The organism is Paenibacillus sp. FSL F4-0236 (genome assembly GCF_038000135.1).
GTDB lineage: Bacteria > Bacillota > Bacilli > Paenibacillales > Paenibacillaceae > Paenibacillus_AQ.
Genome location: NZ_JBBOBK010000001.1, coordinates 6,746,778 through 6,804,448, shown reverse-complemented (window position 1 = coordinate 6,804,448; position 57,671 = coordinate 6,746,778). Strand labels below are relative to the sequence as shown.

Below are 57,671 nucleotides of genomic sequence, written 5' to 3'. Positions count from 1 at the left end.
CAGTACGCGGATACACATCAGTTCCTTCGCACCAGAGTTGTCAGCCACATGCAAGCGTGTAAATGGTTGAATCATTATAATTTCCTCCTTCCGGAAAAACTCTTTTGATTATCTTAGATGATAACCGCTTTTTCAACCACTTCAACTAGTCTCCAACGTTTGTCCTTGGACAACGGACGAGTTTCCATGACTTTTACGGTATCGCCAATTTTCGCAACGTTTTCCTCATCATGTGCTTTGAATTTCTTCGTAGACTTGATGCGTTTGTGGTACAAGTTATGCTTCTTATAGGTTTCAACAGCGACTACGATGGTTTTATCCATTTTATCACTGACCACTTTACCGATTAGCACTTTACGTGCATTACGTTCTTCGCTCATTAGTTAGCCTCCTTCCTGAATACGGATCTGAGATCCGTCTCACTTAACTAATCCCAAGCACTCTTTGATGGATTACGGTTTTAGCACGAGCTATTTCCTTACGCACGTCACGAATCCGAGTCGGGTTGTCCAGTTGGCCAGTTGCCAATTGGAAACGGAGATTAAAAAGTTCCTCTTTGAATCCAGCGATCTTTTGTTCAATCTCAGCAGTGGTTAAGTTGCGAAGTTCATTAGCTTTCATTTGCTTCACCACCCAATTCTTCACGTTTCACAAACTTAGTCTTAACAGGCAGCTTGTGAGCGGCAAGACGCATCGCTTCACGAGCGATTTCTTCCGACACGCCTCCGAGTTCGAACATAATCTTGCCCGGTTTAACTACGGCTACCCATTTCTCAACGTTACCTTTACCACTACCCATACGAACCTCGAGAGGCTTTTGAGTAATAGGCTTATCTGGGAAAATCTTGATCCAAACTTGACCGCCACGTTTGATATAACGTGTCATTGCGATACGAGCAGCTTCGATCTGACGGTTAGTGATCCAAGATGGTTCCATTGCAACCAGGCCGAATTCGCCGAAGTTCAATTCAGTACCACCCTTTGCCATACCCTTCATGTGTCCGCGTTGTTGCTTGCGGTGTTTTACGCGTTTTGGTACCAACATGATTAGTTGCCTCCTTCCTGAGCAGCTTGTTTCTTAGCTGGGGGAAGAACTTCTCCACGGTAGATCCATACTTTTACGCCGATAAGACCGTAAGTTGTATGTGCTTCAGCCGTTCCGTAATCGATATCGGCACGAAGCGTATGAAGTGGAACTGTTCCTTCGCTATAACCTTCTGAACGAGCAATCTCAGCTCCGCCAAGACGTCCGCCTACTTGAGTTTTAATCCCTTTTGCGCCAGAACGCATTGTTCTTTGAATCGCTTGTTTGAGTGCACGACGGAACGATACACGACGTTCCAATTGTTGAGCAATGCTCTCAGCTACAAGAATTGCATCCAATTCAGGGTGCTTGATTTCATTGATGTTGATGTGTACTTTTTTGCCACCAGCGATTGCTGTAACTGCGCTGCGAAGTACTTCTACTTCTGCTCCGCCCTTACCAATAACCATACCTGGTTTAGCAGTGTGAATTGTAACGTTCACGCGGTTAGCCGCTCTTTCGATCTCGATATGGGAAACAGCGGAATCCTTCAACTTACCTTTAAGGTATTCCCGGATTTTGACGTCTTCCATCAGAAGAGTACCGAAATCTTTTCCTGCATACCATTTAGATTCCCAATCGCGAATGATCCCGATCCGGAGTCCGATTGGATTTACCTTTTGACCCACGTGTTATCCCTCCTTATTTCTCAGATACCACCAGTGTAATGTGGCTCGTGCGTTTATTGATCCGACTTGCGCGGCCCATGGCGCGCGGACGGAAACGTTTCATAGTAGGTCCTTGGTTAACGAAAACCTCGCTAACGAACAAACTGTTCACGTCCAAAGAATAGTTATGCTCAGCATTCGCAATTGCCGAATTAAGCAACTTCTCAACGACCGGAGAAGCGGATTTCGGAGTGTGGCGAAGAATAGCAATTGCTTCCCCCACTTGCTTACCACGAATCAAGTCAACAACCAGTTTCGCTTTACGAGCGGAAATCCGCACCGATCTTGCATGTGCTTTTGCTTCCATTGTTTAACCTCCTTTCAAACAGAGACCTTATTATTATCTTCTTGTTTTCTTATCGTCACCCGCGTGGCCTTTGTAAGTACGTGTTGGCGCGAACTCGCCCAACTTGTGACCTACCATATCTTCTGTTACGTATACAGGCACGTGTTTACGGCCGTCATATACACCAAACGTATGTCCGATAAACTGAGGGAAAATGGTTGAGCGACGGGACCAAGTTTTAACTACAACCTTTTTTTCAGCCTCGTTCAGTTCCTCAACTTTTTTAAGCAGGTAGCCATCGATAAACGGCCCCTTCTTTAAACTGCGACCCATGTGTGAATCCTCCCTTCATCCGGTTCTTCAAACCGCGAATCGACGCTTCGCGCTTTATTAACTTGCCAGAAGCGTCTTATTTTGTGCGGCGGCGAACGATATATTTATCAGATGCCTTGTTTTTCTTACGCGTTTTGTAACCAAGGGTTGGTTTACCCCATGGAGACATAGGCGATTTACGTCCGATTGGAGCGCGGCCTTCACCACCACCGTGTGGGTGATCGTTCGGGTTCATTACTACACCGCGTACTTCAGGGCGACGGCCCAGCCAGCGACTACGTCCAGCTTTACCGATTTTGATCAATTCATGATCTTCGTTACCTACGGAACCGATAGTTGCACGGCATACGCTAAGGATCTTACGAACCTCACCGGATGACAAACGAACGGAACAGTACTTTTCTTCTTTACCAAGCAATTGAGCTTCTGTACCAGCAGCACGAACCAATTGTCCGCCTTTACCTGGTTTCAACTCAATGTTGTGGATAACTGTACCCACTGGGATGTTCTCCAGTGCAAGACTGTTACCAATTTTGATGTCGGCTGTTGGGCCGGACTCTACTTTATCTCCAACTTTTAGGCCTTTAGGAGCGATGATATAACGTTTCTCTCCATCAGCATAGTGGATCAAAGCAATATTAGATGTACGGTTCGGGTCATACTCGATTGTAGCAACGCTACCTGGTATGCCGTCTTTAGTCCGTTTGAAGTCGATAATACGGTATTTACGTTTGTGTCCGCCGCCATGGTGACGAACCGTAATTTTACCTTGGTTGTTGCGTCCCGCATGTTTGAACAGCGGAGAAAGCAACGATTTCTCTGGCTGGTTTGTTGTGATTTCTTCAAACGTAGACACAGACATATGGCGTCTTGCCGGAGAGGTCGGTTTGTACTTTTTGATTGGCACTATAGTTTCCTCCTTACTTTAAGAGTATTATTCTACCGCTTCAAAAAATTCAAGCGGTTTGCTGTCCGGGCTAAGCTTAACGATGGCTTTTTTCCACTCTGGAGTGTAACCAGAATATTTACCATAACGTTTCAGTTTGCCAGGCACGCGCATTGTGTTCACATTAGTTACTTTTACTTTGAAAATAGCCTCGACAGCTTTTTTGATTTCGGTTTTGTTAGCACGGATATCCACTTCAAAAGCGTATTTCATTTCGCTCATGTAGTCGGAAGTACGTTCCGTAATCACCGGACGTTTGATAATATCACGAGGATCTTTCATTACGCGAACACCTCCTCTACCTTCAGAACTGCTTCTTTAGTGATGATCAGTTTGTCGTACGTCAGTACGTCAAGAACATTAATGCCGTCAGCCGCTACGAATTTCACCCCAGGGATGTTACGAGCGGAAAGTGCTACGTTATCATCATAGCTAGTAGCTACGATCAAAGCTTTGCGTTCCACTTTCAGGTTGTTCAAGATTGCTGCGAATTCTTTCGTCTTCGGAGCATTCATTGTCAAGCTATCCAATACGATAATGTCATTCTCGAGTACTTTCGAGGACAAAGCGGATTTGATCGCCAAACGACGAACCTTCTTAGGCAATTTCCAGGAATAGCTACGTGGTGTTGGTCCGAAGACAACGCCGCCGCCTTTCCATTGTGGAGAACGAATGGATCCTTGACGAGCGCGACCTGTACCTTTTTGTTTCCAAGGCTTACGTCCACCGCCACGAACTTCAGAACGTCCTTTTACTTTGTGTGTACCACGACGAAGGGAAGCTCTTTGCATAAGCGCAGCTTCGTGTAGAACGTGCTCATTCGGTTCAATACCGAATACTGTATCGCTCAGTTCTACTTCACCAACTTCGTTGCCACTAATATTAAAAAGTGTTACTTTTGGCATTTCATGTTCCTCCTTTCTTAGGTAATTATTTCTTAACGGTTTGTTTAACTTTCACGAAGCTGTTTTTAGGACCTGGGATAGCGCCTTTAACCAGCAACACGTTACGTTCAACGTCAACCTTGATGATTTCAAGCTTTTGAACCGTGATAGTCGTGTGACCCATATGTCCTGGGAGGCGTTTGCCCTTCGGAACACGGTTAGCTTGGATAGAACCCATGGAACCCGGTCTTCTGTGGTAACGCGATCCGTGTGCCATTGGTCCGCGGCTTTGTCCCCAACGTTTGATATTACCTTGGAAACCTTTACCTTTAGATGTGCCAGTTACGTCAACAAATTCGCCCTCAGCAAAAATATCAGCCTTCAGTTCTTGTCCAACCTCGAGAGACCCGAGGTCAACACCGCGAATTTCACGAACGTAGCGCTTAGGTGTTGCATTTGCCTTTTTGGCGTGACCTTGTTCAGGCTTATTGGAGCGACTTTCTTTTTTATCAGAAAAGCCCAATTGCACTGCTTCATATCCGTCGATATTCAGGTCTTTCTTTTGCAGTACTACACAAGGGCCTGCTTCGATAACAGTAACAGGAATTACGTTACCTTCTGGAGTAAACACTTGAGTCATACCGAGTTTTTTTCCTAAGATACCTTTCAATGTTGACACCTCTTTTCTTTTCCTAAGTTGCTAAAAATAGAATTACAATTTGATTTCGATATCTACACCGGACGGTAGATCCAAGCGCATCAAGGCATCCACAGTTTGTGGTGTTGGGTTCACAATATCGATCAAACGTTTGTGAGTCCGTTGTTCAAACTGTTCACGGGAATCCTTGTACTTGTGTACCGCACGGAGAATAGTAATGATTTGCTTCTCAGTTGGCAACGGAATCGGTCCAGATACACCAGCACCCGAACGTTTTGCAGTTTCAACGATTTTCTCTGCGGATTGATCAAGAATTCTGTGGTCGTATGCTTTCAAGCGAATACGAATTTTTTGCTTTGCCATTTTAGTCCCTCCTTCTATCGCCCAATTTATTATCGGACATACTCCGTGAAAATTTTCTGACGTCGACCTCATGGCAAAGGGGCCGGGTGTGTCAGTAACCTCTCACATCATCGCAACGTCTCAGAACAACATTTATTATTATATATAATAGGCAGCAGTATTGCAAGCTAAAATAACAAAACAACGCATATTTTTTTCATGCGTTGCTTTATTACTATTATATAGGTTAAAGATTCGCAGTGGCAGACTTAAAAATCTCAGCTGACTCCGCAGTCTGTGCTGTTGCTGACCCAATTCCCTCTATTGTCTGAATCAATGTTTTTATTTCTTCTTCTACTATAACAATCTCTTGTGTGCTACTCCTCATCGCCTCTACAATTTCGGAAAACAAAAGACTAGTCTCAACGGATTGATATCTCCCACTTTTGGTTAGCTCTTGTACCTTACGTATCTCCTCAACGACCTGTTGTGTGAGACTTCCCGATTTATAAGTCAGCTCTACGATCTGAATTACAGTATTCTTCGTATCCTCTGCCAACCGACTAACTTCTTGAGCAACTACACTAAACCCTCTACCATGCACTCCGGCTCTAGCGGCTTCTATCGTTGCATTAAGTGAAAGAATTTTAGTTTGATCTGCAATATCTTTAACTGAGTTTACGATTTTTTGAATTTGTTTAGAGGAATTGCTTAATTCGTAGACTGAATGTTCCATTTCACTAGTACTTTGATAAATAAGATTAATCTGTCCTGTTAAGCTATCCAAATGCTCATGTCCATCTGTAGCCAACCCCTGCGACTCTACAGCGGATGTAGCTGTACGTTGGAATGTTCTACTCACTTCATTGCTACTGGCTACTAGCTGCTTCACAGCGGCATTTGTATCGATACTAAAATCTATTAATTCGCTGCTGAATTCAGCAATTTTCTGCTTTAATTCATTTTTAACCAAAAGGTATTGCTGTTCCTTCTCTTTGACGTTCTCCTTCTCGTATTCCTCTAGGACAAGTTGTTGTTCAAGGTTAAGCAGCTTAGTTACGGTCTTAACTACATGTAGACGCGTATTGTCATCATGTGTCTCATTATAGATAACTTGTATAAAAACGTTCTGAAGATTTTGAAAAGCAGATAAGTACCATTTAGGCTCAAGTCCTACTCTTTTATGAATATTAGCAATCTTCATTCGCTTTGCTATGTATTCTTCATCAACTTTGCCATCAAAAATTTCAATGATATGCTCGCGGAGTGTTGTTTTCAACCTCTCGATACTACTATGCTCCAATATAATGGCTTCGAGTTTATCCACACCTAATACCGAATTATAAAATTGATCAATGATATAGTCTATATTTTTTTCAACGCTAGGCTTCACCCTACGTAATAAGTTCAAATCTGATTCAGATAGATCAATCATTCTCATTTGCTCATTGAGTTCGTCATAACCCTCAAGAGTATGAAAAAAATCTTCAGTACGCTTAGTCTGGTGTTTATGTTCTATCAAATTAGGGGTGTGAGAATCCTCGTTATTATTACGTGATGTTATAGCATGCATGAATGAAAAAGGACATTTTCCCATGTTATCACTCTCCCCTCAATTACTATTTTTTTACAATATTACCTTCCTTTCATTTTACTCTATGATTATTAAAATTGTAAATAATTTATCGTTGAATTTTGTTGAATTTTGTAGAATTATTCGAAATTTCATACTTATTTTATCGTATATTGTCGAATTTAGAATGGTTTATCCTATAAAATAACAAAAAGCCCCGGATTCTCCGCAAGAAGAATCCGGGGCACTATGATTCAGAGTCTACCCGCAGATAGAAACGAATTTATTTTTGGATGGAAGCTACGCTACCTGCTCCAACTGTACGTCCACCTTCGCGAATGGAGAATTTAGTACCTTCTTCAATAGCGATAGGGGAGATCAAAGCAACAGTTACAGTGATGTTGTCACCAGGCATAACCATTTCAGTACCTTCTGGCAAGTTGATAATGCCAGTTACGTCAGTTGTACGGAAGTAGAACTGTGGACGGTAACCAGTGAAGAATGGTTTGTGACGTCCTCCTTCTTCTTTAGTCAAAACGTAGATTTGAGCAGTGAACTCAGTGTGTGGTTTAACAGAGTTCGGTTTAGCCAATACTTGGCCACGCTCGATCATAGTACGGTCTACACCACGAAGCAAAGCTCCGATGTTGTCGCCCGCTTGAGCGGAATCCAGCAATTTACGGAACATTTCTACGCCCGTAACTACGGATTTCTTAGTTTCTTCGTGAATACCAACGATTTCGATTTCTTCTCCGACTTTAACTGTTCCGCGTTCTACGCGACCAGTTGCCACAGTACCGCGGCCAGTGATGGAGAATACATCTTCGACAGGCATCAAGAATGGTTTGTCAGTTTGACGCTCTGGAAGTGGAATGTACTCGTCGATTGTTTCGAACATTTCAACAATCTTCTTAGCATATTCGCCTTCTGGGTTTTGAAGAGCTTCACGAGCAGAACCACGAATGATTGGAGTGTCGTCGCCTGGGAAGTCATACTCGCTCAGCAAGTCACGAACTTCCATTTCAACCAATTCCAACAACTCTTCGTCTTCAACCATGTCGCATTTGTTCAAGAAAACAACGATGTATGGAACACCTACTTGACGGGACAACAGGATGTGCTCGCGAGTTTGTGGCATAGGACCATCAGCTGCGGATACAACCAGGATAGCTCCGTCCATTTGCGCTGCGCCAGTGATCATGTTTTTAACATAGTCGGCGTGACCAGGGCAGTCTACGTGAGCGTAGTGACGGTTAGGAGTTTCATATTCAACGTGGGAAGTGGAGATTGTGATACCACGTTCGCGCTCTTCAGGAGCTTTGTCGATTTGATCGAATGCGATAGCTGCGCCACCGTAAGTTTTGGACAATACAGTAGTGATTGCAGCAGTCAGAGTCGTTTTACCATGGTCGACGTGACCAATAGTACCGATGTTAACGTGCGGTTTGTTACGTTCAAACTTTGCCTTTGCCATTTGAACAGTTCCTCCTTAATGTGGGGTTCCTTATATTTGAGCCGCCCGCATATATGTTTATCTTAGATGACTGAGTAATTATACTCGGACGGCAAGTTAAAACTAGTAATTATTCTCCGCCTTTGTTCTTAGCAGCGATCTCTTCCGCAATGGATTTAGGAACTTCTTCATAGTGAGAAAGCTCCATTGAGAATACGCCACGTCCTTGAGTACCAGAACGAAGAGTTGTAGAGTATCCGAACATTTCGGAAAGAGGCACCTTAGCACGGATAATTTGCGCTCCACCACGGGAATCCATACCTTCGATACGGCCACGGCGGGAGTTCAGCATACCCATAACATCACCCATATATTCCTCAGGAACAGTTACTTCTACTTTCATGATTGGCTCAAGCAGGACAGGTTTACACTTGTCTTTAGCTGCTTTAAGCGCCATCGAGCCGGCAATTTTAAATGCCATTTCGTTGGAATCGACATCATGGTAAGAACCATCAACGATGGTAGCTTTAACGTCTACAAGCGGGAAGCCTGCAAGTACGCCGTTTTTCATTTGTTCTTCGATACCCGCAAGTGCAGGAGCGATGTACTCTCTAGGAACCGAGCCACCGACAACTTTACTTTCGAATTTGCTACCAGTACCTGGCTCGAGGGGTTCAAATTCAACCCACACGTGACCGTATTGACCACGACCACCAGATTGGCGTACAAATTTACCTTCGACGCGAGCAGGTGCCTTGAACGTTTCGCGGTAAGCAACCTGTGGTTTACCCACATTGGTTTCTACTTTGAACTCACGACGCATACGGTCGATGATGATGTCCAAGTGAAGTTCACCCATACCAGCCAGGATAGTTTGGCCTGTTTCTTCATCAGTATGAGCACGAAGAGTTGGATCCTCTTCAGTCAACTTACCGAGAGCAACGCCCAATTTATCTTGGTCAGCTTTTGTTTTTGGTTCAACAGCGATTTCGATAACTGGATCAGGGAAGTTCATTGATTCCAGAATTACTGGATGCTTCTCATCACACAGTGTATCACCTGTACTGGTGTCTTTCAAACCAACTGCTGCAGCGATGTCGCCAGAATACACGATGGAAATCTCTTGACGGCTGTTAGCATGCATTTGAAGGATACGACCAATACGTTCACGCTTGTTCTTAGTAGCATTAACTACGTAAGATCCGGACTCTAGAATACCAGAGTATACACGGAAGAACGTAAGTTTACCTACATAAGGGTCAGTCATGATTTTAAATGCCAAAGCTGCAAACGGTTCTTCATCCGAAGAATGACGAACTGCTTCAGTTCCATCATCAAGATGTCCAGTGATAGCTGGAACGTCAAGAGGAGATGGCAAGTAATCAACAACAGCATCCAGCATAAGCTGAATCCCTTTGTTACGGTAGGAGGATCCAACAATTACAGGGAACAATTTAACTTCAACTACGCCTTTGCGCAGTGCAGCTTTAATTTCCGGAACTGTAATTTCTTCGCCTTCCAGGTACTTCATAGTCAGATCTTCATCAAGTTCAGCAACTTTCTCGATCAACTCGAGACGCAGCTCCTCAACTTTGGCCAAATATTCTTCCGGAATATCCGTTACTTCGATGTTTTGGCCTAGATCATCTCTGAACATGTGTGCTTTTTGCTCAACAAGGTCGATAATACCAGTGAAATCACTTTCTGCACCAATTGGCAATTGAATAGCAACTGCATTGGCTTGAAGGCGATCACGCATAGTTTCGATTACGTTAAGGAAATCCGCACCGATAATGTCCATTTTGTTCACATATGCAATACGTGGAACGTTATAACGGTCAGCCTGTCTCCATACGGTTTCAGACTGAGGCTCAACGCCCTCTTTTGCACTAAATACACCTACTGCCCCATCCAATACACGCAGGGAACGTTCAACTTCAACAGTGAAGTCAACGTGTCCTGGGGTATCAATGATATTGATGCGGTGACCTTTCCACGCAGCAGTCGTAGCAGCGGACGTAATCGTGATTCCGCGCTCTTGTTCTTGCTCCATCCAGTCCATTGTAGCAGCACCCTCGTGAACTTCACCGATTTTGTGCGTACGGCCTGTATAGAAAAGAATCCGCTCTGTGGTAGTTGTTTTACCAGCATCAATATGCGCCATGATCCCGATATTACGTGTATTTTTTAAGGAGAACTCTCTAGCCATGAAATGGATCTCCCTTCAAAATATAAGTTATTTGAATGACCTTAATCCTACCAACGGTAGTGAGCGAACGCTTTGTTTGCTTCAGCCATTTTGTGTGTATCTTCGCGTTTCTTAACAGAAGCGCCTGTGTTGTTGGAAGCGTCGATGATCTCAGCCGCCAAACGCTCTTCCATCGTCTTCTCACCGCGGTTGCGAGAGTAGTTTACGAGCCAACGTAATCCCAGAGCAGTACGTCTCTCTGGTTTAACCTCGATAGGTACTTGATAGTTAGCACCACCGACACGACGAGCTTTGACTTCCAAAACCGGCATGATATTCTTGATGGCAGCTTCGAAAACTTCCATCGGATCTTTACCCGTACGTTCTTCAATCAATTTGAATGAATTGTACAGAATGCTTTGAGCGACACCTCTTTTACCACCCAGCATAATGCGGTTAATCAAACGAGTAACCAACTTGCTATTATACAACGGATCTGGCAATACGTCTCTCTTAGTAACTGGACCTTTGCGTGGCATGGATATCCCCCTTTCTTAAATGTTTATTATTCTAGAATTTTTTCTTATTTCTTAGCTTTAGGACGTTTAGCACCGTATTTAGAACGAGCTTGCATCCGGTTAGCTACACCTGCTGTATCCAATGCACCACGAACGATATGGTAACGAACCCCTGCAAGGTCCTTTACTTTACCTCCGCGAAGTAATACAACACTGTGCTCTTGTAAGTTATGTCCGATACCCGGGATATAAGCTGTTACCTCGAGACGGTTCGTCAAACGAACACGGGCATATTTACGAAGCGCTGAGTTTGGTTTACGTGGAGTCATAGTACCAACACGAGTGCACACACCGCGTTTTTGCGGAGCGCTCAAATTTGTAGCCTCACGCTTGAGGGCGTTATACCCTTTTTGAAGAGCGGGAGATTTAGATTTTTCGATTTTGGCTTGACGGCCTTTACGAACCAATTGGTTAATTGTTGGCATGTTGTTGCCACCCCCTTCCTGAAATGATAGCCGATTTAAGAACTCTAAGCCCACAGACCCAGGCGGTTCATAAAAAGACAAATGAAAAGTTCTTGCCGCTGGAGTTCACCCCAGTACAAAAACATTTCCGTAGCTATTGTTTTAAGACGGCTGCCATCGCAGCGCCAACTTCTATTCCGCAGGCCTTGCCCAAATTCAGCATCGTATCCACGTATGTGATCTTAACACCTTGTTTGTTACAAAGCATAACTATCCTGGAAGTAAGCCTTTGATCTCCGTCCTCTGCCACATAGACTTCTGCAGCTTGGCCCAACTCTACCGCCTTGACGGTTTGTTTGGTACCGATCTTGACCTGAGCATCCTGTAGTCCTCTATCATCAGTCACAATCATTACCTCCAATGAACAAGGATAACATGGCTACTCACGCACCTTAGACATTTTAGCATTATCAATAGATGGTGTCAAGAAATTCAGCAATAATTTTTATGAATATTATACACAGCAGATATTCGTGTCACACCTATGATTAGGTATGACACGAGTTCACTACCATGTTTGCTAATTTATTCAGCAGGAACCGGCTCTAAAGATTCAAGCGCGCTTTCTGCATTTGGATCACTTAGCTTAACATTACGGTAACGATTCATACCAGTACCTGCAGGAATCAACTTACCGATAATAACATTTTCTTTGAGTCCAAGCAACTTATCTACTTTGCCTTTGATAGCAGCGTCTGTTAAGACACGAGTAGTTTCTTGGAAAGATGCAGCGGATAAGAAGGAATCTGTCTCAAGAGATGCCTTGGTAATACCGAGTAAGACCGGTTTAGCAACTGCAGGCTCTTTACCTGACAAGATGGCTTCCTTATTAGCAGCTTCATATTCATGAATATCCGCAAACGCGCCTGGTAACAGACTTGTGTCACCTGCATCAATGATACGGATCTTCCGAAGCATTTGTTTGATCATAACTTCAATGTGCTTATCATTGATCTCAACGCCCTGGTTACGATATACACGCTGAACTTCTTGCAGAATGTAGTTTTGTACCCCACGGATCCCTTTGATTCGCAGCATTTCTTTAGGGTCAATCGAACCGTCTGTCAACTCATCGCCGGCTTCAATTTCTTGGCCTTCGCTGACACGTAGACGTGATCCATAAGTAATGGAATAAGTCTTGGATTCTGCTTCACCTTGAACCTCGATTTCACGACGATCCTTAGTTTCACGGATTTCCTTGATTACACCATCGATCTCACTGATTGTAGCCTGACCTTTAGGGTTACGGGCTTCAAACAACTCTTGAATACGCGGCAAACCTTGCGTGATGTCATCACCGGCAACACCGCCGGTATGGAACGTACGCATTGTAAGCTGGGTTCCTGGTTCACCGATAGATTGTGCAGCGATAATACCAACCGCTTCACCGATCTCAACGTGTTTACCAGTTGCCAAGTTACGACCGTAACATTTCTTACAAACACCATGACGAGCACGGCAGCTTAGTACAGAGCGGATTTGTAGCTTAGTTACACCAGCGTCTACGATTGCTTCCGCTTTATCGGAGTCAATCAAATCGTTGCGGTGAACAATGATTTCGCCTGTTTCCGGATGACGAACAGTCTCGAAGCAGTAACGACCTTCAATACGGTCATACAGATCCTCAATAACCTCTTTACCATCCTGAATACGACTAACTGTAAATCCTTTATCCGTTCCACAATCTTCCTCACGGACGATAACGTCCTGAGCTACGTCAACGAGACGACGAGTCAAGTAACCGGAGTCAGCAGTACGAAGTGCGGTATCGGCAAGACCTTTACGCGCTCCGTGAGTGGAGATAAAGTACTCCAAGACCGTAAGACCTTCACGGAAGTTCGCTTTAATTGGCAATTCGAAAATCCGACCCGAAGGTGTTGCCATCAGACCACGCATACCACCCAGCTGAGTGATCTGCGATTTGTTACCCCGCGCTTTGGAGTCAACCATGAGCATGATTGAGTTGAAACGGTCCATCGATTTAAGCAGGATGTTCGTAAGATCATCCTTCGTCTTCGACCAGATCTCAATAACGCGGTCGTACCGTTCGTCATTAGTGATCAGACCACGGCGATATTGGTTAGCAACCACATCTACCTTAGCTTCGGACTCTTTCAGGATCGTAACTTTCTCCTCAGGCACGATAACATCCGACACAGCAACGGTAACACCGGAACGTGTGGAGTAAGTAAAGCCGAGTTGTTTAATTTTATCCAAAATCATAGAGGTTTTGGTTGTATGATAAGTTTCAAAACAACGTGCGATAATCAGACCCAGGTATTCTTTACCTACAGCGCTGGCTTCAGGAGCGGATTCAATCAGCTCGCGAATATCTGCGCCCTTTTCATAGATAAAGTATTTCTCTGGCGTGCCATGCAGCAAGTTAGTCTTAGTCGCTTCATTGATATAAGGGAAACTACTTGGGTAAATTTCATTAAAGATAATCTTACCGATCGTAGTAATCAACATTGCACCTTGTTGTTTTTCCGTAAAGCAAGTCTTACCTAGTGCTTTAACTGGAATAGCTACACGAGCATGAAGACCTGCAGTTCCGCGTTGGTAAGCTGATACAGCTTCATTTACGGTACGCAGAATCATACCTGATCCTTTTTCTTCCTTGTTGTCCATGGTCAGGTAGAAAGTACCAAGGACCATATCCTGGGAAGGTGTTACAACCGGTTTTCCGTCTTTAGGGTTCAAGATATTACCGGATGCAAGCATGAGAATACGTGCTTCCGCTTGAGCTTCTGCTGACAGAGGAACGTGCACCGCCATTTGGTCACCGTCAAAGTCGGCGTTATAAGCCGTACATACGAGTGGGTGAAGACGAATAGCATGACCTTCCACCAAAATCGGTTCAAAAGCTTGGATACCGAGACGGTGAAGTGTTGGTGCGCGGTTTAGAAGTACTGGGTGCTCTCTGATTACTTCTTCAAGTACATCCCACACTTCAGGACTTACACGCTCAACTTTACGTTTTGCGCTCTTTATGTTGTGGGCTAGGCCCTTATTAACCAATTCCTTCATGACAAAAGGCTTGAACAATTCTAGCGCCATTTTCTTAGGGAGTCCGCACTGATACATCTTGAGGTACGGTCCTACAACGATAACGGAACGACCAGAGTAGTCAACCCGTTTACCGAGCAAGTTCTGACGGAAACGTCCTTGTTTACCTTTCAGCATGTGGCTGAGAGATTTCAATGGACGGTTACCAGGACCCGTTACCGGACGTCCTCTACGGCCGTTATCGATGAGAGCATCGACAGCTTCCTGTAGCATCCGTTTCTCGTTCTGCACGATAATGTCAGGCGCACCAAGATCCAACAGTCTTTTCAGACGGTTGTTCCGGTTAATAACACGACGATAAAGATCGTTCAAATCAGACGTAGCAAAACGGCCACCATCCAATTGAACCATCGGACGAAGCTCCGGAGGAATAACCGGAAGAACATCCATGATCATCCAATCAGGTTTGTTGCCTGAGTTACGGAATGCTTCAATGACTTCCAGACGTTTGATCGCCCGGTTACGACGTTGGCCTTGGGCCGTACGCAGTTCTTCTTTGAGGAATTCCAGCTCTTTTTCGATGTCGATGTCTTGAAGAAGCTTCTTAACAGCTTCAGCACCCATGCCCGCTTGGAATCCGTAACCGTATTTTTCACGGTAGCTACGATATTCTTTCTCGGATAGAAGTTGTTTCTTTTCCAGTGGTGTTTCACCTGGGTCAGTTACAACATACGAAGCGAAGTAGATAATCTCTTCAAGTGATCTTGGAGACATATCTAGTGCCAAACCCATACGGCTTGGGATACCTTTGAAGTACCAGATATGAGATACCGGAGCAGCCAATTCAATGTGACCCATACGTTCACGACGAACTTTAGCACGAGTAACTTCAACGCCACAACGGTCGCAGACTACGCCCTTATAACGGACACGTTTGTATTTACCGCAATGACATTCCCAGTCTTTTTGCGGTCCAAAGATACGCTCACAGAAAAGACCCTCTTTTTCCGGTTTCAATGTACGATAGTTAATGGTTTCCGGTTTCTTAACTTCTCCGCGGGACCATGAACGAATCTTCTCCGGAGAAGCGAGTCCGATTTTCATAAATTCAAAATTGTTAACGTCCAACAAGGAGCAACCCTCCTTAACCTAATCCTGATTTAGTACCGCTTTGCCCTCCTCTGACTGTTACATCAAAAGAGGGCGCGGTCCTTTATAAAATGGAACTCAAAAGCTCCAACGTGATTATTCTACTCCGACTTCTGCGCCTTCTAAATTGAGGCTCAGCTTGTCGCCTGACGTCTCGTCCTCATCGTCCAATTCTCTCATTTCAATTTCCTGCTCGTCACCGCTAAGAATCTTAACATCCATACCCAGGGACTGCAGTTCTTTGATCAATACCTTGAACGACTCAGGAACACCTGGTTCCGGTACATTTTCACCTTTGACAATGGATTCGTACGTCTTCACGCGACCAACCACGTCATCGGATTTTACAGTCAAAATTTCTTGCAATGTATATGCAGCACCGTAAGCTTCAAGCGCCCACACTTCCATCTCCCCGAAACGCTGTCCACCAAACTGAGCTTTACCACCCAGTGGCTGTTGCGTAACTAGTGAGTAAGGTCCTGTTGAACGGGCGTGAATCTTATCATCAACCATGTGCGCCAGTTTGATCATATGCATGACGCCGACAGTAACTTCACGTTCGAAGCGTTCACCTGTACGACCATCGTACAATACAGTCTTACCATTACGCTGCATACCAGCTTCTTCCATCGTATCAAATACGTCGTACTCACGTGCTCCGTCGAATACCGGCGTTGCAATGTGAATTCCCAGACGCAATGCGGCCATACCAATATGGACCTCAAGCACCTGTCCGATGTTCATACGAGAAGGAACGCCTAGAGGGTTAAGAACGACCTGTACTGGCGTACCGTCCGGAAGGAACGGCATATCTTCTTCTGGCAGGATACGAGCAACGACACCCTTGTTACCGTGACGTCCGGCCATTTTGTCACCTTCAGAAATCTTACGTTTCTGAGCGATGTACACACGAACCAATTGATTTACGCCAGGAGGCAGCTCATCGCCGTTCTCGCGTGTAAATACTTTAACGTCAACGATAATACCATCACTACCGTGAGGAACGCGTAAAGAGGTATCCCTTACTTCACGAGCCTTCTCACCAAAGATAGCGTGTAGGAGACGCTCTTCTGCAGTCAATTCAGTTACACCCTTAGGAGTAACCTTACCAACTAGAATGTCACCAGCACTGATTTCCGCACCGATGCGGATAATTCCACGCTCATCAAGATTGCGCAGAGCTTCTTCGCCCACGTTTGGAATATCACGTGTGATTTCTTCAGGTCCCAGTTTAGTGTCACGAGCTTCGGATTCGTATTCCTCGATATGAATCGAAGTGTATACATCTTCCTTAACTAGCTTTTCACTTAACAGGATCGCATCCTCGTAGTTGTAACCTTCCCAAGTCATGAACGCAACGACTACGTTACGACCAAGAGCAAGTTCGCCCATTTCTGTAGAAGGACCGTCCGCCAGGATGTCACCCTTCTTAACAATATCCCCTCTTTTAGCTAGAGGACGTTGGTTAATACAGGTACCTTGGTTAGAACGCATAAATTTGTGTAATTTATATTTAACGATATCGCCTTTAACTTCTTTGCCTTCGACAGTTTCAACCCGGCGCAGCCAAATTTCATTAGCTGAAGAGCGTTCGATAATACCGTCATATTTAGAAACAACACATACGCCAGAATCCTTAGCGGATTTATGTTCCATCCCTGTTCCGACGAGCGGAGCTTTAGGAATTAGAAGTGGAACGGCTTGACGCTGCATGTTAGATCCCATCAGAGCGCGGTTGGAGTCATCGTTCTCAAGGAACGGAATGAGCGCCGTAGCGACGGATACGACCTGTTTAGGCGAAACGTCCATGTAATCTACACGATTACTTGGCATTGTTGTAATGTTGTCAGAGTCTTTATTGTAACGAACGATTACCATGTCTTCCTTAAAGGAGCCATCTTCATCGATCAATACGTTAGCCTGAGCAACTACATAATTATCTTCCTCATCAGCAGTCAGATAATCGATTTGTTCAGTTACCTTACCTGTCTTTGGATCTACCCAACGATACGGAGCTTCGATAAAGCCGTATTCGTTGATACGAGCAAAGGTGGACAAGGAGTTGATCAATCCAATGTTCGGACCTTCCGGTGTTTCAATTGGACACATCCGGCCGTAGTGACTGTGATGGACGTCACGAACTTCAAAGCCCGCGCGTTCACGTGTCAAACCACCAGGTCCGAGTGCAGACAGACGACGTTTATGCGTAAGTTCCGCAAGTGGGTTCGTCTGGTCCATAAACTGAGACAGCTGGGAGCTACCGAAGAACTCTTTAATGGACGCGATAACCGGACGAATATTGATCAGAGCTTGAGGCGTAATTGCATTAGCATCCTGAATCGACATTCTTTCACGCACAACGCGCTCCATACGGGACAAACCGATACGGAACTGATTTTGCAGAAGTTCACCCACAGAACGCAGACGACGGTTACCCAGATGGTCGATATCATCGGTATTACCAATTCCGTGAAGCAAATTAATAAAGTAGCTGATCGAGGATATAATATCAGCTTGAGTAATGTGCTTAACAGACTTGTCGATGTTGCCGTTAGCGATCAGCTTAATAACCCGACCTTCTTCAATTGGCGAGAATACGTCAATCGTTTGAAGAGGAATATCTTCGCTGTCCATAACTCCACCAGTAACACGGTAGTTCTTAAAGGCAACATTCTTTTCGAAGTAAGGAATCAATTCATCAAGCAGTCTGCGATCGACCATTTGACCAGACTCAGCCAGGATTTCCCCTGTAGCTTCGTCAACCAAAGGCTGAGCAAGACGTTGATTGAAAAGACGGTTCTTAATGTGTAGCTTTTTATTGATTTTGTAACGGCCTACATTAGCTAGGTCGTAGCGTTTTGGATCAAAGAAACGCGCGACCAGCAAACTTTTGGCATTGTCTAGTGTCGGCGGTTCGCCCGGACGCAAACGCTCATAAATTTCAATAAGCGCCTTCTCCGTGGAGTCCGTGTTGTCTTTATCCAGCGTATTGCGAATATATTCATCATTGCCAAGCAATTCCAGAATTTCGGCATCACTACCGAAACCGAGAGCACGCAAAAGCACGGTAACAGGAATTTTACGAGTCCGATCGATACGAACATACATAATATCCTTAGCGTCGGTCTCAAGTTCCAACCAGGCTCCGCGGTTCGGGATTACTGTGGCGGTGTAGGTTTTTTTGCCGTTCTTATCCACTTTTGTGCTGAAATAGACGCTTGGAGAGCGAACCAACTGGCTGACAATAACCCGTTCCGCACCGTTAATAATAAAAGTGCCGGTCTCCGTCATCAGCGGGAAATCTCCCATGAACACTTCCTGCTCTTTGACCTCACCGGTCTCCTTATTAATGAGCCGCACCTTTACACGCAGAGGAGCCGCATACGTCACGTCCCGCTCTTTAGCGTCGTCAACCGTATATTTTGGTTCACCCAGGCTGTAATCAATGAACTCTAGTACCAAATTACCTGTGAAATCCTGGATCGGCGAGATGTCCTGAAACATTTCCCGCAATCCTTCCTCCAAAAACCAATCATAAGATTTTTGTTGGATCTCGATCAGGTTCGGGACCTCGAGTACCTCGTTAATTCTCGCATAGCTCCGCCGAGTGCGTCGACCATACTGAACAAGATGTCCTGCCAACTTTACTCACCCCTCATGTCTACTCACTTAAAAATTGATTGCGAACCCTTGTTTGGAACCGTATAATGGAACCATACTACAAGGATTCAGTCATAAATAAAAGAAAAGCCCTTATCGAAATCTTCGAAAAAAGAGCGCACTTATCCATGACCAAAATACTCCTTATCCAGTAGATTTGCCCAAAACGTACATATTATACGTCACCAAGCAACAGTTTATGCGCTATTATCTATTACCGCGTAACACTCGCTACGCCAGAGCATAGAGAACCAATTCGCAAAAAACTTGCCGTACGGCTTGCGCTAGCCGGCGACAATATATCGCTTGACATTTTCAGCAAACTAAAGACATGGAGCCTATCTTAATACTGACATTTTATAATAATACCATTATCACTATCACATGTCAATAACCTATTGATTTTTATTTTTGAGCTTTAATAATACGATAACCTTTATCTTTGCCCACTTCTTCTACATTTGAGAACAAGCTTTCAAGTTTAGCTACCGCTGAAGGAGCGCCCTGCTTCTTCTGAATAACAATCCACAGAAATCCCCCCTCATTTAAATGCTCATAAGCTTCTTCAAAAATCTGATGCACTACAGCTTTTCCTGCACGTATCGGAGGATTGGTAAGAATCACATCGAACTTTTGTTGTTCATTCAATGCGCCGAGCACATCGCTTTCCATTACCGTAACATTCCGGATTCCATTGTGCTGGGCATTTTCACGCGCAAGTTCTACCGCACGACTATTAATATCAATCATCGTAACTTGCCCTTTGGGGGCTAGGTATGCTGCACTTATACCTATCGGTCCATATCCGCAGCCCACATCAAGCACTGCCGAACCGTCCGGAATATCCATAGCTTCAATGAGAACTCGACTACCGTAATCGATGTCTCCTTTAGAGAACACACCCGCATCACTTGTGAAGCGAAAGCTTTTGCCTCTTAGAACGGTGTCGATGGTACGTCTGTCATGACGCACTTCCGGTTGCTGCGAATAATAATGTTGCGACATCTCTATCCTCCCTTTCCTTTATGTTAATAGTTTGTATTCACACAACCCTACTAACTCTATCAAGCATAAACGCCTCTGATGTCCTTATAAGGACGGTAAGCGTTCAAGCGAGAAATATAAAGATAAAGTATAACGTGAAACTTATACTTTCTTATATTTTTATAAAATAAACCCCTTGAACAAGTTCAAGGGGTTTTCAGTATAGAAGGAATTACTTCACTTCTACAGCTGCGCCTGCTTCTTCCAATTTTGCTTTAGTAGCTTCGGCTTCGTCTTTGCTTACTTTTTCTTTGATTGCTTTTGGTGCGTTGTCTACAAGGTCTTTAGCTTCTTTCAAGCCAAGGCCTGTGATTTCGCGAACGATTTTGATAACGTTGATTTTGGAAGCGCCAGCGCCTGTCAAAATTACGTCAAATTCGGATTGCTCTTCAGCTACTGCTGCTACCGCACCGCCAGCTGCTACTGGAGCTGCTGCTGTTACGCCGAATTCTTCTTCAATTGCTTTAACCAGGTCGTTCAGTTCCAATACGCTCATGCCTTTAATTGCTTCCAAGATTGCTTCTTTACTCATGATTGAACCTCCATTTATAATTTAAATTTGTTTGTGGTATTGATTTATGCTGCAAGAGCCAAAGGCTTACGCGCTTTGTTCTTCTTTTTCAGCAACAGCTTTAACTGCAAGCGCGAAGTTGCGCATTGGAGCTTGAAGTACGCTAAGCAGCATGGACAGCAAACCATCGCGGGATGGAAGCTCAGCCAGTGCTTTCAATTGGTCCGCGTCGATGACACGTCCTTCTACTACGCCGCCTTTCAATTTCAAAGCGTCGTTTTTCTTGGCGAAATCGTTCAAAATTTTAGCTGGAGCTACTGCATCAGTTGTGCTGAATGCGATAGCTGTTGGACCAGTCAAAACTTCATCCAACTCAGTCAACTCAGCCGCAGCAGTTGCGCGACGTAGCAATGTGTTCTTCAGGACTTGAAACTCAACGCCAGCTTCACGAAGTTGCTTACGCAGTTCAGTCACTTGGGAAACGTTCAATCCACGATAGTCCGCTACAACAGTCGAAAGACTGTTTTGCAGTTTCGCAGTAACAACGTCAACCGCATCCTGTTTTGCTTGAATTACTTTTGCATTTGCCAATGTATACACCTCCTGAAAATTTATGTGTCGGCGTCCTTTCCAAGGAAAGCATCACCGCTCCTACGCAGGCATTAGAAAAGCCTCCGCAGAATCACGAAGGCTTGATAAAACGAAAGTTATACGAGCGAGCTCGTTACTTCTTGTTTCTATCACAACACCTCGGTAGGGAATTAAGCACTAAGGCACCTACTGTCTACGGTAAGCATATTCAAGGTTAAGATTGATACCTTAAGTTTCACAACTGTTATAGATTATCAAAATTGACCCAAAGAGTCAACCCTTATTTATCTGAAGACGGTTGTGTTCACACGAGCGCTAGGACCCATTGTGGAAGAAATCGAGATGCCTTTAAGGTATACACCTTTAGCAGCAGCTGGTTTCGCACGGTTCAAAGCGTCGATAAGAGCTTTAAGGTTATCGTTCAATTGTGCAGCATCAAAGGACACTTTGCCGATTGGCGCGTGAATTTGACCTGCTTTGTCAAGACGATATTCGATTTTACCGGCTTTGATTTCTTGCACAGCCTTGGAAACATCGAATGTAACTGTGCCAGCTTTAGGGTTAGGCATAAGACCTTTACCACCAAGCAGACGACCCAGTTTACCGACTTCACTCATCATATCAGGTGTAGCTACGCAGACATCAAATTCAAACCAGCCTTGTTGAATTTTGTTGATCATGTCTTGATCACCAACAAAATCCGCGCCAGCAGCTTCTGCCTCTTTCGCTTTTTCACCTTTTGCAAATACAAGCACGCGTTGTGTTTTACCAGTGCCGTGAGGCAGGACAACAACACCACGAACTGCTTGGTCTTGTTTACGCGGGTCTACACCCAGACGAACTGCTGCTTCAACGGTTTCGTCGAATTTTGCAGTCGCTGCCTTTTTCACAAGCTCTACAGCTTCTGAAGGCTCGTAAGTTGCTTCGCTGTTGATCAGCTTAGCAGCTTCTTGGTATTTCTTACCATGTTTAGCCATGAAAATGTTCCTCCTTTGTGGTGTTAGCGGAAATTCCTCCCACATACTTGCGGGTCACGAATGACCGATTCTTCGAAAACTACTAGTCTTCGATTGTGATACCCATACTGCGAGCAGTACCTTCAACCATACGCATTGCAGCTTCTACAGATGCAGCGTTAAGGTCTGGCATTTTTGTTTCAGCAATTTCACGAACCGCAGCGCGGCCGATTTTTGCTACTTTTTTCTTGTTTGGTTCGCCGGATCCTTTTTCTACTTTAGCAGCGATGCGAAGCAGAACAGCAGCCGGAGGAGTTTTAGTGATGAACGTAAAGGAACGGTCTTCAAATACTGTAATTTCAACCGGAATGATCAAGCCAGCCTGGTCGGCAGTACGAGCATTAAATTCCTTACAGAATGCCATGATGTTGACACCTGCTTGACCTAACGCCGGACCTACTGGAGGCGCTGGATTCGCTTTCCCTGCAGGAATCTGCAGTTTCACCATTTTAATAACTTTTTTAGCCATGAGTGACACCTCCTTGCAAAAATAGTGGTCTTCGAACGCCATTGGCGCTCTCCCACAAGAAACCCTTAGCTTATGTTATATTTTCTCCACTTGAGTGAAATCCAACTCTAGCGGGGTTTCCCGTCCAAACATGTTCACATGCACTTTGATCTTGCTCTTGTCAGCCAAAATTTCTTCCACGGATCCCACAAAATTCGCAAACGGACCAACCATAATACGTACGGATTCCTTGATTTCGAAATCAATCTTCGCTTTAGGTTCAACCATGCCCATATGCTTCAGAATTTGTTCTACCTCTTCCGGAAGCAAAGCTGTTGGTTTAGACCCTGAGCCTGTCGAACCAACAAATCCAGTAACGCCCGGAGTATTGCGGACAACATACCAGGAATCATCAGTCTGAACCATTTCCACCAAAACATAACCCGGGTAAACTTTACGCATAACGGTTTTTTTCTTACCGTCTTTGTTTACGATTTCTTCTTCCATAGGAACAAGAACGCGGAATATTTTGTCTTCCATGCCCATGGACTCAACGCGCTTTTCCAAATTGGCTTTGACCTTATTCTCATACCCAGAATAGGTATGAACGACATACCATCTTTTTTCCATATCAAGCCACCTGGGACCTCTCTAAATAATCGCTTCAATCACAGCGGAAATACCGATGTCCAGAACCCAGAAGTAAATAGCGACAACTACAATTGTACCGAGAACGATCAATGTATAGTTGGTCAATTCTTTACGACTTGGCCAGCGAACTTTTTTGAGTTCACTCCAGCTCTCAGTGAAAAAGGAAAACATAGACTTGAAACTACGTTTCATGCCGACTACACCTCCACAGACTATCTGGTTTCGCGATGAGGAGTTTGCGAGTTACAATACTTGCAAAATTTCTTCATCTCCATGCGGTCGGGGTGATTTCGCTTGTTTTTGGTAGTCGCATAGTTTCTTTGTTTGCAACTTGTACAAGCCAAAGTGATAATTACCCGCATGATGTGCACCTCCCGAGACGTCCTTCTAACATTACAATTAGAAGACGTAAATATTGATCCTAAAAAAAGCCGCGAATTTAGGCCTACCTAAAACACTTTAGCATAATGTCAAGGTCTGTGTCAACGAAAGAATTCCGTTCTGCACTGGGTAATTTCGGGTGTTATAGTCATATGGCCGTACCCTGTCCTTGGGTCTATCTCTTCCTCACACTTCGCTGTCTTCCTTATCATTATGGGGCATTCCGACTGTGTATAAACCTACCCTCAACGGCAACAACTAAAATCGACTCAAATAGAAATTTATGGTGTTAGCTCCTAATTCTATCTAAGCAATTTCATGAGACTAAAAAAAAGAACTCGATGTACGAGCCCTCTTGTGTTCATTATATCATTAATTGTCACGCACTTCTAGATATCTTTCTAATTTCCGCTTTACTCGTTGTAAAGCGTTGTCAATAGATTTCACATGCCGCTTCAGATCTTCAGCAATTTCCTGATAAGATCGTCCGTCTAAATACAACATCAGAACCTTACGCTCTAGGTCACTTAAAATCTCCGCCATCTTATCTTCAAGTCCAATGAATTCTTCTTGATTGATAATTAGCTCTTCTGGATCTAGTACCTGAGTTCCACAAATGACATCCATAAGCGTCCGGTCGGAATCTTCATCATAAATGGGCTTATCCAAAGAAACATAAGAATTGAGCGGAATATGCTTCTGACGCGTGGCCGTCTTAATAGCAGTTATAATCTGACGTGTTATGCAGAGCTCAGCAAAAGCCTTGAATGAAGAGAGCTTGTCACCTTTAAAGTCACGAATAGCCTTATAGAGACCAATCATTCCTTCTTGAACAATATCTTCACGATCTGCCCCGATCAAGAAATATGAGCGGGCTTTAGCACGTACAAAATTACGGTATTTATTAATTAAGTGTTCCAATGCGCCACTGTCGCCACCACGGAAAGCCTCGACAATATCTTCATCACTTATGAAATCATACTCGGATAGCATTATTTCCTTGAGGTCGACACTCACCAAGAATCCCCCCGGCTGCAACGCAAGACACATCGTTACTTCGCGAAATATAGGATCAGTATATATTATGTTACCTTACACCGTCAACCGGATTTGTCCAAAAACAATCTGGAATAGCATAAAATGGAATAAAAATATTACCTAAATCTTTCCTCTTGTCACTGCCTACGCCAATTTTCCAGTTTACTCCGCACATCAGGAGGCAGTTTGTCTTCCAAAGAATGACGTGTAGAGCTGATACTTCCCGGTTCGATAGCTTTTTTCACTTGTTTCTGGTTCTCTTCAATTTCTAGGTGCAATTCTCTTGCAGAAATCCGCAGTGCACCTTGGGCGAAAATAATATGTTGCTCCACAAAGTCACTTGTTGCAACATAGATCTGCCGACGTCGGTTGCTAAATTCTCCAACCAATCGCTCGATGCATTCATCTGCGGTTTCTTTTTCCTTGGTGAAAAACACCTGGACTTTCCCCTGGACAAATGACCGCCCCAATCCTGGAACGCGGTATGCATCAAACACAGCAATAACTCGTCGTCCTGAGTAAGCCTGGTAATCAGCCAGCAAATCCATCAAGCGGTCGCGTGCTTCCTGCATACCAATCTGGGACAGTGCCGCTAGTTCCGGCCAGCCACCGATCATATTATACCCGTCCACAAGCAGCACATCGCGCCAGTCGGCCATAGTTATCCCTGCTGTTGCCGAAGGCGTACCACTTCATACATAATGACTCCTGCGGCGACAGAGGCATTTAATGAATTGATCTTTCCGGCCATCGGCAGCTTAAGTAATACATCACATTTTTCACGAATCAGGCGTCCCATCCCTTTATTCTCATTACCGATTACAACAGCTACCGGTCCTGTGAAAATATTGGATCCAAACAGATTCTGATCTGTATCCACATCCGTACCTACTACCCAGACTCCCTGCTCTTTCAGACGATCAATGGTCTGACCTAGGTTAGTCACCCGCGCAACCGGAACATATTCCACGGCACCCGCCGATGTTTTGGAGACGGTAGCAGTAATCTGAGCCGAACGACGTTTAGGTACGATTACTCCATGCACTCCAGTACAATCTGCTGTCCGCAGAATGGACCCTAGGTTATGAGGATCTTCAATCTCATCCAGCAAAATCAAGAATGCAGGCTCTCCTTTGGCTTCAGCTGCAGCCAGCAGATCATCTACCTCGACATAGGCAAAAGGCGCGGCTTGAGCAACTACCCCCTGATGTTGAACTCCAGGAGCAAGCTGATCCAGCTTACGTTTGTCCACATGCTGAATGACAATCCCCGCTTTACGTGCTTCAGCGACGATTGGTGCGGTCAGATGCTTCTGAGCCGTTTCTGCAATCCATATTTTATTTAATGTACGACCCGCACGAAGCGCCTCAAGCACTGAATGCTTCCCAGCCAATATTTCCTCTTCTGTCTTCAAATCTTCTTCCATGTTCACTTCTCCTATTCTCTATTTCGCAAAAGCCTTATCACGGCTGTTTCAACATAAACTGTATGCCACTGTTCACAATTTCTTGTATTCTCTCCTGTTGACCTGTGTAGTATAAGTAACCTATCAGACACTCAAAAGCAGTAGCATGACGGTATTCAAGCACATCTGCATTCTTAGGAATACTTCCCGATTTAGCATTTCTCCCCTGACGGGCGACATCTTTTTCCTCTTCTGTGAGACTTGGCTCCAAAAATCCAAGAATTGCACTCTGCGCCTTAGCGGATACAAGTCCTGTAGCAGAGCGATGCAAATGGTTTGGGCGCAAATTCGGAAGAGATACTAAATACTGGCGAACTGACACTTCGTAAATGGCATCTCCTACATAGGCAAGCACAATTGGCGAGAGGAGTCGCGCAGGTTTGGAAGGCTCGTAAGGAAACCACCCGTTCTGAAACTTGCGTTCCTCACTCATTTCCGCCGCCACCGCATTCCTTGCGGAGTATCCTCAAGCAATATGCCCAAGCGACCTAATTCATCACGAATCTCATCGGACCGGCTCCAATTCTTATTTTTACGCGCTTCAACCCGCTCCGCGATCAATCGTTCAACTTCTTCACTCGCGATCTCTTCTTCCTCATGCTCAGGTGTCAAACGCAGCACAGCATTCATTTCCCCAAAAGCTTGCAAGAGCGCAGCAAAATCAGCAGGGGCTGCTTCACTATTCGCAAGGGTATGGTTTGCAAGACTCACCCAATCAAACATAGCGGTAATCGCATCAGGGGTATTAAAGTCATCCTGCATTCTAGCATGAAAATTGGCCACAATAGCAGATAACTTATCATTAATCTCTAAGCTGACCTCACCCTGAGCACCTTCAGCAGCAAGTTCAAGACGATGCTTAACGTTACTTTCTGCAAGTGAGATACGTTCTACGCTCTTTTCAGCTGAAGTCATTGAATCCACCGAGAAGTTCAACGGATTACGATAATGGGTCGATAGCATGAAATAACGAATAGTCCCAGCTTTAAATTGCCCACGGATATCTTTCACAAGCCAACCGTTACCCAATGATTTCGACATTTTTTCATCACCGATGTTGATAAATCCATTATGCATCCAGTAATTAGAGAGTGGCTTACCCGTCAGAGCTTCTGTCTGAGCGCATTCGCATTCATGATGCGGGAACTGCAAATCTTGTCCACCCCCGTGGATGTCCATCGTATCCCCCAAGAACTCTCTTGCCATGGCCGAGCATTCAATATGCCAGCCTGGGCGTCCATTTCCCCACGGGCTCTGCCAGTACACTTCACCTGGTTTTGCTGCTTTCCACAGCACAAAGTCCTCAGGTTTCTCTTTCCGTGAGTCTACCTCCACGCGAATACCAAACTGTAATTCATCTAGATTCTGACGGGACAGCTTACCATAGTCTTCAAATTTGGAAGTACGGTAGTATACATCGCCACCACTCTCGTAGGCATACCCTTTTTCCTCGAGCTCTTTAATGAATCCAATGATCAGCTCCATGCTTTCTGTTACCCGCGGATTCAATGTTGCCGGTTTTACTCCAAGCCCTTCAAGATCCTCACGATAAGCATTAATAAAAATCTCAGCAACCTCTGCTACTGAAGTGTTCATTTCTTCTGCTTTGCGTATCAGTTTATCATCTACATCTGTGAAGTTCGTAACATACCGTACCTCATTGCCGAGTTGCTCCAAATAATTCCGGACCATATCAAAGACAATAATAGGTCTAGCATTTCCGATATGCATATATCCATAAACGGTTGGACCACATACATACATTTTCACTTTGCCCGACTCTTGGGGCACAAACTGCTCCTTGCTGCGTGTCATTGTGTTGTAAATTTGTAAAGCCATCCTATTCCAACCCTTTCTGTTGTCCCGATTCCTAAAGTACCGGATATGCTTAAATTTCGTAATCACCAATGTACTGCTGAGTTTCGACTAGCCGCTGCGCGGTCTTTTGCTTATCTTCTTCGCCAAGCTTCTCTCTGATCTCTTCGATCTCTTTTTGCAGAAAGCGAAGTGAATCTACAAGCGGGTCTGGCATCTTGGTATGATCCAAGCGATCGGATACACGTTCACCGTTACGTTTTACTACACGGCCCGGATTTCCTACTACTGTACTGTTATTTGGAACTTCACGCAGCACAACCGCATTCGAACCTATATTTGAATTGTCGCCGATACGAAACGATCCTAATACCTTCGCACCAGAACCAATAACTACATTGTTGCCAACTGTGGGATGGCGCTTACCTTTTTCTTTCCCTGTCCCCCCAAGTGTAACACCTTGATAGATAATAACATCATCACCGATTTCACAGGTTTCCCCAATAACAATCCCCATACCATGGTCGATAAACAGCCTATTTCCGATGACAGCTCCGGGATGGATTTCAACACCGGTCATAAATCTACTAAACTGTGAGACCATACGGGCCATTGTATACCAGCGGCGTTTGAAAAAAGAATGGGCAATCCGGTGACCCCAAATGGCGTGCAACCCTGCATATGTGAAGACAACCTCGAACCAGCTGCGGGCAGCGGGATCGTTATCAAATACCGCCCGAATGTCCGACTTAATATGCTTAAACATCACGGTTCCTCTCTTCTTGACTCCCCCATCTCCTGTTTACAGGTACACAAGGAAGGTATTGTCTCCAATCCATCATTCTTATCATACATATGCTGTGGGTGTTTGCTTGGTTTGTTATATTAGAAAAGATACCCTGAAACAAAAAAAAGCCCCTGCAGCATAAAGCTGCAGAGACGTTTAACCGCGGTTCCACTCTGCTTGAACGAATCAAACAGACTGCTGTTGTTACCATCGGCAGAGTTCCTTCGTTCCACTTGGCATCATTAACGGCGATGTACCCGGCGCGATCTAACGAGCCTTTAGGATCGTTCAACCGTGCAGCTCACAGGCGCATGTTCTGCCCCGGACAAATGAATAACTCCCAGCCCGAAAGGGTATTCCTTTCTCGGTTATTCTCTCTGGCAATTGCCTTTATGGACGTACTTCTCCTGATCACAGCTATTATCATATGTTTCTATCTTAGCGTAAAAGATAAGGGACTGACAAGAGGCTTAATGATAAGTAATACTACCTTAAGCTCCTTTAATTTGTGATTTCAAACGTTCGATGACACGGTTTTGGCCGAGCAAAGCAATCGTTATATTAAGATCACGTCCGTGCGTTTGTCCGGTCAAAGCCACACGTATCGGCATAAAGAGCGCTTTGCCTTTGTGCCCTGTTTCTTTCTGCACTTCCTTGATCAGTACAGCCATATTACTAGCACTGAAATCCTGACAAGCTTCAACCTTAGCTAGGAAAGCAGACAAGACTTCAGGCACTTGGCTTTCCGCCAGAACCTGCGCCGCTTCTGTTTCTAACTCCAGATGGCTGCGGAAGAATAGTTCAGATAGCTCTACGATATCGGAGGCAGAGTTCATCTGCTCTTGATACAGTGCTACAAGGCTTTCTGCCCATGCCTGCTGCTCATCATTCAGCTCAGCCGGTATTTTCCCCGCTTTTTGCAGATGTGGAATCGCTAATGCCGAGATCCGTTTAGGATCAGCATGCTTAATATAGTGATTATTTAGATGCGCCAGCTTGTGCTTATCGAATACAGCCGGACTTTTGGACAAACGGTCCGCATCAAAAATAGAAATAAGTTCTTCTTTACTGAAGATCTCCTCTTCTCCCTCTGGCGACCAGCCCAGTAGAGAAATGAAGTTAACCAAAGCCTCAGGCAAGTAACCCAATTCATCATATTGCTCAATAAATGTAATTACAGATTGATCCCGCTTGCTAAGCTTCTTATGGTTGTCACCGACAATCAGTGTCATATGACCAAATATTGGGGGTTTCCAACCAAGAGCCTCATAGATCATTAGCTGACGTGGTGTGTTGGAAATATGATCTTCCCCACGTAGTACATGGGTGATAGCCATCAAATAATCATCAACAGCTACCGCAAAGTTATAGGTCGGAATTCCGTCCTTCTTCACGATAACAAAATCACCCATTTCTTTCGTATCAAAAGAAATAGTACCTTTTACGATATCATCGAACGTGTACGTACGATCTTCTGGTACACGGAAGCGAATGCTAGCTACTCGTCCCTCAGCTTCAAAGGCAAGGCGTTGTTCTTCCGTCAAATCACGGTGTTTGCCGGAATAACGAGGGGTTTCTCCACGTGCAGTCTGTTCTTCACGTTCTGCTTCCAGTTCTTCCTCTGTGCAGTAACAGCGGTAAGCCAAACCTTTATCCAGCAAATCCTGCCAATATACACGATATAGGTCAAGACGTTCAGTCTGGCGGTAAGGTCCGTACTCTCCGCCAACATCAACACTCTCATCCCAATCCATGCCTAGCCATTTCAAATACTTAAGCTGGCTCTCTTCGCCGCCTGCGACATTGCGCTTCACGTCTGTATCTTCAATTCTGATAATGAATTTACCGCCTTTATTACGGGCGAACAGATAGTTAAACAGCGCCGTTCTGGCGTTACCTATATGTAAATGTCCCGTAGGGCTCGGTGCGTAACGCACCCGGACTTGATCCGTCATTATATTCCCTCCGCTTCATATGGTTAAAACTTAGATTTGCTACTTAGACCATCTCAAGATGATATCACATCTTGGAGTAGACAGACAATAGATTGTGCGGCAATTCCTTCACCACGACCGGCAAAACCAAGCTGTTCAGTAGTCGTAGCTTTAACGTTCACCTTGGACGGGTCCGCGTGAAGCGCACGAGCGATAATCTCCGTCATTTGTGGAATGTATGGCGCCATCTTTGGTTTTTGGGCAATAATCGTTGAATCGATATTTCCAAGCTTATAACCTCGCTCGCTAGCAAGTGCCCACACTTGTTCTAATAATTTCAAGCTATCCGCGTCCTTAAACGCTGGATCTGTGTCCGGAAAATGTCTGCCAATATCACCAAGTCCTAGTGCGCCTAGAATCGCGTCACTTACTGCGTGCAGCAGCACATCGGCATCGGAATGTCCTACTAATCCTTTTTCATAAGGAATCGTAACGCCTCCAATAATACAAGGCCTTCCCTCAACCAGTTGATGTACATCAAACCCTTGTCCTACAGCGATCATGATTGTCCCTCTCCCCTGTTTCTTTCTGTGAATTCTGCAAAATCCAAATCATCTGGCGTCGTAATCTTAATATTTCTGTAGCTTCCCTCTACCACAGAAACCGGAATACCAGCACGCTCTGCCAAGCTGGAATCATCAGTACCTAGAAATCCATCCCGCTCCGCGGCCGCATAGGCATCCAGCAATTCAGAAAGACGAAAAGTCTGCGGGGTTTGAATCGCCCACAGACTTCGCCGATCCGGCGTAGACAGTACTTTGCCTTCGTTATCTACCTGTTTGATCGTATCTTTGACTGGTACAGCAAGAACTGAAGCACCGATCTGCTTCGCTCGCTCATAACATGCCTCAATTTCATTCGGCTGCACAAACGGACGAACACCATCATGTACCATTACCCACTGTGTCGTAAGTTTCAACAATCCTTTATGTACGGAATGCTGACGCTCAGATCCACCAGGTACTATAGCCTTAACCTTGTCCAGCTTATAGAGCTGTATCCATTCCCGGCAGCGCTCAATATCTTCCTTACCGGTTACGAGCACGATTTCAGAAATCAATTCGTGCTGCTGAAATACTTCCAGCGTATGAACGATGATTGGTTTCCCCTGCAGTAACAGATATTGCTTGCTCTCTACAGTCCCCATTCGCGTTCCTCTGCCTGCCGCCACAATGACGACGCCCACACTGTTTGACATTACTCTGGCTCCTGTCTTTCACGTATATTCCCATCATAACGTGTTTGGCGGGCATTTCCAACCCATAGGACATTTGCCGTGTACTTTATCTACGCTTATTGTGCTTTTTCCAAGAGCTTTGGCTTCGCAAATATCATCCGTCCAGCTGAAGTTTGAAGCACACTCGTGACGAGAACCTCCATCGTAGTTCCGATATATTCCCGTCCGCCTTCCACAACGATCATTGTTCCATCGTCTAAATAGGCTACGCCTTGTCCATGCTCTTTGCCATCCTTAATGACCTGAACTACGATTTCCTCACCAGGCAACACTACGGGCTTCACGGCATTCGCAAGATCATTAATATTCAGGACTGAGACTCCTTGTAATTCGCAAACCTTATTCAAGTTAAAGTCATTGGTAACTACTTTACCTCGCAGTACCTTCGCTAACTTCACCAGCTTACTATCCACTTCAGAGATTTCTTCAAAATCTCCCTCGTAGATTAATACCTTCACATCGAGCTCTTTTTGGATTTTATTGAGAATATCAAGTCCCCGCCGTCCGCGATTACGTTTCAGTAGATCGGAAGAATCTGCGATATGCTGGAGCTCCTCAAGTACGAATTCCGGTATGACAATCGTTCCCTCAATAAATCCAGTTTTGCAAATGTCGGCGATCCGACCATCAATAATAACGCTCGTATCGAGGATTTTATGCTCCTCCAGGCCACGACCTTCCGGTTCAGCCGCTTGCCCCCAGCGTCCAGTTGTCCAAAGTGCAGCTAGTTCCTCTTTTTTCTCCAGACCGATCCGCAGCCCCATATATCCAAAAGCTAACGTAACGGGTACCTGCAGCAACTGCCCAGCTTTTCCAAGCCAAATCATAGCAGGATATAACAGAAGAGATAGCAAAAGCCCTCCTGTAAGCCCAGCTGCACCTGCAGCCAATTCATTCATTGGTATACGCGAACAGTACAGAACCGCCTCCCGCAGTTTTGAACCTCCCCATTCCGCGCATAAAGACCCCGCAAACAAAAAAATAATGGCACCCAGCACCGTAAATAAAATGCTTCCTTCTACAGGTAAACTTTCACTCAGCTTTTCCATCCCCTTGGGGAATCCTCTTTCAAGCGCATGGTATAGCGAAAAACCAGACCAAGCACCACATATTAAAGCAAAAGACAATATCACTTTTTTCCACATAACCTAACGCACCTCCTTTTTATTCATCCTTGAATGATCTATACCTCACCAGTATGTTCCAATTTTCAAGACGATAAACTTGGGGTAGCGCTGGAATTGCAAAAAGGCTTTGCCATCCCCTAAGGACGACAAAGCCTCTAGCTATAATTATATTAGTTCAACCTTACTACAAGACTGCTTTAACCGTTCTTCGAGTGATACACTTTATCTTCAGAACGTCTTCTACGACGGTGACGGCGTCTGGCTGTCAATCGATCGATGTTTTGTTTAAAACCATATAACGCGTAAATCCCAAGTAAGACGAAGATTAGCTTAGCAATTTGTTCAGGAAACACAACAGCAACAGCCACGGCAACAACAATGACTACTGGCGCTCCGACAACCACTTTTTTAGGTAATCCAACCTTCTTAAAATTAGGATATTTAACAGTGCTGACCATCAAGTATGATAAGAGCAATGTAGCCACGATCATAAATGGAGCAGAAACATCTTTATTAAAAAGAGCTAATGTGGCAAGTACACCACCAGCAGCAGGAATTGGCAATCCGATGAAATAACCAGGAACTCCTGGATGAACATTAAAGCGAGCTAGGCGCAATGCACCAAACACCGGGAAAATTGCAGTTACTGTCCAGGCTAATGCAGAATTTAAATCATGCAGGCTTGAGACGTACATAATAACAGCCGGTGCTACTCCAAAAGAAACGACATCAGACAAAGAGTCCAGTTCCTTACCAAATTCACTCTCACATTTAAGTGCACGAGCAACTCGGCCATCCAATCCGTCTAACAGCATAGCAATAATAACCATGATAGCGGCCATGCTAACTTTACCGTCAAACGCCATCATGATACCAAACATTCCGAGCATCAAGTTACCTATGGTAAAAAGACTCGGAATTGATTTTTGTATCATTTCTTCACCTCAATTTTCTCACATTGGCCTTAAACAGCTCCAATATTACGTGATTGTATGTTATTTACATTTGCCTGTCAATAAGAACTTGCTTCTGTAAACGTTTGAGCCCATCCTGAATATTACGAGCCCGCACCTCCCCAATTCCGTCCACTTCATCCAGTTCAGCTATGCTTGCAGACATCAAATTAGGCAGCATTTCAAACCGCTCCACCAGATTATGAATGATCACATTTGGAAGCCGCGGAATCTTGTTGAGCAGACGATATCCACGCGGAGTAACCACCTCTTCGGAAGAGATTGCCGTAGAAGAGTAGCCCAGCAATCGAGCAATATGGTTGTCATCCATTAGGTCATCATCACTAATACGTTTGAGACCGGCAATAATTTCACGAATTTTATCTTCTTGCTCTTCCTTAGCATAGTCTCTGTATAGGAGCCATGCTTCTTCCTCTGTATTTCCAACCAGTTCTTCCATCTGCATGCTGATTAAGCGTCCTTCATTGCCTAGTTCATTTATATATCGTTTGATCTCCATTTTTATGCGTAGAACCATCTCTACCCGCTGAATCACTCCGACTACTTCAGCTACGGTGACGATTCCCTCATACTCCGAAGCAGACAAATTCGTCAGTCCTTGTGTAAGAACCGCTTTGTACTTTTCGAGGGTCTGAATCGCTTGATTAGCTTTAGCCAAAATAGCTCCGATTTCTTTTAACGCATACCGAATGGAACCTTGATACAGGGTAATAATATTGCGGCGCTGTGAAATAGAAACAACCAGTTTACCTGTTTGCTTCGCTACGCGCTCGGCGGTCCGGTGACGAATGCCTGTCTCGATTGAAGAGATGGACGAATCCGGAATTAGCTGTGTATTTGCATACAAAATTCGTTTCAAATCCTCACTAAGAATAATGGCACCGTCCATTTTGGCGAGCTCATATAAATAATTGGGCGAAAAATCGCAGTTAATGGAGAATCCTCCATCCACTACCTCCATCACCTCAGGACTATACCCAACGACGATTAGTGCTCCCGTCTTAGCGCGCAGCACATTCTCAAGACCTTCCCGAAAGGGTGTCCCCGGTGCCGCCAGTCTGAGCAGATCATTCATATTCTCTAATTGGTTATATTCTTTCATAATCCCTGTGCCCCCTAATCTAACGCGACCGATAGTGCATCTGCTACGGTACTGACGCCAATAATCTGGATATCTTGCGGGTGCTTCCAGCCCTTCAAACTTTTCTCCGGCATGATCACCCGCCGGAAGCCTAGCTTCGCGGCCTCCTTCACACGCATTTCCGCGCGTGAAACACCTCTTACTTCACCTGTAAGTCCTACTTCACCGAAGAAAACATCGTAAGGTTTTGTTGAAATATCACGAAAGCTGGAAGCGATACTAACAGCTACTGCTAAATCAATCGCCGGTTCATCCAGCTTCACGCCTCCAGCAACATTAAGGTATGCATCCTGATTTTGCAGGAACATGCCCATCCGCTTCTCAAGTACAGCGATAATGAGTGCCATCCGCTGGTGATCCATACCTGTGCACACCCGGCGTGGGGAGGGGAAATGAGTGGCAGCGATAAGAGCCTGAAGCTCAACAAGCACCGGTCTAGTCCCTTCCATACTAGCCACGACTGTAGATCCGGCTACGCCGAGTGGACGCTCCGATAAGAAGAGCTCCGATGGATTTTCTACTTCTGTTAGACCCACTTCACCCATTTCGAAAATGCCGATTTCATTCGTTGAACCGAAGCGGTTCTTTACAGCCCGCAGGAGTCTATACGTATGATGCCGCTCTCCCTCAAAATACAGCACACAATCCACCATATGTTCAAGCATCCGTGGGCCTGCAATAGCGCCTTCCTTGGTGACATGCCCAACGAGAACTGTAGCAATTCCCCGAATCTTAGCGATACGCATAAATCTTGTCGTACATTCCCGAACCTGGGTCACACTGCCTGGCGCACTGGTTACTTCTGGCATAAATACAGTCTGAATCGAATCGATAACAAGAAATTGCGGCTGAATTTGTTCAATCGCTTCTTCTATGCTTTCCATATTCGTCTCACATAGTACATATAGCTCAGCTGACAACGCACCGAGGCGATCCGCACGTAGTTTAGTTTGCCTTACCGATTCTTCGCCCGAAATGTACAGCACTCGCAATCCCTGAGTTGTCAGAGCATGCGACGTCTGTAATAAGAGCGTAGATTTACCGATTCCTGGGTCTCCCCCTACTAGTACCAGCGATCCTGGTACGATCCCCCCACCGAGAACACGGTTAAGCTCACCTATACCTGTCAGTATGCGCGGTTCCTTGTCACTTTCTATACTTATGATCGATTGTGCCTTTTCTTTACTATGAAAAATAGGGGCATTCATTCCCTGTGTTTTGACTACGCTTTCCGTTTCCTCCACCATGGAGTTCCAAGCTTGGCACCCGGGACATTTTCCGAACCATTTTGGCGATTCGTATCCACAATCGGTGCAAAAAAATTTAGTTTTTGGTTTAGCCATTTGTTCTCCTTACGGTCCGAACTTTTAAATTGCGGATATTTTCTTCTAATGAAAGTTTACCATTTCTGCCCCTTTAACGAAAGGTCATTCGGAATTTGTACTAAATGTATATTTTTAAGTGATAAATTTATATTAAAAAAGCTTCCGCCCCTCTATAAACTGAGGAGCGGAAGCTTTTTTTATTCCGTTTTTTTATTCGGATTCTACTTCTTTTTCAAGCAATGGCGCTACAGGAGCATCCACTTTATTCACTACAAGTTCTCCGCCAACTTCATCAATGTTGAGCGAATCACCCTTTTGGATATTTCCTCTCAACAATTCCTCGGAGAGACGGTCTTCAATATGCTTCTGAATCGCACGACGTAATGGACGTGCACCAAAGGCTGGGTCGTAACCTTCCTTAGCCAGGAAAGCCTTCGCCGCATCCGTGAGTACGAAATCAACATCATATTCACGCAGCCGCTTGCGCAGCTCATCAGACATCAATGTAACGATTTCAGCAATATGCTTCTCATCGAGGGAATGGAAGACGATGATTTCGTCAATCCGGTTCAAGAACTCAGGACGGAAGCTCTTCTTAAGCTCTTCCATAACCTTGCCCTTCATATTACCGTATTCTGCTCCAGCATCTTGCACAGCTGTGAATCCAAGTGTCGAATTCTTCTTGATCGCTTGTGCGCCTACGTTAGAAGTCAGAATAATTAATGTATTACGGAAATCGACTACCCGTCCTTTAGAGTCAGTTAAACGACCATCTTCAAGAACTTGCAGCAGAATGTTGAATACTTCTGGGTGCGCTTTTTCAATTTCATCAAGCAGCACTACAGAATAAGGTTTACGGCGTACCTTCTCGGTTAATTGGCCACCTTCTTCATAGCCAACATATCCAGGAGGGGCTCCGACTAAGCGGGACGTGGAGTGCTTCTCCATGTATTCCGACATATCAATACGAATGACCGCATTCTCATCGCCGAACATGGCTTCAGCCAATGCACGAGCCAACTCAGTTTTACCTACACCAGTAGGACCGAGGAAGATAAAGGAACCCATTGGACGTTTCGGATCTTTAAGACCCGCACGCGCACGGCGTAGTGCCCGGCTAACTGCCTTAACAGCTTCGTCCTGACCGATCACTCGTTCATGCAGTAAAGCCTCCATGTTAAGTAGACGGTCGGTCTCCTCTTCCTTCAGCTTGCTTACAGGTATACCCGTCCAGCTAGCTACAACCTGTGCGATGTCTTCAGGTGTAACCTCTGAATCCGTGCGACCCTGTTTTTCTTTCCATTGATTCTTAGTCGTATCAAGCTCTTCACGGATTTTTTGCTCTGTATCACGCAAAGCCGCCGCTTTTTCAAACTCTTGACTCTGCACTGCGGAATCCTTCTCCTTACGGATATCATCCAAGCGCATTTCAAGTTCCTTCAGATTTGGCGGGATGGTGTAAGAGTGAAGCCTTACTTTAGATCCTGCTTCATCGATAAGGTCAATCGCTTTATCTGGCAGGAAACGATCCGGGATGTAACGATCGGACAACTTCACTGCTTCCACTATAGCTTCATCCGTAATCTTCACACGGTGATGCGCTTCATAACGATCGCGAAGTCCGAACAGAATTTGGACCGCTTCTTCTGGAGATGGCTGATCCACCGTAATCGGTTGGAAACGACGCTCCAACGCAGCATCTTTTTCAATATATTTACGATATTCGTCAAGCGTAGTCGCACCAATGCACTGAAGTTCTCCACGGGCTAAAGCCGGCTTCAGAATGTTAGATGCGTCAATCGCACCTTCCGCGCCACCAGCACCGATCAGTGTATGAAGCTCATCGATAAAGAGCACGATATTACCTGCTTGGCGAATCTCATCCATAATTTTCTTGAGGCGGTCTTCAAACTCACCGCGATATTTTGTTCCAGCCACTACTGAGCCCATGTCGAGCGTCATGACGCGTTTGTCGCGAAGTGTTTCTGGGATTTCATTATTGATAATCTTTTGTGCAAGTCCTTCAGCGATAGCTGTTTTACCAACACCAGGTTCACCGATCAGTACCGGGTTATTCTTAGTCCGGCGACTCAGTACCTGAATAACACGTTCAATTTCCTTACTACGGCCGATAACTGGGTCTAGATTACCTTCCTTAGCATAAGCGGTCAAATCGCGCGCAAGACCATCCAGGGTCGGTGTGCTGACGTTAGCCGGAGTCCCGCTATGACTAGAGGCAGCCTCGCTGCTTCCCAGGAGCTGAAGAACTTGTTGACGAGCTTTGTTCAAGCTGATGCCGAGGTTATTAAGCACACGAGCCGCGACACCTTCCCCTTCACGGATAAGTCCAAGCAAAATATGCTCAGTGCCAACATACGTATGACCCAATTTGCGGGCTTCGTCCATCGACAGCTCAATCACTTTTTTAGCGCGAGGAGTATAAGCAATGTTCGTAGGCTGTTCTTGACCTCTGCCAATCAGTGTCTCCACTTCGTCCTGGATTTTTTCAAGACCTAGCCCTAAAGCTATTAATGCCTTAGCAGCAATGCCGTCTCCTTCACGAATAAGTCCGAGCAAAATATGTTCTGTACCAATATTGTTGTGTCCTAAACGAACAGCTTCTTCCTGCGCCAGCGCTAGCACTTTTTGTGCGCGTTCCGTAAATCTTCCAAACATCATATCTCCTGCACCTCCATGAATAATAAATATCTATATTAATGTTGTGTTCCCAGTGTTTCTCGGAGCAGTTTTGCCCGATACATATCTCGTTCAGTAGCGTTCAGCTCATCGCCGAACATCTTTTGCAGAAATCCTGGCTGTGTCTTAACGTTAAGTTCATTAAGCACTGAAATCGAAAGACCTTCCAGAATGCCAAGGTCAACCCCAAGTCTCACATCAGATAGGCGTTGAGCAGATTCTTTAAGCTCCATAAGAGCTGCATAACATAAAATTCCGTAAGAACGCTTCACTCGGTCTGTTATTCTCAGGGCGGAATCAACAAGCAACCGTTCACGTGCATTTCGCTCATGCTCAATAATCTGGGTAACTACACTGTGAAGGTTCTCTATAATTTCACTTTCCGTTTGACCGAGAGTGATCTGATTAGAAATTTGAAAGATGTTCCCTACTGCTTCGCTACCCTCACCGTAAATTCCTCTTACAGTCAATCCCACTTGGTTCACTGCAGACAAGATGCGATTGATCTGATGAGTCATTACAAGCGCTGGTAGATGCAGCATTACCGAGGCACGAAGCCCCGTACCAACATTGGTGGGACAACTAGTCAAATATCCTCTTTTATCATCAAAAGCGTAATTGACAGCTGCCTCGAATATATCATCGATCGCCGTCGCACGATCCCATGCTTCTCTAACCTGAAGACCAGGAAACAGACATTGGATTCGCAGATGGTCCTCTTCGTTAATCATGATGCTGACCGACTCATCTTCATTCAATAAGACAGCCGCACTGCGCGAATCATTAGCCAAGTTAGGACTGATTAGATGCTTCTCAACCAGTACCTTTTTGTCCAGTTCATTCACTTCATCAAGCTTTAGGAGTTGAAAAGATCCGAAATCTGCAGCTGCTTCCTCATGAAACACAGGAGCCAGTAGCTCTAATACTTCTTCCGATTGCTCTAAGGAAGCCAGCATTGGGAACGGAAGATGCTCTAGATTACGGGCAATACGCATACGACTGCTAATTACAATCTCAGAATGACTACCTCCAGAACGCATCCAATCACTAAGCGCTTGTTCAGTAAATCGGAGACTTGACATGTCATATCCCCCCTATATATCAAAGACTTTACTCTTGTGCTATTTCTTTTTCAAGTTTACGAATCTGATCTCGCAGCTCCGCTGCTTTCTCGAATTCTTCTTGTGTAATACTTTGCTGTAATTCCTGCTTGAGTTCATCAATTTGGCGTCTAAACACAATCTGAGCTCCTGCACGTTTCGGAATCTTACCTACATGTGAAGTACTGCCATGCACTCGCTTAAAAAGCGGGTCCAGTGCACTGTTAAAATATTCATAACAGGAGCTACAGCCAAAACGGCCTAATTTGCTAAACTGGGAGTACGTCATCCCACAATTCTCACATTGCAGACTCTGCGTAGTCTTCGTTGCAGCCGACTTCTCCTTGCCGGCACCTTCAAGATCAAGCAGACCTGAGAGCAGACTGTGGATAGAGAATCCTCCAGCCGTTCCGGGAATGAGTTCACCCTTCTCCCGTGCACAGCTCTCGCAGATATGAAACTCCGTCTTCTCTCCATTCACGATCTTAGTGAAGTGGAGTGTTGCCGGCTTGACGCCACATTCCTGGCATTGCATAAGCGAAAGCCCCTCCCTTATGGTTGACAATTATTTGCCTAACAAAGAGATTAACATCGCCTTCATAATCTTGGCACGAATCTCATCCCGGTATGGAATCTTAACCGTTAGGCATTCCCGAGAAACAGCAGCGCGCATAAGGCACGCTTCACGCTTACTTAGAAAACCAGCTTCCTCCAGCTGATAAATCAGCCCTTCAGCAGCGTTCTGATCAATCCCGCCACCTATAGTATGGTTTAAATGGGCATGCAGTGCCACGTTAGGCGGTAATTCAAAACGTTGAATACGAATATATCCCCCACCACCACGCTTACTTTCCACCACATAACCTTTTTCCAGAGTAAAGCGTGTACTGATGACATAGTTGATCTGTGACGGTACGCATGAGAACTGGTCCGCCAGGTCATTTCGCTGGATTTCCACCGTACCTTCGGGACTTTCATGCAAAATATTCTTCAGATATTGTTCGATAATATCAGAGATATTGCGCATCACTCATCCTCCAGTGCTTAAATCTTTATAATACCGATTGCAACTTGCATTCATAATGACAATGGTCTTTAATTGAACTTAAACATTTGTGGATAATCCCACGTGTTCAGAGGATCGGATTGCTGTCATTATGTTTCGTTGACTTTGACTTTCTTTGACTTTTTAATATTATAACATATTCTGTGCTAATTCCAAGTGGATTCTCTTATTTTTCACTTTTTTCAGCGAATGTATTCGGAAATAAAGAACTCTCCCAACTTCTTTCGAAGGGGAGAGCCTGATTTTTGTCAAGTTTAAACGCCTTCGGTATCCTTATTAGGACGATAAGCGTTTATGCGAGAAATATAAGGATAATGTATAGCGTGAAACTTATACTTTCTTATATTTTTAAAAATGATCAAATAAAGCTGTCTGTGCTTGTGGAATAATTTCTTCAAACCATTCCAGTGCTGCTGCGTGGCCAGAGACACTTCCATAACGAGCCATCTCTGTTGGTCGTTTGTACCCAAGCATCAAGGCCGTCAAAGTGCCTATATCACAGCTCAAGTCTGCTTCCGCCCGTTCCCCTTCCACTCGTATCAAAGTAGCCGAGCCCTCATTAGAGATATTCCATGCCCATAACCCATCATTCCAAGGTGCATACTTATCTTCGATATATATAAGCTGCTTCTTTTGACTACTGTTTCCTCTGAAGGTGTAAGTTTCAATGAATGACTTGGCATTAACAATCCGCCCCATAAAATAAGGATAATTCTCTTGTCCTATACGTGGATCTGGCAGCAAGAAAGGTAACATGTCATCCGAAGGCACTAGCTTTAAGGATGCACCGGTCACCATCGAATCATGGTTCGCAAGAAATGTCCACAGCCCCTGCCGGGCTTGTTCATTCAAAAAAACAAATTCATCAATGACCAGTTCTCTGTTCTCTACCTTATACAGCACATATCCCTCTGGTTCACCACTCTTGGAGTAAAATACCGCACTCTTTCCTTCATCATCTAGAACAGAGTTCTCCCACCAATCCAAATCGCGCTTAAGTGTCCCGTTATAACTGACAGCGAATCGAGTATATAGGCTATCCAATACTTCGATATCCTTTATGTCCCGTTTAACCTTGCCCTCAACTTCAACCTTTTTAGGAAATTTCGCTACTGGAATAGAGTATTTCTTATATTCACAATAAACTTCCCAGCCAAATTTACGATAGAACGGAATCAAGAATGGGTGTAGAAAAGAGAGCGTTTGCCCCGCCTCATTCATCGTATGCAGTGCATGAGACAAAAGATTTGCCACATGTCCTTGTCTGCGGTTCTCTGGCCATGTAGCTACTCCTGCTATACCACCCATAGGTACCACTCTGCCCTGTATGTAGACTTGGAAAGGAATAATTGTCAATTTAGCTTCCAATGTTCCGTCCTCAAAAGCACCCCATACCTGTTCAGGCTTGAATCTTTCCTTAGCACTTGCTCTTTTTTCACTAGGAAGCTTGTACTGAAAAGCATATTCTGACAAGTTCATGCTTGCATCGAATTCTTCCGAACGTAACTGTCTTATTACCACAAACTCACCTCATCCTTTATAAAATTACTTTTAGGATAAGTATAACAAGAGCGTCAATTGTGCGCTAATCTATTGCATTATTTATAACTTTATTTTTAGTTATCCACAGCTCTATACAGTTTTAAAAATAGTCTTGAAATCTTGTCACATCCAAGTTAAAATAGTTATCCACTTATCAATAACTCTATCCACATAATCCCGGCTATATCCACAGCAACCCGTGTACTACTTAGGTTTTCTGTTGACAGATCCATATAAATATGTATTTAATCCACACTATTTAGGGGTTATTTCTCTTTCAATCATCTATCCACATGTGCGTAACTTTTTCTGCAAATCCAAAAGTTTATCCACAAGTTTTCCACAGCCTATAATAAACGCAAAAAAGCCACTGTCGATTACTCAACAGTGGTCTAATTGTGCTTGGCAACGTCCTACTCTCCCAGGACCCTTCGGTCCAAGTACCATCGGCGCTGGAGGGCTTAACGGTCGTGTTCGGGATGGGTACGCGTGGAACCCCTCCGCTATCGCCACCAAACATGCGTCTGTGAAACAGACGCTGCCGCGTGAAATTTCGTTCATCACCAGAAGTGAGAATGAATTTCTAAGCGTGTACAGGCTTGATGCCTGAAAACTGAATCCGAATTGAATTTGCGTTCTAAGTATAGGATAAGCCCTCGACCGATTAGTATTGGTCAGCTCCATGCATTACTGCACTTCCACCTCCAACCTATCTACCTCGTCGTCTTCAAGGGGTCTTACTAATTGGGAAATCTCATCTTGAGGGGGGCTTCACGCTTAGATGCTTTCAGCGCTTATCCCGTCCGTACGTAGCTACCCAGCCATGCTCCTGGCGGAACAACTGGTGCACCAGCGGTACGTCCATCCCGGTCCTCTCGTACTAAGGACAGCTCCTCTCAAATTTCCTGCGCCCACGACAGATAGGGACCGAACTGTCTCACGACGTTCTGAACCCAGCTCGCGTACCGCTTTAATGGGCGAACAGCCCAACCCTTGGGACCTACTTCAGCCCCAGGATGCGATGAGCCGACATCGAGGTGCCAAACCTCCCCGTCGATGTGGACTCTTGGGGGAGATAAGCCTGTTATCCCCAGGGTAGCTTTTATCCGTTGAGCGATGGCCCTTCCATGCGGTACCACCGGATCACTAAGTCCGACTTTCGTCCCTGCTCGACTTGTAGGTCTCGCAGTCAAGCTCCCTTATGCCTTTGCACTCTTCGAATGATTTCCAACCATTCTGAGGGAACCTTGGAACGCCTCCGTTACTCTTTAGGAGGCGACCGCCCCAGTCAAACTGCCCGCCTGACACGGTCCCCGTACCCGGTAAGGGTACTAGGTTAGAACCTAGATACGATCAGGGTGGTATCCCAACGGCGCCTCCACCGAAGCTTGCGCTCCGATTTCTACGGCTCCCACCTATCCTGTACAGATCGTACCCAAATTCAATATCAAGCTGCAGTAAAGCTCCATGGGGTCTTTCCGTCTTGTCGCGGGTAACCTGCATCTTCACAGGTATTAAAATTTCACCGGATCTCTCGTTGAGACAGCGCCCAAGTCGTTACGCCATTCGTGCGGGTCAGAATTTACCTGACAAGGAATTTCGCTACCTTAGGACCGTTATAGTTACGGCCGCCGTTTACTGGGGCTTCGGTTCATAGCTTCGGGTTACCCCTAACCACTCCCCTTAACCTTCCAGCACCGGGCAGGCGTCAGCCCGTATACTTCGCCTTGCGGCTTCGCACAGACCTGTGTTTTTGCTAAACAGTCGCTTGGGCCTTTTCACTGCGGCCCCCTCGTGCTATTCACACTACCGGGGCACCCCTTCTCCCGAAGTTACGGGGTCATTTTGCCGAGTTCCTTAACGAGAGTTCTTCCGCGCGCCTTAGAATTCTCTTCTCGCCTACCTGTGTCGGTTTGCGGTACGGGCACCTTCTCCTGGCTAGAGGCTTTTCTTGGCAGTGTGAGATCATGACCTTCGCTACTGTAATTTTCGCTCCCCATCACAGCCCAGCCTTAACGATGTGCGGATTTGCCTACACATCAGCCTCACTGCTTAGACGGACATATCCATCAGTCCGCGTCACTACCCTCCTGCGTCACCCCATCGCTCATAGCGGATTACGGTGGTACAGTAATTTCAAACTGTTGTCCTTCGACTACGCCTTTCGGCCTCGCCTTAGGTCCCGACTTACCCTGAGCGGACGAGCCTTCCTCAGGAAACCTTGGGCTTTCGGCGGATCAGATTCTCACTGATCTTTTCGTTACTCATACCGGCATTCTCACTTGTATGCTGTCCAGCGCTCCTTACGGTACACCTTCAACCCACATACAACGCTCCCCTACCCCAGATACATACGTATCTAGCCATAGCTTCGGTGGTGTGTTTAGCCCCGTTACATTTTCGGCGCAGAGTCACTCGACCAGTGAGCTATTACGCACTCTTTCAATGGTGGCTGCTTCTAAGCCAACATCCTGGTTGTCTGTGCAACTCCACATCCTTTCCCACTTAACACACACTTGGGGACCTTAGCTGATGGTCTGGGCTGTTTCCCTTTTGACAATGGATCTTAGCACTCACTGTCTGACTCCCGGCAATAAGTATATGGCATTCGGAGTTTGACTGAGCTTGGTAATCCTTGCGGACCCCGCACCCAATCAGTGCTCTACCTCCACTACTCTTATACCGAGGCTAGCCCTAAAGCTATTTCGGGGAGAACCAGCTATCTCCGAGTTCGATTGGAATTTCTCCGCTACCCCCACCTCATCCCCGCATTTTTCAACATGCGTGGGTTCGGGCCTCCAGTGCGTGTTACCGCACCTTCACCCTGGACAGGGGTAGATCACACGGTTTCGGGTCTACGTCCACATACTAAATCGCCCTATTCAGACTCGCTTTCGCTGCGGCTCCGTCTTCTCGACTTAACCTTGCATGTTAAACGTAACTCGCCGGTTCATTCTACAAAAGGCACGCCATCACCCATTAATAGGGCTCTGACTTTTTGTAAGCACACGGTTTCAGGTTCTATTTCACTCCCCTTCCGGGGTGCTTTTCACCTTTCCCTCACGGTACTGTTTCACTATCGGTCGCCAGGTAGTATTTAGCCTTAGCAGATGGTCCTGCTGGATTCATACGGGGTTTCACGTGCCCCGCACTACTCGGGATCCGTCTCGGAGAGAACACAGTTTAGGCTACAGGGCTTTTACCTCTATCGCGGGCCTTTCCAGACCTCTTCACCTACCATATTCCTTTGTAACTCCATGTGAGACGTCCCACAACCCCTAAGAGCAAGCTCTTAGGTTTAGGCTGTTCCGCGTTCGCTCGCCGCTACTGACGGAATCACTATTGTTTTCTCTTCCTCAGGGTACTTAGATGTTTCAGTTCCCCTGGTCTGCCTCTACATCTCCTATGTGTTCAGAGATGAGTAACTGCGAATTACCACAGCTGGGTTTCCCCATTCGGACACCCCCGGATCAAAGCTTGCTTACAGCTCCCCGAGGCAGTTTCGTTGTTCGCCACGTCCTTCGTCGGCTCCTGGCGCCTAGGCATCCTCCGTGTGCTCTTATTAGCTTAACCTCGATTTTTCCTAAGAAAAATCTCACTAATAACATTTACTTGTTTGCACAAGTTGCTAAAAGATGTTCTAAAACGCAAATTCGTTTCGGTATCCAGTTTTCAAGGATCAAGTTTAAAAATATTCTAGACATAACAAAAAGATGAAGTTTGTTGGTGGAGCCAAGCGGGATCGAACCGCTGACCTCCTGCTTGCAAGGCAGGCGCTCTCCCAGCTGAGCTATGGCCCCGCAAATTCCATCAAAACCGAACAAATGGATACGCGTTAAATGATTTTGGAAGTTTAACTTCCGATTTGAATGTCTTCATTGCAGAAGACGATTCTCCATAGAAAGGAGGTGATCCAGCCGCACCTTCCGATACGGCTACCTTGTTACGACTTCACCCCAATCATCTACCCCACCTTCGGCGGCTGGCTCCCTTGCGGGTTACCCCACCGACTTCGGGTGTTGTAAACTCTCGTGGTGTGACGGGCGGTGTGTACAAGACCCGGGAACGTATTCACCGCGGCATGCTGATCCGCGATTACTAGCAATTCCGACTTCATGCAGGCGAGTTGCAGCCTGCAATCCGAACTGAGACCGGCTTTGATGGGATTGGCTTCACCTCGCGGCTTCGCTTCCCGTTGTACCGGCCATTGTAGTACGTGTGTAGCCCAGGTCATAAGGGGCATGATGATTTGACGTCATCCCCACCTTCCTCCGGTTTGTCACCGGCAGTCACTCTAGAGTGCCCAGCCTTACCTGCTGGCAACTAAAGTTAAGGGTTGCGCTCGTTGCGGGACTTAACCCAACATCTCACGACACGAGCTGACGACAACCATGCACCACCTGTCTCCTCTGTCCCGAAGGCCGCCACTATCTCTAGTGGATTCAGAGGGATGTCAAGACCTGGTAAGGTTCTTCGCGTTGCTTCGAATTAAACCACATACTCCACTGCTTGTGCGGGTCCCCGTCAATTCCTTTGAGTTTCAGTCTTGCGACCGTACTCCCCAGGCGGAGTGCTTACTGTGTTAACTTCGGCACCAAGGGTATCGAAACCCCTAACACCTAGCACTCATCGTTTACGGCGTGGACTACCAGGGTATCTAATCCTGTTTGCTCCCCACGCTTTCGCGCCTCAGCGTCAGTTACAGCCCAGAAAGTCGCCTTCGCCACTGGTGTTCCTCCACATATCTACGCATTTCACCGCTACACGTGGAATTCCACTTTCCTCTTCTGTACTCAAGTCACCCAGTTTCCAGTGCGACCTCAGGTTGAGCCCAAGGTTTAAACACCAGACTTAAATGACCGCCTGCGCGCGCTTTACGCCCAATAATTCCGGACAACGCTTGCCCCCTACGTATTACCGCGGCTGCTGGCACGTAGTTAGCCGGGGCTTTCTTCTCAGGTACCGTCACTCCGATAGCAGTTACTCTACCGGACGTTCTTCCCTGGCAACAGAGCTTTACGATCCGAAAACCTTCATCACTCACGCGGCGTTGCTCCGTCAGACTTTCGTCCATTGCGGAAGATTCCCTACTGCTGCCTCCCGTAGGAGTCTGGGCCGTGTCTCAGTCCCAGTGTGGCCGTTCACCCTCTCAGGTCGGCTACGCATCGTCGCCTTGGTGGGCCGTTACCCCACCAACTAGCTAATGCGCCGCAGGCCCATCCCTCAGTGACAGATTGCTCCGTCTTTCATTCTTCCTTCAGGAGAAAAAAGAAATTATCCGGTATTAGCTACCGTTTCCGGTAGTTATCCCAGTCTAAGGGGCAGGTTGCCTACGTGTTACTCACCCGTCCGCCGCTAAGTTACTTTGAAAGCAAGCTTTCAAAGTAACTCCGCTCGACTTGCATGTATTAGGCACGCCGCCAGCGTTCGTCCTGAGCCAGGATCAAACTCTCCAATTAGTATTGAAAAGAGCGATATGCTCATTTTGAAACTGACGATTCATTAAATGAATCTTTTAAAAATTAACGCGTTCCATTTGTTCAGTTTTCAAAGAACTTGCTCCCGGCATTCCGACATCAACTGTCTCTTGCACAGGAATTAGAGTATATCATGTTGTCGTATTTCTTGTCAACTTATTTTTTCATCGTTTGTGTTTCATTTGTTCGATGCGTCATAAGCACAAGAGATAATATACCATGCTGTTCTTATGTTTGCAAGCTTTTTTTGAAATAAAAATAATCTTCGAATAAATACTTTCAAACTAGCACAAACCAACACAAATTGTTTCCAATAATCCTTAATTTATGGCTAAATAGAATTTATCGTAATCCCATATATTAACTTCTAATGATACGTACGAGAGGAGTCTAAATGAAAAACAATCCATCTAGTGCTGCGACCCAAACAAACACCACGGATAAGGAGCAGCGTAATCTGCAGCAAGCAACAATCTATAAGATTTTGCTGGCTGTCAGCTTTGTTCATTTATTTAACGATTCTATTCAGGCAGTCATCCCTGCAATCTTTCCTATTCTCAAAGATAACTTGATGCTCTCCTTCGCTCAGATTGGGTGGATCTCCTTTGCCTTAAACATGACGTCCTCCGTTATCCAACCAGTCATTGGGTATGCGGCAGATCGTAAGCCTCGTCCTATATTGTTACCACTGGGTATGTGCAGCACATTTCTAGGCGTACTTTTATTGGCTTATGCCAACAACTATATTCTTGTATTGTTTTCCGTCATGCTGATCGGTTTCGGATCTGCTACCTTTCATCCCGAAGGCATGCGTGTTGCTCATATGGCTGCCGGTCAGCGGAAAGGTCTTTCGCAATCTATTTTTCAAGTCGGCGGCAATGCTGGACAATCTTTAGGACCAATGCTCACGAAATGGATATTCATTCCCTTTGGGCAGATCGGCGCTCTTGGCTTCACTATCGTTGCGGCTGCCGGAATCGCCGTCCAGACCTATGTCGCTCGCTGGTATCGAGAGATGCTGGATGCAGGATATACGTTTCATAAGAAGTCAACAGCTCGTGCAATTGATCCTGCCCGCCGCAAAAGTATTCGAACGGCAACAATCATCCTTGTGTTCCTAGTCTTTGTAAGATCTTGGTACGGCGCTTCTATCGGAAGTTACTACGCTTTCTATTTAATGGACAAATATCAAATGACGCTTGATAAGGCCCAAATCTATATTTTTATGTATCTGGCAGCTGGAGCTGTCGGTACATTCTTCGGAGGCCCACTGGCTGACCGCTTCGGACGGCGTAATCTCATTCTTCTCTCTATGGTCGGAACAGTGCCCTTCGCGCTGGCTCTACCCTTCGTGAACCAAATGTGGGCAGCTATACTCCTGCTGATTGGCGGCTTCATCCTTTTGTCCAGCTTCTCCGTTACTGTAATCTACGCTCAGATGCTTTATCCAGGCAATATCGGAACAGTTTCAGGGTTAATCACTGGTCTTGCTTTTGGGCTCGGCGGAATTGGTTCCTTGGTCCTCGGCAATCTAATTGACAGCATTGGTATTTCAAAAGTGTTTATAGCTTGTGGATTCCTACCACTTTTGGGTTTCCTTGCTCTCCTGCTTCCTAGAGACGAGAAACTAGAAGAATGGGCCGCTCAATAAACATCAGTAACCACTTAACGCCTTACTCATGACTGTAGAAAATAGAGCGGCAGCCTTCCCGCTGCCCTCTGTCATATAATTATCCTTATTTGTACGATCAAACCCCATCCACACTGCAGCTGTCCATTCCGAAGTATAACCAACAAACCACAAATCCCGGTTAGCTTTCTTGCTTACGCCTGGCAGATCCAATTGGGTTGTTCCGGTTTTCCCCGCTACAGGCCTGTTCATTTGCGCTTTTTTGCCCGTTCCTTCATTGACAACATTACGTAGCATCATCGTCATTGCCTCTGCGGTTCGTTGCGATATTACCTGCCGTGATTTGGAGAGATGTGAATACACAACCTTCCCTTTTGAATCCATTATCGTGCGTACCATATGAGCCTCATTGAATTTACCTCCATTAGCAAAGACACCATAGGCTTGTGTCATTTTAAGTGGCGATACCCCATTATGAAGCCCTCCTAAAGCTATTGATAAATGGTTATCCTCCTCTGTCAGTACAATTCCTAATTTGGCTGCGAATTGCCGTGCAGAAGAGATTCCAACCTGCTTCAAAAGCCAAACAGCTGGCGCATTCACGGATTTTTGCAGCGCTCTACTCATTGTGATTTGACCTTGATACACACCGTTCAAATTCTCAGGTACATAGTTTCCATAAGCGTATTTGCGATCAGAAAGTATGCTATTCGGGCTAAACTTCCCGCTCTCTAGCGCGGGTCCATAATCAATGATCGGCTTGAAGCTGGAGCCTGGCTGCCGCGCATCAATTGTAGCTCTGTTCAAGCTCCCCTCATTTTGTTCACGCCCACCAATTAGTGCCACCACTTCACCTGTACGATGATCCATTATGGTCATAGCTGCTTCTACCTGCTGATCTTTTCCGTCAGGCGGGAAAGAAGAACCCTTTAGAAAAGCCTGCTCTAGCGCCTGCTGTGCTTTAATGTTCAACCCTGTAACGATAGTATAGCCACCCGTTCGAAGCTCCTCCACAGACTTCCCAGTGATCTGAGCCGCTTCCTTAAGCGTAGCGTCCACATAATGCACACCAATGACTTCTACTTTGTTCGCAGCGGGAGGTTGATACTTTTTATCTCTGGCCTCAAGCATTTGTTCTTTAGTAATCAGTCCTTGATCTAACATAATCTGTAGAACGAGATTCCTTCTTGTTTTGGATAATGTACTATTGTCTACCGGATTATAAATAGACGGTCCTTTAGGGATTCCCGCCAAGGTGGCGATTTGCCATATTTCTAGTTTTTTCAAATTGGATACGCCGAAGTAACGCTCCGCAGCTGCCTTTACTCCATATTGTCCACGCCCCATGTAAATCTGATTGAGGTAAAGCCCTAAAATCTCTCGTTTTGATAACTGCCTCTCCAATGCAAGAGCAATGGATGCTTCGTTTAGCTTACGTATGACATTCTTGTTCCTGTTCAAATAAAGATTGCGAGCTAGCTGTTGAGTAATACTACTCCCGCCCTCGGAGAGATCCATATCCACAATATTATTTAGAAAAGCGCGAGAAATTCCTTTATAATCTAATCCCTGGTGGCTATAAAAGCGCCGGTCCTCCACCGCTAAAAACGTATTTATCAATAATGCAGGCATTTCCTCCAGCTCCGCTGAATGTCTATACCCCGAGCCCGGTAAAGGGATCATTCGTAATGTCGTCCCGTCCGAGGTCTTAATGATGCTCGATTCCGGCAGCTGAAGTTTATCCTCTTGCTGTTTAACCACTTGCCCGCCGTATTGAAATACGTAAAGCAAACCCACGAGCGCTATTATTATTCCAATGATACTCCCATCAAATAATAAATATCCCAGACGGAGTATCCGGGTACGCACGATCCATCTGCCATCCTTGCCTGAATGGGCTACACTTTGTTTTTTTTCGGTAACGGCATTCATGATTCTATAATCAGGTTCTCTAAGAACCGCTCCATACTACGGGCTTCAACACTCGCTGCTTCAAGAAGTGCTTGGGCTTCCATCCCATCATCCGTGTTGTCAGCCTCCTCTACCTCACGGAGAGCACGGAGAATTGCCCGAGTTCTTATCAATAAAGCTACAGCTGGTGTGTCCTGCATCGTTTCTGTTGCTACGCCTCTATTCGGAACTTCAATTCTTTGCATGCGATTCAGGTTAGCGGCGATTTGGCCTAATTCTCCTCCAGAGAGGACCTTGATTTCTTTTGTTACTCCCTTGTCTGCTAACTCTGAGGTTCCAATCAGTACCGTGTGCAAATCATCGGCAATTTTCTGTGAACGGAGAATAAACAACCCACTGAAGAATAGAACAAATAGAATTATGACGCTAGGGATTGTTCCAATATGATTAATGGTCCAATGGATAAGATGAACAAAAAAGACGCCTGACTTCCCCGAATAATGAGAATACAGCAAAGCAACAGCCCGCTGGACAGCAAAAAGAAAGGCAGCACTCAAAAGAGCACTCCCTATAAAAATATAAAGATAATGGATGCGAACCGTCCGAAGTTTGTGCATAGTCATTCCCTCCTTGTGCTCACAAGGATATCTTCCAAATCTTAAGAACCCGCCAAGAGTTTTCTTAAGATTCTATGAAGAATGGGAAATAGGTGATAAAATCCGTCCGAAGCGGGGAGCTTTCTACATAAATAACGCCATTGTGGCGTTCGATGATACTTTTGGAAATGGCAAGACCTAGGCCTGAACCGCCTGTATGCTGTGAACGAGACTTCTCTGCCCGATAGAATCGTTCGAAAATAAACGGAATATCACTCTCTGCGATCATCTCTCCAAAATTGCTAATGCGGACAACCGCTTCATTTCCCCTTTTACTGAAACCAATCTCCACTTTCCCGCCGCTTCTACCGTAACGGATCGCGTTCGTAATCAAATTTTCATAAGCACGAACTAATTCTTTAGGGGAAGCCTCTATCCACAACTCATCAGCTTGGTCATCGATCTCATAGGTCATTTCAGCCTTTGTTAGTTCGGGAACTGACTCCTCCGCTAGCTGCCGTATAAATGCTTTTAAATCTAATCGCTCCATAACCAGAGGGTATTCCCCACTATTTACGCGTGTATATTCAAAAAGATCGTCGATCAGTTTACGCAGCACAAGGGATTTGTTGTAGGCTATGCTCACGTAATATCGTATTTCTACTTCTTCCTGGCATCGATCTTGCTCGATATATTCCAGAAAACCGAGGACAGAGGTAAGGGGGGTTCGTAAATCGTGGGAGACACCCGTGATCAAGTCATTTTTTGCATTCACAGCTTTACGTTCCTCTTCCACAGAGTGCTGCAAACGTTCAGCCATTTCATTAATATTCTCAGCCAGCACTCCCAACTCGTCCGTGGTTCTGACTTCAATTCGGTGCGACATCCCGGAGCTTGTGATTTCCCGAATTCCTTTGGTGATCTCCTCCAGATACAGTACTACTTTACGAGTATAGATAAAAAAGAACAGTAAAAAGCTGATAATACCAGCTGCGGTCAGCAGTGGCATAGAGCCAATATGATTAATGATCCAGCGTAAGATACGTGAATAGGGAGCCGACTCTGACACTGGATTCAGATAGATCATGAAATTAACGAGCTGGTAACCTGCAAACAGCAGTAATCCACCGGAAAGCACACTAAGTAAAAAGGCGTATATAAACTTCCAACGAATCGTAGTTATATATTTTGAATTCAAGAAGCCTCACCTAATCCTTTCAGGAAGGTCCATCTAATTTATAGCCAACTCCCCAGACGGTTTGTATATAACGGGGGCGCTTCGAATCCACTTCGATTTTATCGCGGAGGTTACGAATATGTACCATAACAGTATTGCCCCCATCTAAAAATGGTTCGTTCCACACCTTATCGTATATCTGCTCTAAGCTAAGCACTTGACCTTGGTGCCTTGCCAAAAGCTCTAAAATAGAAAATTCCCGGGGGGTCAGCTTAATCTTCTGCTGGTCTATATGTACCTCATGCTTAGACGTATCTATAGTTAAATCTTCAAAGCTCAGTTTGCTGTCATTCCCTAGGCTATTACTATCTTTATTGAAAGCGTGATAACGACGCAGCTGTGACTTAACTCGTGCCACAATCTCCAAAGGATTAAACGGCTTGCCCACGTAGTCGTCCGCTCCTATGCTAAGTCCTGAGATTTTGTCCATATCCGTATTTTTGGCTGAAAGGATGATAATTGGCATCTTCCGCTCTTCACGGATCTTCATGCATGCAGCAAGTCCATCCATCTTAGGCATCATGACATCCAGAATAATTAGATCGACTTCTTCCTTCTGCAGACACGCCAGCGCTTCCATTCCATCATAGGCCTTAAGCAGCCGGTAGCCCTCATTACAGAGATAAATTGATAACAGTTCTACAATTTCCTTCTCATCATCTACTAACAATATCGTTTCTCTCTTCACAGGAGGGGGTTCCTTTCAAATATAGTAATAATTATCTTTAGCTTCTATATTAGCAGATCCATTGAACGTTTTTCCTCGAAAATAGAAACATGTACTTAAAATCGAACGACAATAAGTAGGTTACGCAAAAAAAGGGTACCCGCTCCACTCGTACTTAAACGAAATGGAACTGGTACCCTTTTAGAATTCAGTAAAATATGCTTACATCCCCAGCAGTCGAATCAGCTCATCTTCATCTTCAATGACTTGAATGCCTAACTGCTGTGCTTTGGCCAGTTTACTACCTGCCTTCTCGCCGGCAATAACCAAATCCGTCTTCTTAGATACACTTCCAGACACCTTCGCTCCGAGTGCTTCCAGACGTTCGGCTGCTTCGTCACGTGTAAGCTTTTGTAATGAACCGGTCAACACTACCGTTTTTCCACTAAAGAAGGAATCCGTGCTAACAGGACGTGGGGCCTCAGGAGCTTTTGCTTCAACCCCAAGCGCGCGCAACCGAGCAACATTCGCCACGACTACAGGATCTGCGAAGAAGTTAACAATGCTCTCGGCGACAATCCCGCCAATGTCCGGTAACTCGGCAAGTTCCTCAGCTTTAGCCTGCATCACAGCATCCAGATCGCGGAAATGATCAGCCAGCATCTTAGTTGTTGCTTTACCTGTGTTAGGGATTCCTAACGCAAAGAGGAATGAGGCGAGATCGCGCCCTTTGCTATCCTCTAATGCTTGCAGCAAATTCTGTGCTTTTTTCTCCCCGAAACGGTTCAGCTGTACAAGCTGCTCAAAGGACAATTCATACAGATCCGCAGAGTCATGAACATTAAGCTCGTCGTAGAGCTGACCTGCCGTCTTCTCACTAAACGTCTCAATATCCATCGCATCTCGTGAAGCGAAATGAGTGATCCGACTAATAATTTGCGGTCTACAGTTCAGCTTATTATTACAGAAAAGATGCGCACCGCGCATTTCTAGCGGAAATCCGCAAGCCGGGCAATCCTCAGGGAAAATAATTTCTCCTCCGTCATTCTCTTCCGTTACCTTGCCGAGAATTTCCGGGATAACATCATTAGAACGCCGAATAAACACTCGTGAGCCTAAGGCGAATTTCAAGTTTTTGCGCTCAATATCGCCCACATTATTTAATGTGCAATTCTGTACGGTAACTCCAGCAAGCTCTACGGCTTCAACACGAGCTAAAGGAGTCACTTTACCTGTACGTCCTACATTCCAGCTAACAGACTCAAGCACGGTCGTTGTTTCTTCAGCTTCAAATTTATAAGCCACTGCCCAGCGAGGGAACTTGTCAGTGTAACCAAGAACTTCACGAATACGGAAATCCGTCACCTTGATCACCGCTCCATCAATGAGGTAATCAAGACTTGAACGACTCTCCTCGATTCCAGCAAGCTGCTCAGTCACATCATCGAAATCATTACAGTAAGTCAGATAAGGATTTACTTTGAATTTGTTATTCCGTAGAAAATCCATCATCTCCTGATGATCGGCGAACTCTACACCTTCTCCAAAACCTACATTATAGAAATATGCATTCAAACGACGTTCTGCAGTAGTCTTCGGATTAAGATTGCGCAGTGCACCTGCCGCCGCATTACGTGCATTCTTAAGCGGCTCTGCAGCCCGGGTATTATAATCAGCGAGCACAGACAGATTCATAATCCCTTCACCCTGAACCTCAATAACACCTTCTTTAAAAGGAATCGTTAATGGAACAGACTTAATGGTCTTCACCTGAGCAAGTATTCCTTCACCAATGACACCATTACCACGCGTCGATGCCTGTTCGAGAACACCATTCCGATAGGTTAGATTCAGCGTCAAGCCATCAAACTTCAGTTCTACTGCATAACAAGGATCAGGTAGAGGGTTGCCTGGGTTCTTAAGATTGTACTCATTCACTAAGCGGAGTACCCGCGTATTCCAGCCCCGCAGCTGTTCAATATTCTGTGCTTTATCGAGACTCCAAAGCGGAGCCAGATGCCGATGCGGCGTGAAGCCCTTAAGCAGCTCTCCACCTACACGTTGTGTAGGTGAATCCGGTAGTACGAAGCCACTCTCAGCCTCCAGTGCTACAAGCTTGTCGTATAAAACATCGTATTCCTTATCGCTGACTAGCGGAGCATCCAGCGTGTAATAGTGGTAATTATAATTATTTAACTCCGCAACAAGCTCTTCCATCACATGCATAGCATCCATGCAGGTACATCCCTCCGTCAATAAGTTTCCTAATGGTTAGCGTGGTCTAAATATCCGTTCGTTAATCGTTTCCTACTATTATTCCACCCTGGTAATCGGCGCAAACCCTGCAAGCAGTCGTTTTACACCCACTGGTGCCGGAAAAGCAATCTGCAGCTCCGTATCATTCCCGGTGCCCTTTACAGCTACAACGGTGCCAGTGCCCCATTTGCCGTGCGAAACTTTATCACCCGCTTTGTATTCGCCAGCTGCTGCAGCCCCTGCTCCAGTAGCGCGCTGTGCGCCTCCGGAGGTTACGGTCACGCTGCTCTTGCTTGTCGCTGCGGACGCTGTGCTTCCGCTGCCAATCGGCGCCGCACCAGCAGCTCCACTTCGGCCGCCGAAGTTCCCACGACTGCCGCCACTGAAGCCGCGTCCGCCGTAAGCACCGCCTACCTCTGAGCCTCCGCGTTGGAAGCGGTCCTGCGTCTTCGCGGTATCTTCCTTCAACTCCTCCGGAATCTCTTCAATGAAGCGGGACGGCTGATTCGCCGTTGTCCGCCCAAAGAGCGTACGCATCCGCGCGCAAGAGAGAAACAATTGTTTCTCGGCGCGGGTGATCCCTACATATGCAAGCCGGCGTTCCTCTTCGAGCTCATCGTTGTCTTGGAAGGCTCGGCTGTGCGGGAACACGCCTTCTTCCATCCCGACGATAAA

Annotated in this window: 53 protein-coding genes, 1 tRNA gene, 3 rRNA genes and 1 other annotated feature (2 of these 58 cut by a window edge); of the genes, 1 reads left to right on the top strand and 56 read right to left on the bottom strand. The window is 45.5% G+C overall.

Annotated elements, in window-relative coordinates; genetic code table 11:
* The 50 genes from rplN to NSQ29_RS30005 form a co-directional block, all read right to left on the bottom strand.
* Positions 1 to 75 carry the beginning of a 50S ribosomal protein L14 gene (rplN, locus tag NSQ29_RS30250; protein ID WP_036680556.1) on the bottom strand. 294 nt of this gene lie to the left of the window's left edge, so only the first 75 of its 369 coding nucleotides appear in the window; it begins with the start codon at positions 73 to 75; its stop codon lies beyond the left edge, outside the window.
* Between the two features lie 38 nt (positions 76 to 113).
* Complete coding sequence (gene rpsQ, locus NSQ29_RS30245; protein WP_042131223.1) at positions 114 to 380, bottom strand: 30S ribosomal protein S17; 267 nt, start codon at positions 378 to 380, stop codon at positions 114 to 116.
* A gap of 43 nt (positions 381 to 423) precedes the next feature.
* The gene (gene rpmC / locus NSQ29_RS30240) at positions 424 to 621 is read right to left on the bottom strand and encodes a 50S ribosomal protein L29 (RefSeq protein WP_019908232.1); all 198 of its coding nucleotides are present in this window, start codon (positions 619 to 621) and stop codon (positions 424 to 426) included.
* Complete coding sequence (rplP, locus tag NSQ29_RS30235; protein WP_042131224.1) at positions 611 to 1,045, bottom strand: 50S ribosomal protein L16; 435 nt, start codon at positions 1,043 to 1,045, stop codon at positions 611 to 613. The genes rpmC and rplP overlap by 11 nt, the downstream gene beginning before the upstream one ends.
* A 2-nt stretch (positions 1,046 to 1,047) precedes the next feature.
* Positions 1,048 to 1,713, bottom strand: coding sequence for a 30S ribosomal protein S3 (gene rpsC / locus NSQ29_RS30230; protein ID WP_042192169.1), 666 nt, complete (start codon positions 1,711 to 1,713; stop codon positions 1,048 to 1,050).
* A 13-nt stretch (positions 1,714 to 1,726) separates the two neighbouring features.
* A complete protein-coding gene (gene rplV, locus NSQ29_RS30225) occupies positions 1,727 to 2,059 on the bottom strand; it encodes a 50S ribosomal protein L22 (protein ID WP_036680546.1) in 333 nt (110 codons plus the stop codon).
* Between the two features lie 33 nt (positions 2,060 to 2,092).
* Positions 2,093 to 2,371: a 30S ribosomal protein S19 gene (rpsS, locus tag NSQ29_RS30220; RefSeq protein ID WP_036652940.1), complete on the bottom strand. Its 279-nt coding sequence runs from the start codon at positions 2,369 to 2,371 to the stop codon at positions 2,093 to 2,095.
* Positions 2,372 to 2,447: 76 nt separating this feature from the next.
* Positions 2,448 to 3,278, bottom strand: a complete 831-nt coding sequence (gene rplB / locus NSQ29_RS30215; protein ID WP_042192171.1) for a 50S ribosomal protein L2 — start codon at positions 3,276 to 3,278, stop codon at positions 2,448 to 2,450.
* A gap of 27 nt (positions 3,279 to 3,305) precedes the next feature.
* A complete protein-coding gene (gene rplW, locus NSQ29_RS30210) occupies positions 3,306 to 3,599 on the bottom strand; it encodes a 50S ribosomal protein L23 (RefSeq protein WP_036680537.1) in 294 nt (97 codons plus the stop codon).
* Entirely contained in the window at positions 3,599 to 4,222 is a 624-nt protein-coding gene (gene rplD, locus NSQ29_RS30205) for a 50S ribosomal protein L4 (RefSeq protein WP_042192174.1), read from the bottom strand. Before rplD ends, rplW begins: the two co-directional genes overlap by 1 nt.
* A gap of 25 nt (positions 4,223 to 4,247) precedes the next feature.
* Positions 4,248 to 4,871 carry a 50S ribosomal protein L3 gene (gene rplC, locus NSQ29_RS30200; RefSeq protein ID WP_076286852.1) on the bottom strand — a complete coding sequence of 208 codons (624 nt, stop codon included), beginning with the start codon at positions 4,869 to 4,871 and terminating at the stop codon, positions 4,248 to 4,250.
* 42 nt (positions 4,872 to 4,913) lie between these two features.
* Entirely contained in the window at positions 4,914 to 5,222 is a 309-nt protein-coding gene (gene rpsJ / locus NSQ29_RS30195; protein ID WP_017692074.1) for a 30S ribosomal protein S10, read from the bottom strand.
* Between the two features lie 226 nt (positions 5,223 to 5,448).
* Positions 5,449 to 6,774, bottom strand: coding sequence for a globin-coupled sensor protein (locus NSQ29_RS30190; protein WP_341126707.1), 1,326 nt, complete (start codon positions 6,772 to 6,774; stop codon positions 5,449 to 5,451).
* Between the two features lie 283 nt (positions 6,775 to 7,057).
* A complete protein-coding gene (tuf, locus tag NSQ29_RS30185) occupies positions 7,058 to 8,248 on the bottom strand; it encodes an elongation factor Tu (protein ID WP_042192178.1) in 1,191 nt (396 codons plus the stop codon).
* Between the two features lie 109 nt (positions 8,249 to 8,357).
* Positions 8,358 to 10,436, bottom strand: a complete 2,079-nt coding sequence (gene fusA, locus NSQ29_RS30180; protein ID WP_042192180.1) for an elongation factor G — start codon at positions 10,434 to 10,436, stop codon at positions 8,358 to 8,360.
* Between the two features lie 47 nt (positions 10,437 to 10,483).
* Complete coding sequence (gene rpsG, locus NSQ29_RS30175) at positions 10,484 to 10,954, bottom strand: 30S ribosomal protein S7 (protein WP_036680520.1); 471 nt, start codon at positions 10,952 to 10,954, stop codon at positions 10,484 to 10,486.
* A 44-nt stretch (positions 10,955 to 10,998) separates the two neighbouring features.
* On the bottom strand, positions 10,999 to 11,418 hold the full coding sequence (gene rpsL / locus NSQ29_RS30170) for a 30S ribosomal protein S12 (RefSeq protein WP_036680518.1): 420 nt from the start codon (positions 11,416 to 11,418) through the stop codon (positions 10,999 to 11,001).
* 133 nt (positions 11,419 to 11,551) lie between these two features.
* Positions 11,552 to 11,809, bottom strand: a complete 258-nt coding sequence (locus NSQ29_RS30165; protein WP_445739182.1) for a ribosomal L7Ae/L30e/S12e/Gadd45 family protein — start codon at positions 11,807 to 11,809, stop codon at positions 11,552 to 11,554.
* 173 nt (positions 11,810 to 11,982) lie between these two features.
* Entirely contained in the window at positions 11,983 to 15,594 is a 3,612-nt protein-coding gene (gene rpoC / locus NSQ29_RS30160) for a DNA-directed RNA polymerase subunit beta' (protein WP_042192182.1), read from the bottom strand.
* A 114-nt stretch (positions 15,595 to 15,708) separates the two neighbouring features.
* Positions 15,709 to 19,254 carry a DNA-directed RNA polymerase subunit beta gene (gene rpoB / locus NSQ29_RS30155; RefSeq protein ID WP_042131231.1) on the bottom strand — a complete coding sequence of 1,182 codons (3,546 nt, stop codon included), beginning with the start codon at positions 19,252 to 19,254 and terminating at the stop codon, positions 15,709 to 15,711.
* Between the two features lie 423 nt (positions 19,255 to 19,677).
* Positions 19,678 to 20,277 (bottom strand): class I SAM-dependent methyltransferase, encoded by a 600-nt coding sequence (locus NSQ29_RS30150; protein WP_042192184.1) that lies wholly within the window; start codon positions 20,275 to 20,277, stop codon positions 19,678 to 19,680.
* Between the two features lie 211 nt (positions 20,278 to 20,488).
* Positions 20,489 to 20,848: a 50S ribosomal protein L7/L12 gene (rplL, locus tag NSQ29_RS30145; RefSeq protein WP_036680508.1), complete on the bottom strand. Its 360-nt coding sequence runs from the start codon at positions 20,846 to 20,848 to the stop codon at positions 20,489 to 20,491.
* Positions 20,849 to 20,914: 66 nt separating this feature from the next.
* Entirely contained in the window at positions 20,915 to 21,418 is a 504-nt protein-coding gene (gene rplJ / locus NSQ29_RS30140; RefSeq protein ID WP_042192187.1) for a 50S ribosomal protein L10, read from the bottom strand.
* A gap of 64 nt (positions 21,419 to 21,482) precedes the next feature.
* Positions 21,483 to 21,635: a sequence feature (ribosomal protein L10 leader region), on the bottom strand.
* 67 nt (positions 21,636 to 21,702) lie between these two features.
* On the bottom strand, positions 21,703 to 22,395 hold the full coding sequence (rplA, locus tag NSQ29_RS30135; RefSeq protein ID WP_036680504.1) for a 50S ribosomal protein L1: 693 nt from the start codon (positions 22,393 to 22,395) through the stop codon (positions 21,703 to 21,705).
* Between the two features lie 82 nt (positions 22,396 to 22,477).
* On the bottom strand, positions 22,478 to 22,903 hold the full coding sequence (gene rplK / locus NSQ29_RS30130) for a 50S ribosomal protein L11 (RefSeq protein ID WP_042131235.1): 426 nt from the start codon (positions 22,901 to 22,903) through the stop codon (positions 22,478 to 22,480).
* A gap of 75 nt (positions 22,904 to 22,978) precedes the next feature.
* Positions 22,979 to 23,512 carry a transcription termination/antitermination protein NusG gene (nusG, locus tag NSQ29_RS30125; protein WP_036680499.1) on the bottom strand — a complete coding sequence of 178 codons (534 nt, stop codon included), beginning with the start codon at positions 23,510 to 23,512 and terminating at the stop codon, positions 22,979 to 22,981.
* A gap of 21 nt (positions 23,513 to 23,533) precedes the next feature.
* Positions 23,534 to 23,725, bottom strand: a complete 192-nt coding sequence (gene secE / locus NSQ29_RS30120) for a preprotein translocase subunit SecE (protein ID WP_036680497.1) — start codon at positions 23,723 to 23,725, stop codon at positions 23,534 to 23,536.
* Positions 23,726 to 23,745: 20 nt separating this feature from the next.
* The gene (gene rpmG / locus NSQ29_RS30115; RefSeq protein ID WP_076099620.1) at positions 23,746 to 23,895 is read right to left on the bottom strand and encodes a 50S ribosomal protein L33; all 150 of its coding nucleotides are present in this window, start codon (positions 23,893 to 23,895) and stop codon (positions 23,746 to 23,748) included.
* 391 nt (positions 23,896 to 24,286) lie between these two features.
* A complete protein-coding gene (gene sigH / locus NSQ29_RS30110) occupies positions 24,287 to 24,931 on the bottom strand; it encodes an RNA polymerase sporulation sigma factor SigH (RefSeq protein ID WP_036680496.1) in 645 nt (214 codons plus the stop codon).
* Between the two features lie 158 nt (positions 24,932 to 25,089).
* Positions 25,090 to 25,611: an NYN domain-containing protein gene (locus NSQ29_RS30105; protein ID WP_076286854.1), complete on the bottom strand. Its 522-nt coding sequence runs from the start codon at positions 25,609 to 25,611 to the stop codon at positions 25,090 to 25,092.
* 2 nt (positions 25,612 to 25,613) lie between these two features.
* Positions 25,614 to 26,378, bottom strand: coding sequence for a 23S rRNA (guanosine(2251)-2'-O)-methyltransferase RlmB (gene rlmB / locus NSQ29_RS30100; protein WP_042131237.1), 765 nt, complete (start codon positions 26,376 to 26,378; stop codon positions 25,614 to 25,616).
* Between the two features lie 37 nt (positions 26,379 to 26,415).
* Entirely contained in the window at positions 26,416 to 26,850 is a 435-nt protein-coding gene (locus NSQ29_RS30095) for a Mini-ribonuclease 3 (RefSeq protein WP_042192194.1), read from the bottom strand.
* The gene (gene cysS / locus NSQ29_RS30090; protein ID WP_042192197.1) at positions 26,847 to 28,256 is read right to left on the bottom strand and encodes a cysteine--tRNA ligase; all 1,410 of its coding nucleotides are present in this window, start codon (positions 28,254 to 28,256) and stop codon (positions 26,847 to 26,849) included. The genes NSQ29_RS30095 and cysS overlap by 4 nt, the downstream gene beginning before the upstream one ends.
* A gap of 49 nt (positions 28,257 to 28,305) precedes the next feature.
* Positions 28,306 to 28,998 carry a serine O-acetyltransferase gene (cysE, locus tag NSQ29_RS30085; RefSeq protein ID WP_042192199.1) on the bottom strand — a complete coding sequence of 231 codons (693 nt, stop codon included), beginning with the start codon at positions 28,996 to 28,998 and terminating at the stop codon, positions 28,306 to 28,308.
* Between the two features lie 512 nt (positions 28,999 to 29,510).
* The gene (gltX, locus tag NSQ29_RS30080; protein WP_339267428.1) at positions 29,511 to 30,974 is read right to left on the bottom strand and encodes a glutamate--tRNA ligase; all 1,464 of its coding nucleotides are present in this window, start codon (positions 30,972 to 30,974) and stop codon (positions 29,511 to 29,513) included.
* 53 nt (positions 30,975 to 31,027) lie between these two features.
* Positions 31,028 to 31,516, bottom strand: a complete 489-nt coding sequence (gene ispF, locus NSQ29_RS30075; RefSeq protein WP_042192203.1) for a 2-C-methyl-D-erythritol 2,4-cyclodiphosphate synthase — start codon at positions 31,514 to 31,516, stop codon at positions 31,028 to 31,030.
* Positions 31,513 to 32,211 carry a 2-C-methyl-D-erythritol 4-phosphate cytidylyltransferase gene (ispD, locus tag NSQ29_RS30070; RefSeq protein WP_042192206.1) on the bottom strand — a complete coding sequence of 233 codons (699 nt, stop codon included), beginning with the start codon at positions 32,209 to 32,211 and terminating at the stop codon, positions 31,513 to 31,515. The genes ispF and ispD overlap by 4 nt, the downstream gene beginning before the upstream one ends.
* Positions 32,212 to 32,306: 95 nt before the next feature.
* Positions 32,307 to 33,395, bottom strand: a complete 1,089-nt coding sequence (locus tag NSQ29_RS30065) for a PIN/TRAM domain-containing protein (RefSeq protein WP_042131244.1) — start codon at positions 33,393 to 33,395, stop codon at positions 32,307 to 32,309.
* 179 nt (positions 33,396 to 33,574) lie between these two features.
* Positions 33,575 to 34,312: a CDP-diacylglycerol--serine O-phosphatidyltransferase gene (pssA, locus tag NSQ29_RS30060; RefSeq protein WP_042192208.1), complete on the bottom strand. Its 738-nt coding sequence runs from the start codon at positions 34,310 to 34,312 to the stop codon at positions 33,575 to 33,577.
* Positions 34,313 to 34,376: 64 nt separating this feature from the next.
* A complete protein-coding gene (gene disA / locus NSQ29_RS30055) occupies positions 34,377 to 35,453 on the bottom strand; it encodes a DNA integrity scanning diadenylate cyclase DisA (RefSeq protein WP_042131246.1) in 1,077 nt (358 codons plus the stop codon).
* Between the two features lie 14 nt (positions 35,454 to 35,467).
* Positions 35,468 to 36,835 (bottom strand): DNA repair protein RadA, encoded by a 1,368-nt coding sequence (radA, locus tag NSQ29_RS30050; RefSeq protein WP_042131247.1) that lies wholly within the window; start codon positions 36,833 to 36,835, stop codon positions 35,468 to 35,470.
* A 192-nt stretch (positions 36,836 to 37,027) separates the two neighbouring features.
* Positions 37,028 to 39,496, bottom strand: coding sequence for an ATP-dependent protease ATP-binding subunit ClpC (gene clpC, locus NSQ29_RS30045; protein WP_042131248.1), 2,469 nt, complete (start codon positions 39,494 to 39,496; stop codon positions 37,028 to 37,030).
* Positions 39,497 to 39,531: 35 nt separating this feature from the next.
* The gene (locus NSQ29_RS30040) at positions 39,532 to 40,596 is read right to left on the bottom strand and encodes a protein arginine kinase (protein ID WP_042192210.1); all 1,065 of its coding nucleotides are present in this window, start codon (positions 40,594 to 40,596) and stop codon (positions 39,532 to 39,534) included.
* 28 nt (positions 40,597 to 40,624) lie between these two features.
* Positions 40,625 to 41,149 (bottom strand): UvrB/UvrC motif-containing protein, encoded by a 525-nt coding sequence (locus NSQ29_RS30035; RefSeq protein ID WP_042192214.1) that lies wholly within the window; start codon positions 41,147 to 41,149, stop codon positions 40,625 to 40,627.
* A gap of 30 nt (positions 41,150 to 41,179) precedes the next feature.
* Entirely contained in the window at positions 41,180 to 41,641 is a 462-nt protein-coding gene (locus tag NSQ29_RS30030) for a CtsR family transcriptional regulator (RefSeq protein WP_042131251.1), read from the bottom strand.
* Positions 41,642 to 42,028: 387 nt separating this feature from the next.
* Positions 42,029 to 43,201: a GNAT family N-acetyltransferase gene (locus NSQ29_RS30025; protein WP_341126706.1), complete on the bottom strand. Its 1,173-nt coding sequence runs from the start codon at positions 43,199 to 43,201 to the stop codon at positions 42,029 to 42,031.
* Positions 43,202 to 43,622: 421 nt separating this feature from the next.
* Positions 43,623 to 43,739: ribosomal RNA gene (gene rrf, locus NSQ29_RS30020) — 5S ribosomal RNA — on the bottom strand.
* Positions 43,740 to 43,866: 127 nt separating this feature from the next.
* Positions 43,867 to 46,795 (bottom strand): 23S ribosomal RNA (locus tag NSQ29_RS30015).
* Between the two features lie 151 nt (positions 46,796 to 46,946).
* A tRNA-Ala gene (locus tag NSQ29_RS30010) sits at positions 46,947 to 47,022 on the bottom strand.
* 101 nt (positions 47,023 to 47,123) lie between these two features.
* Positions 47,124 to 48,681 (bottom strand): 16S ribosomal RNA (locus NSQ29_RS30005).
* Together the 16S, 23S and 5S rRNA genes with 1 tRNA gene alongside form the textbook arrangement of a ribosomal RNA operon.
* 412 nt (positions 48,682 to 49,093) lie before the next feature.
* Here NSQ29_RS30005 and NSQ29_RS30000 point away from each other — a divergent pair.
* The gene (locus tag NSQ29_RS30000) at positions 49,094 to 50,350 is read left to right on the top strand and encodes an MFS transporter (protein WP_340973068.1); all 1,257 of its coding nucleotides are present in this window, start codon (positions 49,094 to 49,096) and stop codon (positions 50,348 to 50,350) included.
* A gap of 3 nt (positions 50,351 to 50,353) precedes the next feature.
* On the opposite strand, the gene NSQ29_RS29995 is transcribed toward NSQ29_RS30000, so the two are convergent.
* The 6 genes from NSQ29_RS29995 to pcrA all read right to left on the bottom strand — a co-directional run.
* A complete protein-coding gene (locus NSQ29_RS29995; protein ID WP_340973070.1) occupies positions 50,354 to 52,261 on the bottom strand; it encodes a transglycosylase domain-containing protein in 1,908 nt (635 codons plus the stop codon).
* Complete coding sequence (locus NSQ29_RS29990; RefSeq protein ID WP_340973071.1) at positions 52,258 to 52,857, bottom strand: hypothetical protein; 600 nt, start codon at positions 52,855 to 52,857, stop codon at positions 52,258 to 52,260. Before NSQ29_RS29990 ends, NSQ29_RS29995 begins: the two co-directional genes overlap by 4 nt.
* 64 nt (positions 52,858 to 52,921) lie before the next feature.
* Complete coding sequence (locus tag NSQ29_RS29985) at positions 52,922 to 54,034, bottom strand: sensor histidine kinase (protein WP_341126705.1); 1,113 nt, start codon at positions 54,032 to 54,034, stop codon at positions 52,922 to 52,924.
* Between the two features lie 19 nt (positions 54,035 to 54,053).
* Positions 54,054 to 54,761: a response regulator transcription factor gene (locus NSQ29_RS29980; protein ID WP_076297845.1), complete on the bottom strand. Its 708-nt coding sequence runs from the start codon at positions 54,759 to 54,761 to the stop codon at positions 54,054 to 54,056.
* A 201-nt stretch (positions 54,762 to 54,962) separates the two neighbouring features.
* Positions 54,963 to 56,975: an NAD-dependent DNA ligase LigA gene (ligA, locus tag NSQ29_RS29975; protein WP_341126704.1), complete on the bottom strand. Its 2,013-nt coding sequence runs from the start codon at positions 56,973 to 56,975 to the stop codon at positions 54,963 to 54,965.
* A 78-nt stretch (positions 56,976 to 57,053) separates the two neighbouring features.
* Positions 57,054 to 57,671 carry the end of a DNA helicase PcrA gene (pcrA, locus tag NSQ29_RS29970; protein ID WP_339243652.1) on the bottom strand. Its footprint extends 1,722 nt past the window's final position, so 618 of the gene's 2,340 nt are visible here — the last part of the coding sequence; its start codon lies off the right edge, out of view — the gene reads right to left on this strand; the stop codon is at positions 57,054 to 57,056.

Coding starts and splice junctions, on each gene's coding strand:
- rpsQ (WP_042131223.1), bottom strand. CDS start 380: ATGAGCGAAGAACGTAATGCACGTAAAGTGCTAATCGGTAAAGTGGTC.
- rpmC (WP_019908232.1), bottom strand. CDS start 621: ATGAAAGCTAATGAACTTCGCAACTTAACCACTGCTGAGATTGAACAA.
- rplP (WP_042131224.1), bottom strand. CDS start 1,045: ATGTTGGTACCAAAACGCGTAAAACACCGCAAGCAACAACGCGGACAC.
- rplV (WP_036680546.1), bottom strand. CDS start 2,059: ATGGAAGCAAAAGCACATGCAAGATCGGTGCGGATTTCCGCTCGTAAA.
- rpsS (WP_036652940.1), bottom strand. CDS start 2,371: ATGGGTCGCAGTTTAAAGAAGGGGCCGTTTATCGATGGCTACCTGCTT.
- rplW (WP_036680537.1), bottom strand. CDS start 3,599: ATGAAAGATCCTCGTGATATTATCAAACGTCCGGTGATTACGGAACGT.
- rplD (WP_042192174.1), bottom strand. CDS start 4,222: ATGCCAAAAGTAACACTTTTTAATATTAGTGGCAACGAAGTTGGTGAA.
- rpsJ (WP_017692074.1), bottom strand. CDS start 5,222: ATGGCAAAGCAAAAAATTCGTATTCGCTTGAAAGCATACGACCACAGA.
- NSQ29_RS30190 (WP_341126707.1), bottom strand. CDS start 6,774: ATGCATGCTATAACATCACGTAATAATAACGAGGATTCTCACACCCCT.
- tuf (WP_042192178.1), bottom strand. CDS start 8,248: ATGGCAAAGGCAAAGTTTGAACGTAACAAACCGCACGTTAACATCGGT.
- fusA (WP_042192180.1), bottom strand. CDS start 10,436: ATGGCTAGAGAGTTCTCCTTAAAAAATACACGTAATATCGGGATCATG.
- rpsG (WP_036680520.1), bottom strand. CDS start 10,954: ATGCCACGCAAAGGTCCAGTTACTAAGAGAGACGTATTGCCAGATCCG.
- rpsL (WP_036680518.1), bottom strand. CDS start 11,418: ATGCCAACAATTAACCAATTGGTTCGTAAAGGCCGTCAAGCCAAAATC.
- NSQ29_RS30165 (WP_445739182.1), bottom strand. CDS start 11,809: ATGATTGTGACTGATGATAGAGGACTACAGGATGCTCAGGTCAAGATC.
- NSQ29_RS30150 (WP_042192184.1), bottom strand. CDS start 20,277: ATGTCGCAACATTATTATTCGCAGCAACCGGAAGTGCGTCATGACAGA.
- rplL (WP_036680508.1), bottom strand. CDS start 20,848: ATGAGTAAAGAAGCAATCTTGGAAGCAATTAAAGGCATGAGCGTATTG.
- rplA (WP_036680504.1), bottom strand. CDS start 22,395: ATGGCTAAACATGGTAAGAAATACCAAGAAGCTGCTAAGCTGATCAAC.
- rplK (WP_042131235.1), bottom strand. CDS start 22,903: ATGGCTAAAAAAGTTATTAAAATGGTGAAACTGCAGATTCCTGCAGGG.
- nusG (WP_036680499.1), bottom strand. CDS start 23,512: ATGGAAAAAAGATGGTATGTCGTTCATACCTATTCTGGGTATGAGAAT.
- secE (WP_036680497.1), bottom strand. CDS start 23,725: ATGAAACGTAGTTTCAAGTCTATGTTTTCCTTTTTCACTGAGAGCTGG.
- rpmG (WP_076099620.1), bottom strand. CDS start 23,895: ATGCGGGTAATTATCACTTTGGCTTGTACAAGTTGCAAACAAAGAAAC.
- NSQ29_RS30105 (WP_076286854.1), bottom strand. CDS start 25,611: ATGGCCGACTGGCGCGATGTGCTGCTTGTGGACGGGTATAATATGATC.
- rlmB (WP_042131237.1), bottom strand. CDS start 26,378: ATGGAAGAAGATTTGAAGACAGAAGAGGAAATATTGGCTGGGAAGCAT.
- NSQ29_RS30095 (WP_042192194.1), bottom strand. CDS start 26,850: ATGAGTGAGGAACGCAAGTTTCAGAACGGGTGGTTTCCTTACGAGCCT.
- cysS (WP_042192197.1), bottom strand. CDS start 28,256: ATGGCTTTACAAATTTACAACACAATGACACGCAGCAAGGAGCAGTTT.
- cysE (WP_042192199.1), bottom strand. CDS start 28,998: ATGTTTAAGCATATTAAGTCGGACATTCGGGCGGTATTTGATAACGAT.
- gltX (WP_339267428.1), bottom strand. CDS start 30,974: ATGACGGATCAAGTCCGGGTGCGTTACGCACCGAGCCCTACGGGACAT.
- ispF (WP_042192203.1), bottom strand. CDS start 31,516: ATGATCGCTGTAGGACAAGGGTTTGATGTACATCAACTGGTTGAGGGA.
- ispD (WP_042192206.1), bottom strand. CDS start 32,211: ATGTCAAACAGTGTGGGCGTCGTCATTGTGGCGGCAGGCAGAGGAACG.
- NSQ29_RS30065 (WP_042131244.1), bottom strand. CDS start 33,395: ATGTGGAAAAAAGTGATATTGTCTTTTGCTTTAATATGTGGTGCTTGG.
- pssA (WP_042192208.1), bottom strand. CDS start 34,312: ATGATACAAAAATCAATTCCGAGTCTTTTTACCATAGGTAACTTGATG.
- disA (WP_042131246.1), bottom strand. CDS start 35,453: ATGAAAGAATATAACCAATTAGAGAATATGAATGATCTGCTCAGACTG.
- radA (WP_042131247.1), bottom strand. CDS start 36,835: ATGGCTAAACCAAAAACTAAATTTTTTTGCACCGATTGTGGATACGAA.
- clpC (WP_042131248.1), bottom strand. CDS start 39,496: ATGATGTTTGGAAGATTTACGGAACGCGCACAAAAAGTGCTAGCGCTG.
- NSQ29_RS30040 (WP_042192210.1), bottom strand. CDS start 40,596: ATGTCAAGTCTCCGATTTACTGAACAAGCGCTTAGTGATTGGATGCGT.
- NSQ29_RS30035 (WP_042192214.1), bottom strand. CDS start 41,149: ATGCAATGCCAGGAATGTGGCGTCAAGCCGGCAACACTCCACTTCACT.
- NSQ29_RS30030 (WP_042131251.1), bottom strand. CDS start 41,641: ATGCGCAATATCTCTGATATTATCGAACAATATCTGAAGAATATTTTG.
- NSQ29_RS30000 (WP_340973068.1), top strand. CDS start 49,094: ATGAAAAACAATCCATCTAGTGCTGCGACCCAAACAAACACCACGGAT.
- NSQ29_RS29995 (WP_340973070.1), bottom strand. CDS start 52,261: ATGAATGCCGTTACCGAAAAAAAACAAAGTGTAGCCCATTCAGGCAAG.
- NSQ29_RS29990 (WP_340973071.1), bottom strand. CDS start 52,857: ATGCACAAACTTCGGACGGTTCGCATCCATTATCTTTATATTTTTATA.
- ligA (WP_341126704.1), bottom strand. CDS start 56,975: ATGGATGCTATGCATGTGATGGAAGAGCTTGTTGCGGAGTTAAATAAT.